Annotated in this window: 59 protein-coding genes and 3 tRNA genes (1 of these 62 running past the window's edge); 28 read left to right on the top strand and 34 right to left on the bottom strand. The window is 37.4% G+C overall.

Going from position 1 to position 57,671, the window contains the following annotated elements; all coding sequences use genetic code 11:
- From M1F17_RS11730 to M1F17_RS11740, 3 genes are all read right to left on the bottom strand, one after another.
- Positions 1-914 carry the 5' portion of an endonuclease gene (locus M1F17_RS11730; RefSeq protein WP_226616991.1) on the bottom strand. Its footprint begins 40 nt before the window's first position, so the window shows 914 of its 954 coding nt (coding positions 1-914); the start codon lies at positions 912-914; its stop codon lies off the left edge, out of view.
- Positions 915-1,212: 298 nt separating this feature from the next.
- On the bottom strand, positions 1,213-1,683 hold the full coding sequence (locus tag M1F17_RS11735; protein ID WP_112307410.1) for a threonine/serine exporter: 471 nt from the start codon (positions 1,681-1,683) through the stop codon (positions 1,213-1,215).
- The gene (locus M1F17_RS11740; RefSeq protein ID WP_094962484.1) at positions 1,674-2,486 is read right to left on the bottom strand and encodes a threonine/serine ThrE exporter family protein; all 813 of its coding nucleotides are present in this window, start codon (positions 2,484-2,486) and stop codon (positions 1,674-1,676) included. The genes M1F17_RS11735 and M1F17_RS11740 overlap by 10 nt, the downstream gene beginning before the upstream one ends.
- Positions 2,487-2,684: 198 nt before the next feature.
- On the opposite strand from M1F17_RS11740, the gene M1F17_RS11745 reads away from it, so the two are divergent.
- Positions 2,685-3,326 carry a TetR/AcrR family transcriptional regulator gene (locus M1F17_RS11745; RefSeq protein WP_094962483.1) on the top strand — a complete coding sequence of 214 codons (642 nt, stop codon included), beginning with the start codon at positions 2,685-2,687 and terminating at the stop codon, positions 3,324-3,326.
- On the opposite strand, the gene M1F17_RS11750 is transcribed toward M1F17_RS11745, so the two are convergent.
- Positions 3,323-3,724, bottom strand: a complete 402-nt coding sequence (locus M1F17_RS11750) for a hypothetical protein (protein ID WP_226616985.1) — start codon at positions 3,722-3,724, stop codon at positions 3,323-3,325. The two genes, M1F17_RS11745 and M1F17_RS11750, sit on opposite strands and share 4 nt — an antisense overlap.
- 243 nt (positions 3,725-3,967) lie before the next feature.
- Here M1F17_RS11750 and M1F17_RS11755 point away from each other — a divergent pair, with 243 nt between their 5' ends.
- On the top strand, positions 3,968-4,261 hold the full coding sequence (locus M1F17_RS11755; protein ID WP_096864009.1) for a DUF5339 family protein: 294 nt from the start codon (positions 3,968-3,970) through the stop codon (positions 4,259-4,261).
- A gap of 53 nt (positions 4,262-4,314) precedes the next feature.
- Here M1F17_RS11755 and M1F17_RS11760 read toward each other — a convergent pair whose 3' ends face one another.
- The 8 genes from M1F17_RS11760 to M1F17_RS11795 all read right to left on the bottom strand — a co-directional run bounded on the left by M1F17_RS11760 (position 4,315) and on the right by M1F17_RS11795 (position 9,491).
- Complete coding sequence (locus M1F17_RS11760; protein WP_004263984.1) at positions 4,315-4,752, bottom strand: universal stress protein; 438 nt, start codon at positions 4,750-4,752, stop codon at positions 4,315-4,317.
- 168 nt (positions 4,753-4,920) lie between these two features.
- A complete protein-coding gene (locus tag M1F17_RS11765; RefSeq protein ID WP_004263981.1) occupies positions 4,921-5,256 on the bottom strand; it encodes a hypothetical protein in 336 nt (111 codons plus the stop codon).
- A gap of 125 nt (positions 5,257-5,381) precedes the next feature.
- On the bottom strand, positions 5,382-5,810 hold the full coding sequence (locus M1F17_RS11770; RefSeq protein WP_004263978.1) for a universal stress protein: 429 nt from the start codon (positions 5,808-5,810) through the stop codon (positions 5,382-5,384).
- 114 nt (positions 5,811-5,924) lie between these two features.
- Positions 5,925-6,362 (bottom strand): hypothetical protein, encoded by a 438-nt coding sequence (locus M1F17_RS11775; RefSeq protein ID WP_004263976.1) that lies wholly within the window; start codon positions 6,360-6,362, stop codon positions 5,925-5,927.
- An 80-nt stretch (positions 6,363-6,442) separates the two neighbouring features.
- Entirely contained in the window at positions 6,443-7,372 is a 930-nt protein-coding gene (locus tag M1F17_RS11780; RefSeq protein ID WP_110591631.1) for a Gfo/Idh/MocA family protein, read from the bottom strand.
- Between the two features lie 330 nt (positions 7,373-7,702).
- Complete coding sequence (locus M1F17_RS11785; RefSeq protein WP_004263971.1) at positions 7,703-8,482, bottom strand: YaeF family permuted papain-like enzyme; 780 nt, start codon at positions 8,480-8,482, stop codon at positions 7,703-7,705.
- Between the two features lie 223 nt (positions 8,483-8,705).
- Complete coding sequence (gene sra, locus M1F17_RS11790) at positions 8,706-8,894, bottom strand: stationary-phase-induced ribosome-associated protein (RefSeq protein WP_004263968.1); 189 nt, start codon at positions 8,892-8,894, stop codon at positions 8,706-8,708.
- Between the two features lie 255 nt (positions 8,895-9,149).
- Positions 9,150-9,491: a hypothetical protein gene (locus M1F17_RS11795; protein WP_180311987.1), complete on the bottom strand. Its 342-nt coding sequence runs from the start codon at positions 9,489-9,491 to the stop codon at positions 9,150-9,152.
- A 356-nt stretch (positions 9,492-9,847) separates the two neighbouring features.
- On the opposite strand from M1F17_RS11795, the gene M1F17_RS11800 reads away from it, so the two are divergent.
- From M1F17_RS11800 to catA, 3 genes are all read left to right on the top strand, one after another.
- On the top strand, positions 9,848-10,543 hold the full coding sequence (locus M1F17_RS11800; RefSeq protein WP_096863984.1) for an aspartate/glutamate racemase family protein: 696 nt from the start codon (positions 9,848-9,850) through the stop codon (positions 10,541-10,543).
- Between the two features lie 324 nt (positions 10,544-10,867).
- A complete protein-coding gene (locus tag M1F17_RS11805) occupies positions 10,868-11,110 on the top strand; it encodes a helix-turn-helix domain-containing protein (RefSeq protein ID WP_206278017.1) in 243 nt (80 codons plus the stop codon).
- 190 nt (positions 11,111-11,300) lie between these two features.
- On the top strand, positions 11,301-11,942 hold the full coding sequence (catA, locus tag M1F17_RS11810) for a type A chloramphenicol O-acetyltransferase (RefSeq protein WP_004263956.1): 642 nt from the start codon (positions 11,301-11,303) through the stop codon (positions 11,940-11,942).
- 85 nt (positions 11,943-12,027) lie between these two features.
- Here the strand turns inward: catA and M1F17_RS11815 are convergent, their stop codons facing one another.
- The 3 genes from M1F17_RS11815 to M1F17_RS11825 all read right to left on the bottom strand — a co-directional run bounded on the left by M1F17_RS11815 (position 12,028) and on the right by M1F17_RS11825 (position 14,531).
- Positions 12,028-12,168, bottom strand: a complete 141-nt coding sequence (locus M1F17_RS11815; RefSeq protein WP_004263953.1) for a hypothetical protein — start codon at positions 12,166-12,168, stop codon at positions 12,028-12,030.
- A 228-nt stretch (positions 12,169-12,396) separates the two neighbouring features.
- Positions 12,397-13,320 carry a nucleoside hydrolase gene (locus tag M1F17_RS11820; protein WP_144139970.1) on the bottom strand — a complete coding sequence of 308 codons (924 nt, stop codon included), beginning with the start codon at positions 13,318-13,320 and terminating at the stop codon, positions 12,397-12,399.
- Between the two features lie 23 nt (positions 13,321-13,343).
- The gene (locus tag M1F17_RS11825) at positions 13,344-14,531 is read right to left on the bottom strand and encodes a NupC/NupG family nucleoside CNT transporter (protein ID WP_318836993.1); all 1,188 of its coding nucleotides are present in this window, start codon (positions 14,529-14,531) and stop codon (positions 13,344-13,346) included.
- A 1,231-nt stretch (positions 14,532-15,762) separates the two neighbouring features.
- Here M1F17_RS11825 and ttcA point away from each other — a divergent pair.
- Entirely contained in the window at positions 15,763-16,677 is a 915-nt protein-coding gene (gene ttcA / locus M1F17_RS11830; RefSeq protein ID WP_004263945.1) for a tRNA 2-thiocytidine(32) synthetase TtcA, read from the top strand.
- 260 nt (positions 16,678-16,937) lie between these two features.
- On the opposite strand, the gene zntB is transcribed toward ttcA, so the two are convergent.
- Together zntB and M1F17_RS11840 are read right to left on the bottom strand one after the other, a co-directional pair.
- Entirely contained in the window at positions 16,938-17,921 is a 984-nt protein-coding gene (zntB, locus tag M1F17_RS11835; RefSeq protein ID WP_004263941.1) for a zinc transporter ZntB, read from the bottom strand.
- A 346-nt stretch (positions 17,922-18,267) separates the two neighbouring features.
- Positions 18,268-19,890 carry a peptide ABC transporter substrate-binding protein gene (locus M1F17_RS11840; protein ID WP_144141663.1) on the bottom strand — a complete coding sequence of 541 codons (1,623 nt, stop codon included), beginning with the start codon at positions 19,888-19,890 and terminating at the stop codon, positions 18,268-18,270.
- A gap of 722 nt (positions 19,891-20,612) precedes the next feature.
- Here M1F17_RS11840 and tpx point away from each other — a divergent pair.
- A complete protein-coding gene (gene tpx / locus M1F17_RS11845; protein WP_004263934.1) occupies positions 20,613-21,116 on the top strand; it encodes a thiol peroxidase in 504 nt (167 codons plus the stop codon).
- Positions 21,117-21,195: 79 nt separating this feature from the next.
- Here the strand turns inward: tpx and M1F17_RS11850 are convergent, their stop codons facing one another.
- From M1F17_RS11850 to pspA, 7 genes are all read right to left on the bottom strand, one after another.
- Entirely contained in the window at positions 21,196-21,570 is a 375-nt protein-coding gene (locus M1F17_RS11850; RefSeq protein ID WP_144141660.1) for an ATP-binding protein, read from the bottom strand.
- Positions 21,571-21,895: 325 nt separating this feature from the next.
- Entirely contained in the window at positions 21,896-23,455 is a 1,560-nt protein-coding gene (tyrR, locus tag M1F17_RS11855; RefSeq protein WP_144141657.1) for a transcriptional regulator TyrR, read from the bottom strand.
- 239 nt (positions 23,456-23,694) lie between these two features.
- Positions 23,695-24,750, bottom strand: coding sequence for a YcjF family protein (locus tag M1F17_RS11860; RefSeq protein WP_094961775.1), 1,056 nt, complete (start codon positions 24,748-24,750; stop codon positions 23,695-23,697).
- Positions 24,747-26,144 carry a YcjX family protein gene (locus M1F17_RS11865; protein WP_094961774.1) on the bottom strand — a complete coding sequence of 466 codons (1,398 nt, stop codon included), beginning with the start codon at positions 26,142-26,144 and terminating at the stop codon, positions 24,747-24,749. The genes M1F17_RS11860 and M1F17_RS11865 overlap by 4 nt, the downstream gene beginning before the upstream one ends.
- Positions 26,145-26,488: 344 nt before the next feature.
- Positions 26,489-26,845 (bottom strand): envelope stress response membrane protein PspC, encoded by a 357-nt coding sequence (gene pspC, locus M1F17_RS11870; protein ID WP_004263899.1) that lies wholly within the window; start codon positions 26,843-26,845, stop codon positions 26,489-26,491.
- Positions 26,845-27,075: an envelope stress response membrane protein PspB gene (pspB, locus tag M1F17_RS11875; protein WP_004263897.1), complete on the bottom strand. Its 231-nt coding sequence runs from the start codon at positions 27,073-27,075 to the stop codon at positions 26,845-26,847. Before pspB ends, pspC begins: the two co-directional genes overlap by 1 nt.
- Positions 27,076-27,155: 80 nt before the next feature.
- Complete coding sequence (pspA, locus tag M1F17_RS11880; protein WP_004263893.1) at positions 27,156-27,821, bottom strand: phage shock protein PspA; 666 nt, start codon at positions 27,819-27,821, stop codon at positions 27,156-27,158.
- Positions 27,822-28,099: 278 nt separating this feature from the next.
- Between pspA and pspF the strand changes: the two genes are divergently transcribed.
- The 7 genes from pspF (at position 28,100) to sapF (ending at position 35,896) form a co-directional block, all read left to right on the top strand.
- Positions 28,100-29,116, top strand: coding sequence for a phage shock protein operon transcriptional activator (pspF, locus tag M1F17_RS11885; protein WP_004263890.1), 1,017 nt, complete (start codon positions 28,100-28,102; stop codon positions 29,114-29,116).
- Between the two features lie 485 nt (positions 29,117-29,601).
- The gene (locus M1F17_RS11890; RefSeq protein WP_164455720.1) at positions 29,602-30,207 is read left to right on the top strand and encodes a hypothetical protein; all 606 of its coding nucleotides are present in this window, start codon (positions 29,602-29,604) and stop codon (positions 30,205-30,207) included.
- 365 nt (positions 30,208-30,572) lie between these two features.
- Positions 30,573-32,258, top strand: a complete 1,686-nt coding sequence (gene sapA / locus M1F17_RS11895; RefSeq protein WP_094961772.1) for an ABC transporter substrate-binding protein SapA — start codon at positions 30,573-30,575, stop codon at positions 32,256-32,258.
- On the top strand, positions 32,255-33,220 hold the full coding sequence (gene sapB, locus M1F17_RS11900; RefSeq protein ID WP_094961771.1) for a putrescine export ABC transporter permease SapB: 966 nt from the start codon (positions 32,255-32,257) through the stop codon (positions 33,218-33,220). The genes sapA and sapB overlap by 4 nt, the downstream gene beginning before the upstream one ends.
- Positions 33,207-34,097, top strand: a complete 891-nt coding sequence (gene sapC, locus M1F17_RS11905; RefSeq protein ID WP_094961770.1) for a putrescine export ABC transporter permease SapC — start codon at positions 33,207-33,209, stop codon at positions 34,095-34,097. The genes sapB and sapC overlap by 14 nt, the downstream gene beginning before the upstream one ends.
- Positions 34,097-35,092: a putrescine export ABC transporter ATP-binding protein SapD gene (gene sapD / locus M1F17_RS11910; protein ID WP_094961769.1), complete on the top strand. Its 996-nt coding sequence runs from the start codon at positions 34,097-34,099 to the stop codon at positions 35,090-35,092. Before sapC ends, sapD begins: the two co-directional genes overlap by 1 nt.
- Positions 35,093-35,896 carry a putrescine export ABC transporter ATP-binding protein SapF gene (sapF, locus tag M1F17_RS11915; protein ID WP_004263864.1) on the top strand — a complete coding sequence of 268 codons (804 nt, stop codon included), beginning with the start codon at positions 35,093-35,095 and terminating at the stop codon, positions 35,894-35,896. It begins immediately after the preceding gene.
- A gap of 58 nt (positions 35,897-35,954) precedes the next feature.
- On the opposite strand, the gene M1F17_RS11920 is transcribed toward sapF, so the two are convergent.
- On the bottom strand, positions 35,955-36,821 hold the full coding sequence (locus M1F17_RS11920) for a DUF817 domain-containing protein (RefSeq protein WP_094961768.1): 867 nt from the start codon (positions 36,819-36,821) through the stop codon (positions 35,955-35,957).
- A 306-nt stretch (positions 36,822-37,127) separates the two neighbouring features.
- On the opposite strand from M1F17_RS11920, the gene gstA reads away from it, so the two are divergent.
- Entirely contained in the window at positions 37,128-37,733 is a 606-nt protein-coding gene (gene gstA, locus M1F17_RS11925; protein WP_036958678.1) for a glutathione transferase GstA, read from the top strand.
- A 115-nt stretch (positions 37,734-37,848) separates the two neighbouring features.
- Here the strand turns inward: gstA and pdxY are convergent, their stop codons facing one another.
- The 4 genes from pdxY to anmK form a co-directional block, all read right to left on the bottom strand.
- On the bottom strand, positions 37,849-38,712 hold the full coding sequence (pdxY, locus tag M1F17_RS11930) for a pyridoxal kinase PdxY (RefSeq protein WP_094961767.1): 864 nt from the start codon (positions 38,710-38,712) through the stop codon (positions 37,849-37,851).
- Between the two features lie 234 nt (positions 38,713-38,946).
- Entirely contained in the window at positions 38,947-40,221 is a 1,275-nt protein-coding gene (tyrS, locus tag M1F17_RS11935; protein WP_094961766.1) for a tyrosine--tRNA ligase, read from the bottom strand.
- A 161-nt stretch (positions 40,222-40,382) separates the two neighbouring features.
- Positions 40,383-41,036, bottom strand: coding sequence for a pyridoxamine 5'-phosphate oxidase (pdxH, locus tag M1F17_RS11940; protein ID WP_318836994.1), 654 nt, complete (start codon positions 41,034-41,036; stop codon positions 40,383-40,385).
- A gap of 20 nt (positions 41,037-41,056) precedes the next feature.
- Entirely contained in the window at positions 41,057-42,178 is a 1,122-nt protein-coding gene (anmK, locus tag M1F17_RS11945) for an anhydro-N-acetylmuramic acid kinase (RefSeq protein ID WP_272514982.1), read from the bottom strand.
- A 530-nt stretch (positions 42,179-42,708) separates the two neighbouring features.
- Here anmK and M1F17_RS11950 point away from each other — a divergent pair.
- A complete protein-coding gene (locus tag M1F17_RS11950; RefSeq protein ID WP_036958672.1) occupies positions 42,709-43,176 on the top strand; it encodes a glycine zipper 2TM domain-containing protein in 468 nt (155 codons plus the stop codon).
- A 436-nt stretch (positions 43,177-43,612) separates the two neighbouring features.
- Here the strand turns inward: M1F17_RS11950 and slyA are convergent, their stop codons facing one another.
- The gene (gene slyA / locus M1F17_RS11955) at positions 43,613-44,047 is read right to left on the bottom strand and encodes a transcriptional regulator SlyA (RefSeq protein WP_094961765.1); all 435 of its coding nucleotides are present in this window, start codon (positions 44,045-44,047) and stop codon (positions 43,613-43,615) included.
- Positions 44,048-44,582: 535 nt separating this feature from the next.
- Positions 44,583-44,822 carry a DUF1289 domain-containing protein gene (locus tag M1F17_RS11960; RefSeq protein ID WP_004263835.1) on the bottom strand — a complete coding sequence of 80 codons (240 nt, stop codon included), beginning with the start codon at positions 44,820-44,822 and terminating at the stop codon, positions 44,583-44,585.
- A gap of 168 nt (positions 44,823-44,990) precedes the next feature.
- On the opposite strand from M1F17_RS11960, the gene gloA reads away from it, so the two are divergent.
- Together gloA and rnt are read left to right on the top strand one after the other, a co-directional pair.
- Complete coding sequence (gene gloA, locus M1F17_RS11965; protein WP_036958666.1) at positions 44,991-45,398, top strand: lactoylglutathione lyase; 408 nt, start codon at positions 44,991-44,993, stop codon at positions 45,396-45,398.
- A 144-nt stretch (positions 45,399-45,542) separates the two neighbouring features.
- Positions 45,543-46,187: a ribonuclease T gene (rnt, locus tag M1F17_RS11970; protein ID WP_004263830.1), complete on the top strand. Its 645-nt coding sequence runs from the start codon at positions 45,543-45,545 to the stop codon at positions 46,185-46,187.
- A gap of 100 nt (positions 46,188-46,287) precedes the next feature.
- Here rnt and M1F17_RS11975 read toward each other — a convergent pair whose 3' ends face one another.
- Positions 46,288-46,635, bottom strand: coding sequence for a Grx4 family monothiol glutaredoxin (locus M1F17_RS11975; RefSeq protein ID WP_004263827.1), 348 nt, complete (start codon positions 46,633-46,635; stop codon positions 46,288-46,290).
- A gap of 481 nt (positions 46,636-47,116) precedes the next feature.
- On the opposite strand from M1F17_RS11975, the gene sodB reads away from it, so the two are divergent.
- Together sodB and purR are read left to right on the top strand one after the other, a co-directional pair.
- Positions 47,117-47,695 carry a superoxide dismutase [Fe] gene (gene sodB / locus M1F17_RS11980; RefSeq protein ID WP_004263823.1) on the top strand — a complete coding sequence of 193 codons (579 nt, stop codon included), beginning with the start codon at positions 47,117-47,119 and terminating at the stop codon, positions 47,693-47,695.
- A 441-nt stretch (positions 47,696-48,136) separates the two neighbouring features.
- Positions 48,137-49,162: an HTH-type transcriptional repressor PurR gene (gene purR, locus M1F17_RS11985; protein ID WP_110591620.1), complete on the top strand. Its 1,026-nt coding sequence runs from the start codon at positions 48,137-48,139 to the stop codon at positions 49,160-49,162.
- Between the two features lie 9 nt (positions 49,163-49,171).
- Here purR and punR read toward each other — a convergent pair whose 3' ends face one another.
- Positions 49,172-50,077: a DNA-binding transcriptional activator PunR gene (gene punR, locus M1F17_RS11990; RefSeq protein WP_206277661.1), complete on the bottom strand. Its 906-nt coding sequence runs from the start codon at positions 50,075-50,077 to the stop codon at positions 49,172-49,174.
- Between the two features lie 123 nt (positions 50,078-50,200).
- Between punR and punC the strand changes: the two genes are divergently transcribed.
- From punC to M1F17_RS12005, 3 genes are all read left to right on the top strand, one after another.
- Complete coding sequence (punC, locus tag M1F17_RS11995; protein ID WP_094961763.1) at positions 50,201-51,427, top strand: purine nucleoside transporter PunC; 1,227 nt, start codon at positions 50,201-50,203, stop codon at positions 51,425-51,427.
- Positions 51,428-51,743: 316 nt separating this feature from the next.
- Positions 51,744-52,502: a helix-turn-helix transcriptional regulator gene (locus M1F17_RS12000; RefSeq protein WP_004263811.1), complete on the top strand. Its 759-nt coding sequence runs from the start codon at positions 51,744-51,746 to the stop codon at positions 52,500-52,502.
- A gap of 24 nt (positions 52,503-52,526) precedes the next feature.
- Complete coding sequence (locus M1F17_RS12005) at positions 52,527-52,799, top strand: putative quinol monooxygenase (RefSeq protein WP_004263806.1); 273 nt, start codon at positions 52,527-52,529, stop codon at positions 52,797-52,799.
- A 213-nt stretch (positions 52,800-53,012) separates the two neighbouring features.
- Here M1F17_RS12005 and M1F17_RS12010 read toward each other — a convergent pair whose 3' ends face one another.
- Positions 53,013-53,678, bottom strand: coding sequence for a riboflavin synthase (locus M1F17_RS12010; protein WP_004263802.1), 666 nt, complete (start codon positions 53,676-53,678; stop codon positions 53,013-53,015).
- 274 nt (positions 53,679-53,952) lie between these two features.
- On the opposite strand from M1F17_RS12010, the gene M1F17_RS12015 reads away from it, so the two are divergent.
- From M1F17_RS12015 to pykF, 5 genes are all read left to right on the top strand, one after another.
- Positions 53,953-55,326, top strand: a complete 1,374-nt coding sequence (locus tag M1F17_RS12015) for an MATE family efflux transporter (RefSeq protein WP_094961762.1) — start codon at positions 53,953-53,955, stop codon at positions 55,324-55,326.
- A 158-nt stretch (positions 55,327-55,484) separates the two neighbouring features.
- A tRNA-Val gene (locus M1F17_RS12020) sits at positions 55,485-55,561 on the top strand.
- Positions 55,562-55,591: 30 nt separating this feature from the next.
- A tRNA-Val gene (locus M1F17_RS12025) sits at positions 55,592-55,668 on the top strand.
- Between the two features lie 30 nt (positions 55,669-55,698).
- A tRNA-Val gene (locus M1F17_RS12030) sits at positions 55,699-55,775 on the top strand.
- A 417-nt stretch (positions 55,776-56,192) separates the two neighbouring features.
- Positions 56,193-57,605, top strand: a complete 1,413-nt coding sequence (gene pykF, locus M1F17_RS12035) for a pyruvate kinase PykF (RefSeq protein ID WP_318836995.1) — start codon at positions 56,193-56,195, stop codon at positions 57,603-57,605.
- The last annotated feature ends 66 nt before the right edge of the window (positions 57,606-57,671 follow it).

The raw sequence follows: 57,671 nt of genomic DNA on the forward strand, positions 1-57,671 counted from the left end.
GCTTTAGCCGATTGTTCGTCAGTGAAGATGACGGCATTTTTATCAGCGATGGTATTGAAGCTAGCGCAATGTGAAAAATGATATTTTTTAGAATTACGATTACCTTTAATTTCAACCGCATCTGATACAATAGATTTATCTTCTATTACTTGAGGCTGATTTAAGGGTGAGACTGGTGAAATATTAACTCCCTCTGCGCTATTTTTATGATTTAAATTCCATTTTTTCTCCCCTGTCACAAATGGGTTATGATGCCCCATTACCTTAGCGATTCGATTATCTCGCTTGATTTCCCAAGAGGTTGGAGGATATTTATTATCCCAAGCCATCAATAACTGTTGTTGTTGACGTGACATAGACAAGTTATAGCGGTCATGCATATAAAAATATACTCGGGCTACCTGCCCTTTGGCTTCATCTCTTGGCTCAAAGACTTTTTGTTTAAAATCAACTCGGCTACGGCACATTCCGTATGGATACGGTGTATTAGTGGATAATTGCCCAAAACTAAAATTGCTTCTATCACCATTCACTTCACCAATAGAAGGCGCTAAATTATGCATATCTGCTTCCATTCGGCCAAAAATAGGGTCACTAGACACACAGTTTTTCCGCCCCCCTTTTTGCCAGCATTGCCTTTGATGACCAAACACCCATGCTGGAACAATATGCTCCCATTCAATACGCTCAGCTCGGTTCTGTTGTTTACGCACTTGGTAGCCACAAGAGGCTAAGTCAACCTTTCCCCCGCTTTTTCCTACCCATTCCCACTGGCAACCACAATATATTGTTCCCTCTCCTTGATGATTTTGATCTGCATAAACCTGCGTTTTACTTAGCACTTTAGCTTCTGTAAACGAATTTGGTGCGGAAAATGAAAAAGCAGAGAAAAGAAATAATAGAATCGAAAAAATGAATTGATAATATTTGGACAAGCTAAATTGTTTCAAAATAACACCACTAATAAGAATATATGCGAAGAATTAATATAAATGCATTAGTTTTTCCTCTAACACATTAATGCATAAGAAGAAATATCACATATTCTAATCAAATAGTAGCATAAATGATATCAGAGATGACCCAATTTTATGGCTCACCATCCATATCGGAATTTATGCAGCTTTAATAGGATATCTAAATCTTATTAGTAAAAAGTAAAGTATGACTTACTCACATAACGAGAATGCCAGTAAGCCACACCATTAAAAATTACACGCTTGGTCTTTTGCGATATAACCATAAACCAGGTAAAGAAATACCAATAGACAAGGCTCCAACAATGAAAGAGGCTTTTAAGAAATTAGTCACTAGAACTTCAACTAATTCAGGGTCATAGCCAAATTGCGATATTTTAACGACTGAAATCATTGCAATATAGGCACTAATACCTGGAAACATCGGGATCACGGCAGCAACAGTAAACACTTTAGGATGAGCTAACCACCAACGCGACCACTGAATACCGATAATACCGATTAAAATTGCAGCAAGAAAACTTGCCCACTCAATTTGCAATCCTAATGTCATCAGTATCATTCTAAAGCCATAGCCAATAGCACCCAATAAGGCACAATATTTCAATGCCCTTACAGGCACATTAAATACCATAGCAAACCCTGCTGCCGGTATAGCGGCTAATAGCATTTTCTCACATAAAGAGAATAGAAATTCTATGCCCATTCTTTTAAACCCCAGATTGTCATTGCTAACACAACCCCAATACAGGTAGCCAAAGTGAGAAGGCTCGCCATTGTCCAACGCGCTAATCCTGTATTAACATGCCCTTTAAACATATCAGCGACTGCATTAATTAATGGAAAGCCGGGAACTAAAAGCAATACACTGGCAGCCATCGAAATTGTTTCAGTCACAGCCAAATACGGTATTTTCAATAATAAACCTGAGACCGTGGTAGCAACAAAGGCAGTAATACAAAAATTAATTAACGGATTCATTTGATGGGAACTTAACACTTGCCGCACATACATTGCACAACCGCTGGCTAAAAATGTAATTAACGCACTCTCCCATCCACCTCCATTCAACCTACTAAAACAAGCACAAGATAGTGCCACCATCAGCACCATTAACCATCGAGGATAACGCAACGGTTTAATTGATAATAATTTCTTTTTTAATTGTTTTCGGTCTAACAAATGATGTTCGACTAGGATGACTGCATGCTGAACTTCAGTAACAACATGCATATTTATACCGCGGTCAATAATGCGTCGTGTTGACGTTAAGCAGCGACCATCAATTATAGTGGTTAAAACTAATGAATTAGATGAAATAGCACTATCGACTTGGCTTGCTCCAAGTGCAATACCCAAACGGGTCGTCAATTGTTCAACGAGCATACTTTCAGCGCCATGTTGCAATAACAATAAACCACACTCAATACATAGCCGAGTTACCTCACGTTGCTGATTAACAGGATCATCTTGGTCTGTTTTTTGCTCATTTAATACATGCTCTGTCATCTTGCCCCCAACATTGTGACAACCATTCAGATATCTACCTAAACATGTTAATCTTTATAAATATCATAAAGACAAATATCAGCTTAAATGATGATCTCTTTCAGGTAAATCTGTGATTGAGGTAACGTGATTTAAACTATTTCGTAAAATTTGTTATGTTATTTTCTTATTGAAGACAAATTGTAGGATTAACCATTCATGAATAGCCCTCTAACAGCTAAAACCCCAAAAGGCCAACGTCGGCATCAGGCGTTGATCACTGCAGCAACTGAAATTTTTCTGCAATATGGGTTTGAAGGCGCAACTCTGGATATGATTATTGAACGTGCTGGGGGCTCTCGCTCAACCTTGTATAAAAATTTTGGTGATAAAGAAGGGTTATTTGCTGCAGTTATTGCATCAATGATTGATGATATTTTTCAAGAGCCCGACGAAAAAACACCACCACTGGATACGATTGAGTCCATACTTTCTTTTTATGGTTCTCGATTTTTATTGAATGTACTTAAGCCTGAATCCATTGGGTTATACCGGTTAATTTTAGGTGAATACAACCGTTTCCCAGAAATAACTCACGCATTTTTTGAGCAAGGTCCAGTAAAAAGCTATCGTCTGTTGACACAAAAATTGGCTTTGCTTCCTGACGTTAAAGTGGATGAAAAAACATTGTTAAGCATTTCTTCACGCTACCTAGAAATGCTAAAAGCAGATGTGTTTATCACCACTTTCTGTATTGCTGATTTCAAGCCCAGCGATGAATTTATTCAACAGCAAATTGCTATGTCTGTCGATATCATCGCCAGTTATATCCGTAAAATCAGTAAAACCACAGCCGACTAAGCTAGAACTGATTGGGCTTGTTCTTTGGCTGCCATGGAATTATTTGCGATTAAAACTTGAGGGCCGTACAACGCAGACAGCATGGGTGCCATTCGTTCCATTTCTTCTTGATCTCGCCCGTCAGGTTGTAGGGTAACAACCAGAGCACGACAATGTTGCTCCATCGCTTCTTTTGCATCTTTCAACCAACGACGTATATATTTCATGCTTTCCATATCTTCTAAGGATGGTTTTTCTTTTTTAACCACCGGAGGATATATCAATACAAACTCATTTCTTCTTGCCAATAGCATATCCATTTCCTCTAACCATAAACGGGTTTCATCCATCGTTGAAGGAAATACATTCATCTCACAGATTGGCCAGCTTTCTGTTTCTATCATCTTTTTGTTCATCATAATCATCTCTTTTGTCATCATTATTCAAAGTGTACTCAAATGTACACTTTTACATTGCACTCAGTCAAGAATGATTATCATTTGTGTTTTGCAAATTATGCTATTACCGCGAGTTACTAACAGGAATACTCTCAATATGCAGTAAAAATTTATCAATTAAAAACATTCACGTGTTCGAGTGATGCGTTTTTGAATATGGGATGTTATTCTGACGATATTATGAATTTTAAAAGCGAAAATATGATGAAAAAAACTCTTCCAATTGCATTTAGCCTTTTAATGGCTTTCGCTGCATTTAATGCAAATGCAGGTGCTACCTGTGATACTTATTTCAAAGAAATGAACGACCTGGTTAAGCAAGCTGAAGAACAATATAAAGATGAAGCCAATGCAGGTGAACAAATTGCATTAATGAAGTCACAATTAGAGGAAGCGAAAAAAGCCCTTGCTAGCTACCCTGATGATGCACAAGAGCAAGCTTGTAGCCAAGCACTTAAAGCAATTGAGCAAGCCAAAGAAGCGGTTAAAACCCCCTAGATTTGTTCGCTTTTAATAGACAAAAAATAGCCTGCTGAGCAGGCTATTTTATTTTATCGAACCACAAGAACCGAAATCTTAGCATAGGAAACAATCCCAGAAGCATTTGAACCTAATAAATGCGTTGAAATACTTGGATTGCGTGAGCCGATAACAATAAGATCAGCATCAATAGCTTCAGCTTCTGATAAAACTTTGTCTCTTGGTGAACCAAACTCAACCTTATAAGAGATTTTGTCTGACGGATAATCAATTTTTTCAATAATTTCTTTTAACTGTTCTTCTGAACGTTCAAGTGCTTTTTTAGCAAATGAGGACAATAAATCATAATGATAACTGTAGCTCATTGAAAATCTTGAAACATCCGGAACTGAGTGAAATAAGTGAATTTTCGCATCTGAAATTTTTGCTAAATAAATAGCATGTTTTAATGCATTATCTGTTAGTACATCTTCAGATATATCCACAGGAACCAAAATTGTTTTATACATATGATGCCCCTTATTAGTTATGTTTACATTTTTATTCAAGCTGTATTATTGTGTATTTTTACAACTTGGTTATTAGGCGTAGCGGGTGAATATTGTCCTTTTACTCTTCTAAGTATAGTCTTACTACACTAAAAAAAGCTGTGAAGCCCCTTACTATTACAACAAAAATTATTCTTCTAAATGCCATTTATGCAAAACGCGATGAATAAAAGGAGTTACGATTAATCCAATACTGATAATAAAAACGCTTTGTAAAAATAGACCATAAATAGCAATAAAGAAACGACCTCCTCGTGTAATAGGAGCCGGCTCAATAGCTTGTCCACTCAACATAGACAACGCATTAAGCATTGACTCAACAACTGAGTGACCTTCAATAAAATAAAAACCAACTATACCGGGTAATAAGCCAAGAAAAAAAATCAAAAGTGCGAGTAAATAAAAACGCAAAACTCTCAGAACAAAGTGTTCAACACGCAGTAATTCTTGCGAAAACTTTTCCATATTGACTCAAACTCACCTTGTTATAAGTAAGATCAATTAACTTGAGTACTAAAATTAATTAAATTGGCAATATAAATAATCAAATAACAAAGAACCCACCCGATGAGCAGGTTCTTCTCTAATTATTAACGTACAACCAGTACTGATGTTTCCGCGTAGCGCACTATTCCCGCGGCTGTTGACCCTAAAAGATGAGTTGTAATATTTGGACGACGAGAACCAATAACAATAATATCTGCATTAATGTCTTTTGCTGTATTAATCACTTCATCTCGCGGGGAACCAAACGTTATAGTATAACTAACATCATCATGAGGTAAGTCAATTGAATCCATTAACATTTTCATGTCTTCTTCCGCTTTCACCGTCGCACGGTCTTTGATTTCCATGTAACCTAAGGCGTACGCATTAATAATTGCTGAAGAAATGGGTAAAACATGAATAAGATGAATTTTAGCACCGGATTGCTTTGCAAGATTAACCGCGTGACGGACTGCTTTACTGGTTAATTCATCTTCTGTTAAGTCGATAGGGACCAGAATCGTTTTATACATAACCCCTCCTAAAATAGTTAAAATGAAGTTCTACAACAAAATTATAAACAATTACTAATAAATGTCTCTTATCCACAAAGATAAATGAGATCTCTAACTACAAATAAAAACAAGCTATTCCCTTAGCCATGGCGTTACAGTTAAACCAACTAACATACCTTCAGGACTTAATAACCTTGTGACTGTTTGCCCCCAAGGTTCCATTCGGTTATTAACTAATAAGACATAACCTTCCTTAAGGCAAATTTTTGTGATTTTTTCAATGTCTGAAACCTCAAACTCCATCCAGCTTTGCGGGGTAGGTATGTTTTTAGGCCATTCACCTTGACCAAAACACGATTGAGCGGCTTGCTCTATAGGCCAAAGTGCAAAATGTTTGACACCTTCTAGCCCTTCTTGCTCACAAGTTAAATATTGGCTCCCTTCTTCAATTGGTTTTAAAGGTAGCTTTAACAACTCAAGATAAAAAGAGTGACTTTTTTTATAATCTGTAACTATTGGTCCAAATCCTGCAACAAACAATACATCAGAGCTATCTTGTAAATGTATCATCTCGCGTTCCTATAAAGTAATGAGATACTAAAAATTTACTGTTTAATAAAATAGATAATGACTTTTAACATAGAAGATAATTAATCACTGATTGTATTCGCTGTAGATATCATCTTTTCAACCATTCTTTGAGCCTTCAAGCCCTCTTCGCCACTGACCAACGGTTGAGTTTGATTTGAAACAGAATCAATAAAATGGCGAATTGCACCATCAAAGCCGCGTTGAACTAAAATCGAATCCCAATTAGCCGGTTTTCTCTCGCTAATCCCAATGGCATTTTCGTTCCACCAATGGTTCATATTGGTTATTTGGTGAATACTGTCTTCAGCCACCACAATAAGTTGCTCTTGTTGGCTTCCTGCTTTGCGATGCATCGATGTTGTTAGGCAACTTTGGCCAGCTTGCATATGGTGCTCTGCATAAAATAGCTCACCAGCATTTGTGTTATGAATACTACCACTGATTAATTCTACATTTTTTTGCGCTATCCACATTACAGTATCAACAACATGCAAATAATCATCTAATAACGTAAATCTAGCGTCATTCGGCCCTACGCTGTTCATACGGTGCTTATCCATACGAATAGACGTGATATTTTTAATATCCTGTTTAACTGCCAAATAAAATGGCGAGAAGCGGCGGTTAAACCCAACCATTAACATTTTCTGGCGTCGCGCTGCAAACTCAATTAATTGCTCCGATGGTTCAATTAATTCAGTCAATGGCTTATCAACATAGATATGGACGTTTGCCTCTAATAGCCGCTTGATTACTTCAAAATGGCTTTTCGTCGCACTATGAACAAAAATAGCATCACATTGCTGTGCTAGTGCGTCAATATTGCTAAACAGGGGGATTCGATAACTATCACAAACTAATTTTGCCTTTGATTGATTAGGAGAAAAAGCGCCAACTAACTCCCAATTTTCTTCTTTCGTTAAAACCGGTAAATACGCTTTTTGTGCAATAGAACCTAAGCCAACTACACCTAACTTTAATTTTCGCATCGTAAACACGCCTATTAATGATTAATCTGAGCAAGAATAATCTCATTAATATCAATTAAAAAATTTTTTTTGGAGTAATAACGTAATTTTAATTAGAAATAAATATACAACATTTTGTTTTTTATAAATAAAAAACAAAATCAAGTGAAGAATGAGAATGAGTAACTACATAAAAAAAAGGGTTGATTTCTTAAATGAGAATGGTTATCTTTTACCTCGTGAATACTTGAGTAAATCACTCAGGTTTATCACAAACGACATTGCTCACATTGCTTCCAGTTTAGCAGGCCAACTTTATATGTTGGCCTTTTTTTTGTTTAAAATTACACACTATTTTCTGCGTATTGCACTACTAAAGCTCCATGATTTCAAATGCCCAACATACGCTAGACGCTGGGTTGGCATGAAAGTTGGCACATCACCTGTACGCATATGTAATATATCCGCAGGTGTTATCCACGATGAGTTACCTTCAAATAAGGGAATACCTGCATATTTATAAGCATCGAGGACAAACTGTGAACAAAAGAAACCATTAGCTTGGTCTATATCATCGCCTAATTGAACTTTAGCTAAAGTTTTTAAGCAAAAATTACGTATCGTTTCACCAATTAATGGAAGCTCACATACCCTTTTTGTGATCATCCAAGGCGCTATCATCACAATACCTTTATAATTATATTTATTTCCATTATTTTGAACTGAAAACTCGCGTAATTTTTCTGCATGCAATGATGTTAAGCCTGTTTGCCTCAGCACTACCATGTTGTTAGAGTCTCTCACTGCTTGGTCTAATGTAATGATCCTAACGCCACTTCCAACAGACTCAGCTACTTCCCCCAACCCCAAGTAAATAGATGCGTGACTTACCCCACTAATACTAAATAACCGAATTCCCCATGAATTTAACCCTGTAGCAGAAGATAAAAGAATATCGCCTGGCAACATGTCAGAAACCGCCAACGGCTCAACAGAATCCTTGATAGGAATCGTGTTTGCGTGTTGAATATTAAAATTTAAGCGATTAGTTTCTTCATCTGATTTGAATTGAGTTGAACACCCTGAAAGAGAAAAACAAAATAAAAATAGCAGGAAACAATAAAATTTCATTCAATAACACCCGATAGTCATCTTTCTTTTTAGTTTTTAATTAATGAAGATAATATCGCTTAATCTATTTTATGACTACTGTTTATTTCTATAATAGAAGAGTTAGAATATTACTCATATGAGTGGTGCATATTGAAATGAGCTAACGTAATCTAATGAAAAATTAGTTTTAACAACTTAAATTTAACCCTCTAGTAAACACTAGAGGGTTACATACATTCAATTAACTAATAACATATTCTGGGTAAAAAACGGTTACTGAATGATATGTCTTCTTTTCTGTCGCTTTATTCTTTTGTACTGCAACTGTAGTATTATCTTTAGAACCAAGCGAAACACGTATGTTTTTTTTAGAGCGACTTAATTTATAAGGCATACCTAATAAACGACGTGCATTATTATTACTAACCATTATCGACTCCTTAAACTACTAAATTAAAATTCATTAAAAAATGAACATCAAAAAATATAGTCATCGTTGACCACAAAGGCTTTCTTGTTTCATAAAATGACAAAACAAAATGTAACTCTTTTAGTATAGCACTAAATCACCAATATATAATCCAGTTTTATTTATTAATTTCTATCAGTTATCATTTTGCTGGTTACAGCTCTTCATAAAATAATCAAATTATAGTGCGTTAAAAATATTAGCATACGTCGTTCCCTACTCAAGTGGTGAGGCAGGACTTGAGCATTTATCATTCCAAATTTGGTTAACCTGTTCAGGCAATAATATTTCATGTCCTCCATCAATAAATGGAATTGAAATATCCATGCGACCTTCATCATTAGTATAAGCTTTAACAATAAAACGCTTAAATCCGTCAGGCTTATCATTTTTATATCGATAAACCTCCCCACAAACATAACCTACCTTACCATTATCTGCAGTGTAACGAGAAAAATGATATTCAATATTTCTAAACTTTGCTGCTTGTGGGTACGCTAGAACGTCATAAACATTCTTTTTCACTTGCTCAACTAAACTTAATTGAGTTGGTTTCATATATAGTGCTCCTAACAAAAATGCAGCACCAAAAATGAGTATCGCAATGATTACTTTGAAAAAATTCATTTTTATTCTCGCCATATATGACCAACTTTTTAGAAAAAATATTTTTTACGATGATAACCAGATATCAATTAAAATCCATCTTTAAAACGTAAATGTTCTTATATTTATCCTTTTTTAATTTAAAATATGTTAAATATAAAAACCCTTCAAAAAGTAATGTTAAGTTGTGTTTAATATTACAACTGTTTTTTACTTTTAATCATCTAGAAAATTTTTCTCATACTATTGTGTTCTTTTAGAAACTATCAGTATAGTAAGGAAAACATTACAATAATAGGAACTAAAAAATGAAAACAATAGGCCTTATTGGCGGCATGAGTTGGGAATCAACGTTACTTTACTATCAACAGCTTAACGAAGGTATCAAACAACAACTAGGTGGCCTGCATTCGGCTAAAATTGTTTTATATAGCGTTGATTTTTCTGAAATAGAACAATATCAATCTAGCGGGCGATGGGATTTAGCCGGCCAGTGTTTAGCTGATGCAGGAGAGAGTTTAAAGCTTGCAGGTGCTGATTTCCTTGTTCTTTGCACAAATACCATGCATAAAGTTGCACCACAAATTGAATCTCAAACAGGTCTTCCTTTATTACATATTGCTGATGCGACGGGTGAACGCATTATACAATCAGGTATAAAAAAAATTGGACTCCTAGGTACCGCTTTTACTATGGAGCAACCCTTCTATAAGCAAAGATTAATTGAAAAATTTAACGTGGATGTACTAATACCTAACCAGCAAGATAGGAAAATAGTTCATAATATTATCTATAATGAACTATGTTTAGGGATAATAAATGACAAATCTAAAAAAGAATATCAGCGTATAATGGCATCCCTTGTAGAAAACGGGGCTGAAGGTATTATTTTAGGCTGTACCGAGATAACATTACTAGTTAATCAGAATGATACGACCGTAGGAATATTTGATACTACTGCCATTCATGCTCAAAAAACAGTAGAAGTCGCACTATCTGTTTAACCAACATTAAATCCTTTCTTTAGTAACTATTGTTAAATATAGTCATTGTTAAAGAATAGTATCAAAATTAACATATTATCTAGTGCAAAATTTCATTTAATACTATTAAAAAGAATTTTGCACCCATTAAACTTCATCTTTAGATCATAATGTATAATAATATCTTTCCCTGTTGTTAATTATACCTGAGCTAATCTTATAAATATCATTTATACTTATTCACCTTAGTTCATCTATCTTAAATTTACAGATTATTACCCATTGAATATTAATTTTCTTCTAAGATAATAAAAAAATTTATTATCGAATTGACAATGGATCACTATGAATAAAAATAATGTTGGTAATGCCGTGTTGGGCAAATTTATTAAACAAAAACGTATAGAGCATCAAATTACGACAAAAAAAATGGCAGAATTAATATCTATCTCTGAAAAGTCATACATAAAATATGAAGATGGGAGCCTTTCCATATTCATTGAACATCTTATGGTAATATCTAACACATTGAATGTAGATGTTAAAACATTATTTGAAACCTACGTCAACGCACAACCATGTACATAAGTATATTTCACTATCGTGCAAATTGTGCTTTACATTGAAAGAGTAAGGTATAGGCCTCGACAAGCAAAAATAAGCTAGATAACATACAAACATAACTTCAACACGAGATAAGAAATCACTATGAGCCAATCAAAAGCGGAGAAACCTCCCTTCTAATATCAGTAACATTAACTTATTAGAAGGGAAAATTATGAATTATACTAAATTTAATATAGAGACATGGTTACGTAGAGAACATTACAATATTTACGAAAAAACCATAAATTGTGGGTTTAGTTTAACAACTAAGATAGATATCACAAACCTAAAAAGATATATAGATTCAAATGGTTATGAATTTTATCCATCAGTGATTTATTTATTATCACGGGTAGTTAATACCTATAAAGAATTTAGGTTTGCAAAAAAAAATGATGAACTAATTTTATGGGATGAAGTGCACCCTAGTTTTACTATCTTCCACAAAGATACCGAAACTTTTTCTTCATTATGGTGCAAGTATTCTTCAGAAATAACAACATTTATGGAGAACTACCACCAGCAATTAACGTTGCATAAAGATAATCTCGATTTGCACCCTCAACCACAGCAAGTTGAAAATGTCTTCTATGTGTCATCTTTGCCTTGGGTTTCATTCGACAGTTTTAATCTAAATATTGCAGATATTACTAATGTTTTTACCCCGATTTTCACTTTGGGAAAATACTATAGTGAGAATAATAAAATGTGGCTTCCTCTAGCTGTACAAGTGCATCATGCAGTTTGTGATGGCTTCCATGTAGGTCAGTTTTTAACTACTTTACAAAAGCTATGTGACGAATTAACCCATTAGCCTAGATTACTCTCAGTCATGAAGGAAGCTAGCCTTCCTTCATTTATAGGAAATTAACCTCGTTAAATGGATACTCTCATCATCTTTAATTCAAAAATAATAAGCTTATGTAAATGGCATCCCCAATAGCGTCACTTTGAATAAGATATTCCGTTGGAGTAATCACCATTTTAATGGTGTTGGCGAGTAAAGAAAAAATCAATTCAATAGGATCAGTTGCAGGCATGTTTCCTCCATATTTTTCTATACATTAAGTTCTCATTGGCGCTTATACAATAAGATAAAGGCTATAGCGAAGACACTATCCCCTAACAGATTTTCATCTTTTGATAAATCTCACTGATTAAAATTTAAGCATAGAATAATCATAACTTAAAAAACGGGGCCATTACCTATGGTAAGCTCCATTATATTAAATAATTATCAACCGAGGCTCTAGTTGGTACTCTTTACCTCAAAGATTTATAATACGTTCTGTAATTAAAGATATTAATTTCGATGTATCAACGTCAGTAATAATTTTGCATTTAGCTTCATTATACTTAGCTTTTGGGTCATGATTAATGGAGGTAGATGTGTAAGCAAAACTATGACCGAATAATTTATTAGACTCATATTCGATAGTAATTGAACCGTCAATACCTGAAAAAATTTCAGGTTGAATGAGGTATGCAATAACGCAAGGATCATGGAGAAATGGGTCAAACTCTGCATATCTTCGGCACATTTCTGCAACAGTCTGAGCGATAAGGCCACCTTTTTCCAAAGGACTACACAAACCAGCCCTTATATCAGCCTTACTTGTTACATCCAAACCAAGCATAGTAATATGCCGTGCACTATCAAAAACGATATGAGCAGCATGAGGATCCACATAAAAATTAAACTCAGCAGCTGGCGTTATATTCCCCTGTGTAAATGCAGCTCCGCCCATGACTACAATGTCTTTTACATTATCAACTAATTTTGGTTCTTTGATGATAGCGACTGCGATATTAGTAAGAGATGCTATTGTGCATAATGTTATTTCACCTGGATTTGACATTACCGTATCAATAATAAAATCTACGGCGTGACCAGAATAATTTGGATAATCTGATGCGGGAAGCAATACTCCAGCTAGACCATCAGTACCATGAACATGAGTTTTACTCCCACTTTTGGACATTAGTGGACGCTCACAACCTTTCACTAGAGGAATATCCTGCCTATTTGCTAACGCAAGTAATTGTCGTGCATTATTGTGAACCTTTTCTAATTCTACATTACCTGCAACTGTGGTTATGCCTATTAATTCTATTTCTGGAGAAGCTAAGGCTAAAAAAATAGCCACAGCATCATCTACACCAGGGTCACAATCAATTATTATTTTGTTCATTCTATTACTCCTTGATTTATATGTTATACAAAAATACCAACAATAGTCGCTGATAAACAACTGACTAAAGTTGAGCCAACAATCAATCTAAAACTATTTGATGCAATCATTTTTCCATGTTCTCGGCTTATACTTGTAACGCAACCGATAATCATTCCGATAGAGCCAAAATTTGCAAATGATATTAAAAATACGGACATAATTGCATCCGTTCGTGGTGTAATGCTTGTTAATTTCATATAGTCAATCATAGCAACAAACTCATTCGATAAAATTTTAGTCGCAATAATTGTTCCAAAAGTAACACTTTCATCCCATGAACTACCCAAAATGAAAGCTAAAGGTGAAAAAATATAACCAAGAATTCCTTGAAAACTAATTCCTAAAATATTTAAAAAAACATCATTCAGCATACTAATTAAGGCGACAAAACCGATAATTATGGGAACAATTGCAAGAATAAGCTTAAAGGCATCCTGCATGTGATCTGTCAACACCTCAAAAAATGAGCCCCTTTCACCTTTATTTGCCCCCAAAGGACAAGTTGTGATATTTGTGGGTTCACTTGGATTAATAATAGAAACAATAATAAAAGTACTAAAAAAATTGAGACTAACACCAATAAAAACATAGCGTGGCTCAACCATTTGTGTATATGCGCCTAGTAATGCAATATCTACTGTTGAGACAGTACATGCAGCAATAGTATACATCTGTGCTTTAGATAGCCTTGGAATGTAATCTTTAATTGATACATAAGCAGGCATCATTCCGACTATCACAGCGCTAATAGCGGCAAAAGACTCTAATTTTCCAACTTTAGATATTTTGTTAATTAGAAAGCCTATAGTATTAATAATTAAATCTAGCGCACCGATATATTTAAATATTCCAATTATAGAGCAAATAAAAATCAAAGGTAAAAGAGCTACAACAACAAAAACCATAGAAGTTTTACTGCTTATATCTCCAAAAACAAAATCAATCCCCTTATTAGCATAATTAATTATATAATGAATACCTGATGCTATACCGTCAAGAGTAGTAAGCCCAATGGTAGTATTTAGCATGGTAGACGCGACAATAATCTCCAATGTTAACAATGTTAGTATAGATGGAAGTTTATGTTTTATATTTTTTTTACTAAAACTAAGCAAATATGCTATAAGAAAAACAAATATTAGACTAAAAAAGAATATAAGGTATTTCATAAATATCACCATGTTAATAGATTTTAATTATGATTAGTTGATTTAATGTCTCCTTAACCCACTAATTAAAAGCAAAAAAATAATTTTTAATATCAATATATATGACCTTGCTTAAAGGTACGATTTTAAGCATTTACATTCAATTTATAATTATATTTATAGTTCAAGCGCCAAACACTCAGGAACATAATAATTCAAATAAACTCTCCTAGTTTGTATTTTTAAACACATAATTCTTAAAATGTGAATCATGTCGCACTTGTAAGCCATACTTAAAATAAAGCTTTTTCTTTTCACAAATAACTCAGAGCGTTAGTTACCTTATAATTTTTTTCAATATCTTATTGTTATTAAGCGTTAAATTCTAATGATTCTGCAATTATACATTCACTCTATCTCGCTCTCTTTACCACTGCACTGGAAAACTTGCTAAGTTTAAATAGAAGAATATGTTCTATCTAAATATTATAAACATAGGCTTTATAATGCCCATATAATTCTTACCGTGATTAACAATTTATTAAGTTACTAAAATTTCTAGTGACTACTAAAAATATAAAATAGCTAGTGGGATAAATATTTATTACTTATTTACCTTGCTTATACTAAATAAGAATAAGAAAAACTCAATACAGCTATATTATTTTAGCTCAAAAATAGATACTTTAGTCCCCAAAAAATGGAAAGTAATAATTGAAAAATTTATTGGTTCTGTATCTAGGCATAAAAACAATAGTATTGTTAACTCACATCTGAATAAGGCAGCTATAATTAGATTTTCTGACCTAAAATTTGCAGATGTCATCATGAAAAAGCTCAAATACTCAAGGGGCATTAGGTTTCATGCACGAAAATTTATATTGCAGTAAATACGTTAAAACACTCAATATTATTAATGAAGAAACACACGAATGCTTAGCGCATTTTGGTTGATACATCATTGCAGGCTAAAATATCATCAGAGCACTTGAAAGTTTAAATCAGCTTCCACCGGAGGCATATCGTCAACAGTTAGAAAACTCTAAGTTTGTGTGTCTCTATTAAAGTAGGATGGACACCAATTTTCACCTATTTTATCGAACTGGTATCACTCTTCCCTCATGTTCTGCTATCATGAGCCTCTTTTTATAACTCTCGCTGATTAGGCTTTAAGCATAAAACAATAATAATTTAAAAACCAAATGTACAATTATCCATCAGCAACATAAACCCCAGTAGCAGAACCTATAGAATGACGACCAATAAAGAACAGTACAACTTAAATAAGTTGCAAAAAAGAATTCGCCGCGATGTTGGCCAAGCAATCGCTGACTTTAATATGATTGAAGACGGTGACCGGATAATGGTTTGCTTATCTGGAGGTAAAGATAGTTACACACTACTTTCCATCCTGCAAAGCTTGCAAAAAAGTGCCCCAATCCAGTTCTCATTAATTGCGGTTAATTTAGATCAAAAGCAACCCGGGTTCCCTGAGCATATCTTACCTGCATACCTTGATAAACTTGGTGTAGAGTACAAAATTGTTGAAGAAAATACCTATGGGATCGTAAAAGAAAAAATTCCTGAAGGGAAAACAACCTGTTCACTGTGCTCGCGTTTACGTCGTGGAATTTTGTATCGTACGGCTACTGAATTAGGAGCAACTAAAATTGCTCTTGGTCACCACCGTGATGATATTTTACAGACTATGTTCTTGAATATGTTTTACGGTGGAAAGTTAAAAGGTATGCCCCCTAAATTGATGAGTGATGACGGAAAACACATTGTCATTCGCCCGCTCGCTTACTGTCGAGAAAAAGATATAGAACGCTTTGCGCAGGCTAAAGATTTTCCAATTATTCCATGTAACCTATGTGGTTCTCAACCAAACCTGCAACGTCAAGTTATTAAAGAGATGCTACGTGATTGGGATAAGCGCTATCCCGGCCGTATCGAAACAATGTTCCGTGCTACTCAAAATATTGTACCGTCTCATTTATGTGATACCGAATTATTTGACTTCAAAAATATTTCTCATGGAGATGAAGTTATCAATGGCGGAGATCTTGCGTTTGACAAAGAGGAGCTACCGCTTCAACCTTTTATAGATGAAGATGATAAGCCCGACTTTACAGCAGAACGCCTTGATATTATTGAAGTTAAATAAACATTTATTGATAACCTCCTCGTATGGAGGTTATTTTTGCTCGGATTAGATGCAAAAAAAAGCCGATGTAAAATACATCGGCATTACAGTGGTCAATTATTCTGTATAAGAACTCAATATGAGAAAAACTACAATTATGGAGCACAACGTTCATCGCTCAACGTTGCATTCACCTGCAGGACTAATACTGCACTAAAACCTCAGTAGTTTTATTGATTTATCTCAAACTAGGTCCGGTTATCGCAAATAAGTCATCAATATTAGAGCCATCGGCTTTTTCTTAACCACCACAAAACGGTTCCAATTAAAACGGCTAATAAAACACAAAATACACTAAAGGCAAAACGGAACTCATTACCAGGGATCCCGCCTAAATTCACACCAAACAGCCCCGTTAAAAAAGTTGTTGGTAGGAATATCATGGCCATTAATGACATTGTATAAATGCGCCGATTCATCATCTCAGTCATCATATTCGTTATCTCGTCAGAAATAATCGCTGTACGTGCAATAAAACCATCGAGATCTTCAATACAACGTCCTAATCGGTCAGAAATCTCTTGAATTCGACGACGATTGGTTTCATCTAACCAAAGCAATTTTTCTGTTGTTAAACGGGAAAACATATCTCGCTGTGGAGCCATATAACGGCGTATCACAATAATTTGTTTACGAAGTAATGCTAATTCCCCTCTCTCAGGAATTTGGCTATTTAATATGAAATCTTCCATATCAATTAAACGCTCATGCAAAGAATCCGTAAAATCACTTATTTCATCTGTAATAGAATCAGCAACCTCAACTAACCAGTCACCTGTACTTTGGGCCCCGACTCCCTGCTTTAAATCATCAATAATAGAATCTAAGGAATTTACTTTTCGATGACGACTAGAAATAATTATCCGATTATTAATAAATACCCTAAACGCAACTAATTGCTCAGGCCGCTGGCCAGCATTGGTATTTAATGTTTGCAATGTTAATAAAATACCATCGCCAACACGAATCAATCGCCAACGTCCTGAATGCCCAGATAAAGCAGACTTAACTTGGTCATTAAAGAGATCTGATTGCTGAATCCAATTAAAACTTTGTGGGTCCTTATAATCATAATGAAGCCAAAACGGTGATTGCTGGTTTGCGCTAGCATTCACGTCGATAGGAAGTAACCCACCGTCTCCATTTAACTGAAATGCATGTACAGGATTTGAATTTTGGAATAAAGAACCATAAATCAGTCCCATGCAATATCTCCCTTTTATAATCAATACGGTATTTTTAGTCGAATAGTGACATATTTGTCATTATTTCAAGAATCGTTCTCACGATACATAAAATAACAAAAAAAAGATTGAGATTAATATCTCATAAAAACAGACAATTTCCCATAAATCACAAAATATCGCCATTTTTGCTAAATAACACTACATAATTGACACAAACGAGCAATAAAGTTCATGATGATTTTTTTATTATGAAAAGGTAGTGTTTATTCCTTTTTTGGTCCTCCTTCCCATTCTCCAGAGGAAGGAGCTTTTTTTCTTTCCTTTAGAAAAAGCAGCCCGTACCTTGCACAGGCTGTATCCTATTTTAATGTTTAATGATATAAAAACTGTGGCTATAAGCGACATCTTCGGGGTTGTTTATCGGGTACCCCTTCAGCCAAGGCTTAATTAAGCGTGCATTGGTATATTGGTAAATAGGCGCGATTGGAGCTTCTTTTGCAATGATTGCTTCCGCATTATTATAATAACGGTTGCGTAATTGTGCATTCGTTTCAATACTCACCGACTCAATAACGCTATCATATGCAGGGTTATTAAATTTTGGTATATTGCCAGTATGTTGAGATGTAAGCAGAGACAAGAATGTTGAAGGCTCATTAAAATCACCTATCCATGATGCACGTATAACATCAAAATTTCCTGTATTGCGGCTATCTATATAAGTTTTCCATTCTTGATTTACTAATTTGACTTCAGCGCCTAATTTTTTCTTCCACATAGAAGCAATTGCAATCGCAATTTTCTGATGATTTTCTGAACTGTTGTACAACAATGTTAATTCTAACGGGTGATTTGGACCAAAACCTGCTTGCTGTAATAACACTTTTGCTTGCTGGTCTAATTCTTTTTGTGAGTAGCTATTGTAAAGCCCTTTTTCAGGTTTAAAGCCATCGGTGACATCGGGAGTAAAATAATTTGCAGGTTTTTCCCCTGTACCTAATACTTTATTAGCAATTAACTGGCGGTCAATCGCCATGGATAAGGCTTTTCTAACACGAACGTCATCCGTCGGTGCGCGTTGGGTATTAAATGCATAGTAATAGGTCCCTAATTGGTCTGGTGTAAAGACTTCATTAGGAATATCTTTCAATAATTTTTGATAGCGTTGTTTTGGAAATGATTCGGTAATATCCAAGTCTCCCGCTAAATAACGATTAGTTGCATGAGACTCTTGGTTAATCGGGACAAAAGTGACTTTAGTTATCACTGTATTTTGATGATCCCAATAATTTTTGTTTGGAACTAAAACAATTTTTTCATTAACCACTCTGTCAGATAAAACAAAAGCGCCATTTCCGACTAAATTACCTACTTTTATCCAGTCATTACCAAACTTTTCAACGGTTCCTTGGTGAACAGGAAATAAACTAAAATTAGCTGCTAATGAAGGGAAATAAGGTACTGGTTTATTTAAAGTAATCTTTAATGTATGCGCATCAACCGCTTCAACACCTAGCTGTTCAACAGGCAGTTTTCCATCAATAATAGCTTGCGCATTGTTAATACCTGCTAATGCTGCAAACCAAGCAAATGGTGATGATGTTACCGGTGAAACCAGTCGTTGCCAGCTATAAACAAAATCTTGAGCCGTGACAGGGTCACCATTCGACCAACGAGCATCAGTCCTCAGTGTAAATGTCCAAATCCGGTTATCTGTTGTATTCCAATTTTGGGCTACACCTGGGATAGGTTTTCCATGGTCATCCTGGTTAACAAGCCCTTCAAATAAGTCACGCATGACTTGCGCTTCCGTTAACCCCACTGACTTTACCGGGTCCAAAGAAGCCGGCTCGTCTTTTAAATGACGCGTAACTTCTTGGTTTTCAGCTAAAACTGTGCCAGTGGGTATCACCGCACTAATAGCTTGTGTAGTAAAAATAACTGAAGAAATCAAAACAGCTAAAGATGTGAATGAATGTTTATGCATTTTATTTTCTATCTTGTTAGTATAAATAAAGTTAACTAAAAGCCTAGTTAAATGATTTCAAGTGAAGGTGCTATTGTTAGCAATATTACTGCATTTACGTCTTAAGTTTCATTTAGGTAAATTAATTATTGAAACATATTTCCGTATATCCATAAAAAATAATAGATTATAGAGCAAAAACTCACTCAGTTTAGATAATATCAAACAGCGATACACTTGAGTTATTCTGTAGTTTATCTTAATTTATCATATGCTTTCATATTTCAGAAATCTACATTTCTCTTGTAACCAATTGATTTACCTATCTAAATATACATAAACTAATACTCGCATTATACAATAATAGCTATGCCCATATCCTTGTCATTTTTCTGATCAGTAAATAATGACTAAAGAAATCAATACAGACAGATTTCCTTTTGTTACACTCCATAAGGCAATTTAAAAAGGTGCATAACAGAAAACGCAAGCATTGAAAAAGCTTAGCTGTTATATAATGATAATGCACCATACCCTAATAAAAAGTATGTAATATTACCTTACTTTGCCCCATGTAGAACTCAAAGTAAGTGATAAGGTTTCTGTATAAAATTTGGTCATTAGTAGAATGTAAAACTCAGCACTGTATAACTACTCATTAAAAAACCTTTAATCGCAAAGATTTTTTATTAGAAGTTAGATTAAGTTAACAGTGAATCACTTTATGAACGGGAGAAAAATTCATGTCGCAAACAGTTAAATTAAAAGGTAATGACATCACAGTTAATGGTGTTTTTTTACAAGCAGGTTCAAAAGCTAAGCCCCTTACCCTTGTCACCAAAGATCTCAGCGAAGCAACGCTGGAAACTTATGAAGGTAAAAGAAAAGTTTTAAATATTTTTCCAAGTGTAGACACTGGCGTATGCGCGGCATCAGTTCGCAAATTTAATAAGCTCGCAAACGAGTTGGACAACACGGTTGTGTTATGCATTTCTGCTGACCTGCCTTTCGCACAAGCACGTTTTTGTGGTGCAGAAGGTTTAGATAATGTCGTTATGCTATCTTCTTTCCGTAGTGATTCATTTGCTAATGACTATGGTGTTGCTATCGCTAGTGGTCCATTAAAAGGCTTAAATGCACGTTCCGTTGTTGTCTTAGATGAAAATAATAACGTTATTTATAGCCAATTAGTTTCTGAAACTACTGAAGAACCTGATTACGACAGTGCATTAAACAGCCTTAAATAAGCTTTTTATATCATTTAACTCACTGTAATTAATAATGAAGCGGGAATTTCCCGCTTCATTACTTAATATAAAAACCACACTAATCTACGTGAGCCCAGTACAATGGCTGGTGGTTCTTCGCATTAACAACATTCGCAAATAGCTTATTGCCACTCATTATAGAGATCAAAGTATGAGAAAGCGTACTCAATACTTTTAAGGCTTGATCCTGAGTGACAGGGCAACAAGATGTCAAAATATCAATAATAAGGTCTCGAGGCTTATAACCATTTTTCACCAATGCCTCCCACGTGAAACGATTTTTCTTCGTTAAATATTTTACTGCGGCTTTATTCATCAGATAAAGTTCGGCAGCTGAGGCAGCAGACTCAAACATATCATTTTTATAATGACTCTGGCTCATGTATTCGCGTAGCTTACGATTTACAATGAAATTAATAGTGAATTGGTCCATGGCAACTCCTTGTAGGCTGAAACCCATCAGATGAGATTACGATACCCTAAAACAGTAGCTGTCTTTGTTATATAGCAGGAAAATTCACCAATTAGCAATAGTATTAGTAAGGTTTTGCCATACTAAACACGAGCTAAAAAAGGTACGTCTTTAAAATAACATTGAATTAGTGCCCTATTCTCATAGATTTTACCGACTGTTCGTACTACAGCATCTCGGCAATACTTATTCAAACCGTGGGTCGGTATTGCCGTTGCAATGCCAGAACCACTCAAAAACAAACCTATTGCTGTTAACACATAGGTTATTCTTTTGTTCATTTAAATTAGTTTTGCTCTTTTTTCGTATTGAGACCATATTCTCTTAATTTATTGGCAATTGCCGTATGAGAAATATCCAAGCGTTTAGCTAATTTACGGGTGCTCGGGTAATCACGATACAAGCGCGCTAATACTGACGCTTCATAGCGTTTAGTAATTTCATCTAGCGAACCATTGAGCGAATCTAAAGCCAGTGCGGGAGGATTTACTACATCAGGTAATTGGATATTCTCTGCTTCCAATATATTGCCATTAAGTTGAGTTAACCCTTGATAAAGGGCATTTCTCAGTTGCCTTACATTACCCGGCCAATAATAACTGCTTAAAAATTCGATTAGCGAAGGCGCCAATTTAGGCTCTGCAATATGAAGCTCTTTGGAAAAACTGGCTACAAATGTCTTGGTTAGCGGTAGAATATCTTCTTTACGTTCACGTAATGGAGGGATGGTTAATGTGAGTACATTTAAACGATAATAAAGGTCCTCTCTGAATTTTTTTTCTGCCACCAATTCAGGTAGATTTTTCTGTGTTGCACAAATTACACGGACATTAACCTTAACTTCTCGTTCCTCGCCAACACGCCTAAATGTTCCATCATTTAAAAAACGTAATAACTTAATTTGCATTTGAGGTGACATTTCAGCAATTTCATCAAGCAATACTGTTCCGCCATTTGCTTGTTCAAAAAAACCTTTTTTACCTTCAACTGCATTTGGATACGCCCCTGCTGCATAACCAAATAATTCACTTTCTACGACATCATCCGGCATCGAAGCACAATTTAAACCTAAAAACGGTTCTTTTCCTCGCGCACTATGCAAATGACAAGCTTTCGCTAAGATATCCTTCCCAGTCCCTGTTTCACCAACGAGTAATAATGGCTCATCCAGCATCGCAACACGTTTAGCCCGTTCAACCACATTTGCCATGACAGGGCTAACAGCAATAATTTGTTCAAAACCACTGCCATCTACCTCAATAACTTGTTTACGTTGCTTATCTAAAATTTCAGCCGATTTCAACAGCAACACAGCTCCAGTGCAATGGAGTTTACCATTTTCATCTGCCAAAATAATAGGAGTCACTTGCATCAAATAGTCTTGGCCTTTAATGACGACTTTCTCTGTATAAGCTTCTGGTGACTCTCGTTCAAACCAACGTACCAGCCCTTGGCTACCGACTAACTGAGAAAAGGTTTTTTCTCGAATTTTTGCCTCATCATAACCAAATAATTGCAATGTCATTGGGTTAACCAACTCAATATTTAGCTTATTATCAATGGACAAAACAGGTTCTGGAAATGAGTTTAATAGCGCCCAAACAGCTTTATGCTCTCTTTCTGAAGGCATAAAATAAATTCGGCGAACATCAATAACACCATTGATACGCCGTATTTCTGCCATCAATGTGCTGAATACCTGAAAATCCACAGGTGTAAAATTTAGGTAAATCCTACGTTGAGGAGATATTTCAATACCTTTTAAATCAATATTTTGTAGGACTAAAAGATCAAGTAATTCACGCGTTAAACCGATACGGTCTTGGCAGGTCACTTCGAGGCGCATGGATAGGAACCTTCATCAAAAAAGCCGAGAGAATAAAGGTATTTTAGCCTTAAACATTAAGGGAATACAGTGTTTGTGTCACAAATTGTTGACAGCTTGTAAGCTTCATAGGTATTAACAAATAAAATCACTGCTTTCCTTAATTTTTTAAGGCTTGAAATAACAATAAGCATATTAATCAACAAATGATGCTGCTGAGTGAGTGAAAACTGTCAACTCACTCTGCCAGCGATATTTCTTTACGCTTTATCTTTTTTACTGGGAATAACATTCTTTAATTGGCCAATTAGCTGATGACGAAAATCGGCTAAACGAGGCTTGTTTTCAATCCAAGGCAGTGGTCGGCATAATTCCATCGCCTTAATACCTAAACGTGCAGTTAACAAACCCGCACCAATACCTTGTGCTGCACGTGTTGATAACCGTGCGGTAATATCTTGAGATAACCAATCCATCCCCACTTCACGAATTAATTCAGATGCACCTGCAAAGGCAATATTAATGAGCACCATACGAAATAGCCGAATTCGGCTGTAATAACCGAGTTCAATACCATAGATTGCCGCGATCCGATTAATTAGACGAATATTTCGCCAAGCAATAAATGCCATATCCACCAGTGCTAACGGGCTCACTGCAATCATAATGGCCGATTCAGCGGAACAACGACTAATTTCTTTACGAGCTTGTTCATCAAGAATGGGCTGAACCATTCGACTATATAATTCAACAACTTCTCTATCATTATGAGAATCATGGAGAGTGGCTTGCCAATTAACAATCGCAGGATGTTGCATTGATAACGCAGATTGTTTTGCCAATTTTTCACAAAAAACCTTTCCTTGCCCCATTCCATGACTGTGCAATAATTCGCGAGCAAAGTCTCGTTCCTCTGCTCGTTCTCTTAAGCGATACAACCGCCGCCATTCACCAACGACTGACCCTACACCCGCCACAACGATTAAACCACCCGCAGCAGCAACACCTAACGCAGTCCAATCTTGTGTTACCCATGATTGATGGATCCAAACGCCCAGTTGAGCAACGACACTGACCCCAAAAATTCCTGCTGCAGCGCCAACTAACTTTCTCCAAAAACTCCGTTTTGGTTTTAACGCTTCGTTAATCAGGCTTTCAACCTCACCCTCTTGGCTATCTTGTTCTGCTTCCAAAGAAACTGGAGTGAATTTTTCGAGTTCTCGTTCATCAAAAACTTGGGCTTTTTTTAGCGATTCTTTCGTATCATTTTCACTACTTTCAGCGAAATCTAAACGCTGTTTTAAAGGTTCATTCATTTCAGTTTATCTCCCAACAAAAATTCAAGCGCACTGTCCATACGAATATGTGGCAATGGTTGATCCATTGGCGTTGGCCTTGGTCTGAAATCTTCAAATTGAAAACCTTGAGTTTGCCAGAATTGCTCATTTGGCAACCGTTTTGGGACTTCACCAGGATAAAACATTAGCGGTTGTCCATCACTTAACCGATTCCCTTTTAACGCAGGTAATTTTTCACCTTTATAATCCACAAGGCCACTTTCGGTTGCTTGTATTGATGCTAAACCAACACAATCCATGCTGATCCCTTCAAATGCAGCATGCTGCCATGCCTCTTGCACTAATTGTTGCAACAAAGCCACTAAATTTGCATGCTGGTCTGGTGTTACATGGTCTGACTTGCTCGCCGCAAAGAGTAATTTATCAATACAAGGTGAAAATAAACGCCTCAATAATGTGCGTTTACCATAATGAAAACTACGCATTAATTGGGTTAACGCCATTCTCATATCATTAAATGCATCAACACCGCTATTTAACGGTTGCAAACAATCAACTAAAACAATTTGTCGGTCAAAACGTTGGAAATAATCACGATAAAAACCCTTAACAACATGCTCACAATAATATTGATAGCGTTGCTGTAATGCGCCAATATTGGTGTTTTTTCCTGCCTGTGCGAGCTTTTTATCACCATATTTGGCTACATTTGGCCATGGGAAAAATTGGAGTGCGGGTGCTCCTGTTAATTCAGCCGGTAAAACGAAACGACCTGGTTGAATAAAATGTTGCCCTTGGGCCTTGCATTCAACTAAATACTGGGTGTAGGCAGCAGCAACTTCAGCCAGCAAATTTTCGTCAACAGGCGCTAAAGGGTCACATTTTTCACACAATGTCAGCCATGGTTGGGCTAAATGTGCACGCTCTCCCTTTATTAAAGTGTTCATTTGTTCAGACCATGCTAGATAATTTAAATCTAGCATGGGTAAATCCAACAGCCATTCGCCGGGATAATCGACAATCTCTAAATATAATGATGAGTTATCGACAAAATGGCGCAAAAAAGAGTCTTCTGAACGGTAATGCAATTTAAGGCGTATTTCACTGACACCCCGTGTTGGTGTTGGCCATTGCGGTGGTTCCCCATAAAGGGATGCAATACCTTCATCATACGCAAAGCGTGGTACTGACAAATCACGGTGAGGTATCCGTTTCACCCCTAACAACCGCTTATCACGCGCGGCAGAAAATAAAGGGAGCCGTGCGCCCGCATTCACATTCAATAATTGGTTCACCAGTGAAGTAATAAATGCGGTTTTTCCACTACGGCTAAGCCCTGTTACTGCGAGCCTAACATGACGATCAACACTTCTATTCATCAAATCAGTTAATTCACTGTGCAGTCGTTTCATGCTCCTCCCAAGACTTATCCTTTCAATTTAAACTCATTTTACGTCATATTGCGTTCTATAATTTAGCATAAAACAAATTGTATTAGGTTAACCGTTTAATTAGTACATTAAGCAACCATTTACTTGTCAATAACTTAATAAGTTTACCTATGAACCCTGCTGGGCCATACGTCATAAGCAACACTGCGGCGAATCGAATACCTTTTCGTAGCAAAAGTTTCTTTGCAAATTTTTTAATTCGATAACGAACGTTGTTTGCCATATTTCACTCACTTTTTTATCAAAAACAAAAGGGATTTGGTTTTGAAACCTAATCCCTTATCATGTGATGGTGATGCGATTTATTATAGATTTCGAAATTTACTGTTCACTGTATAAGTATCTGACGTAACGTATCTTTCAATCTGGCGTAGCTTCATTTCACCTGATTTTAATTGTGTATCGATTTGGTTAATAAGACTACTGACTTCTGGGCCAATATCTTGCTGTGAACGGTAGCCACTTGGTGCCGTTTCTACGACAAAGCACATCACGATATACAAAATCAAAGTAATACCAAAACTGACAAATAGAGCCAATACGGCTAATGCTCTAACCAAAGCAACTGGAAGTTCTAAATACTCAGCAATACCCGAACACACACCACCGAACACACGTCTATCCGTTAAACGATAAAGTTTGCGGTTGCGAAATTGAGTCATTATTTTTGCCTCCAATTTGGGTGTTCTGCATCCAAAATATCTTCAAGTGTTTTAATGCGTTGCTGCATCTGTGATGCTTGTTCTGCTAATTGCATCAAACGTTGTACTTCATTTTCAGTTAGCTGACTCCCCTGCCCACTGTTTTTTTTGCTGTAATGTAACCACAGCCAAATAGGCAGAATAAAAATGAGAAAAATGATTAATACGAGAGACAGAAAAACGTAGCCCATCACATATCCTTATACATATGGTTAACCTATCTATGGCACTGATACGATATTACTAACGTACCAGTGCATCAAAATAACTGTTACTGATCTTTATTGATTTTAGCTTTAAGTGCCGCTAATTGCGCACTTATTTCGTCGTCTGCTTTTAACTCTGCAAACTGTTGATCCAGTGATTTTTGTTTCCCAATACCATAACTTTGGGCTTCACCTTCCATATGGTCTATACGGCGCTCAAACTGTTCAAAACGCGCCATTGCTTCATCCAGTTTGCCGCTATCCAGCTGGCGACGTACATTACGACTAGATTGTGCGGCTTCCATACGAACAACCATTGATTGCTGTTTCGCACGAGTTTCTTGCAGTTTGTTTTCTAATTCAGTGATTTCACCTTTCAAACGAGTCAAGGTTTCATCAACAATAATCAGCTCGTGTTTTAAGGTATCGACCATTGCACTCACTTTTTGCTTTTCAATCAGTGCCGCACGCGCTAAATCTTCTTTATCTTTCACCAGCGCTAATTCTGCTTTTTCTTGCCAATCAGCAACTTGTTTTTCGCCCATCTCAATGCGACGTTCTAAACCTTTCTTTTCTGCTAAAGTACGTGCTGATGTTGACCGGATTTCAACTAACATATCTTCCATTTCTTGAATCATCAGACGGATCATTTTTTGCGGATCTTCTGCTTTGTCTAACAAAGAAGCGATGTTTGCATTAATGATATCGGCAAAACGTGAAAAAATACCCATTGTTTATATCCCCTTGATGGATTTAATCATTCTGTAGCGCCTCGACCTGATTTGGCTTCCAACCCATACCTGACGCTCCGTAAGTCTAACAACAATTCGCATGTTGCTGTATTTAGCTATTGCTATTACATATTTTAAATAGCAATTCGCGTGCCAACTTTTAAATTAATTCATATTGATATGATTTTAAAGAGAATAATTATAAGCTTCCCCTGAAAATCATTTTAGTCTATAGTTCAAATATCGGCATTTTAAACCAACTATTGGTGAAAAAAACCATGAAAGAAACCAATGAACCTATTCTTGGCGTTTCAAGTAACTTTCTCGATGTACTCGAACAAGCCTCTGAACTCGCACAACTCAATAAACCTGTTTTAGTTATCGGTGAACGCGGCACGGGTAAAGAGCTTATCGCAGATAGACTCCATTACCTTTCCCCTCGCTGGCAAGAAGCTTTTATCTCTCTCAATTGCAGCGGACTCAATGAGAATTTGCTGGATTCTGAATTATTTGGACATGAAGCGGGGTCTTTTACGGGAGCCCAAAAACGCCATCAAGGGCGCTTTGAACGAGCTGACAAAGGTTCTCTTTTTCTTGACGAACTCGCGACTGCACCTATGTCAGTTCAAGAGAAACTCCTGCGTGTCATTGAATATGGCGAGCTTGAACGTGTCGGTGGAAGCCAAGCTTTACACGTAGATGTGCGTTTAATCTGTGCCACAAATGCCAATTTACCCGAACTCGCCAAACAAGGTCGTTTTCGAGCCGACCTCTTAGATAGACTGGCTTTTGATGTCATTCGCCTTCCCCCATTACGTGAACGGCAACCTGATATATTATTATTAGCAGAGCATTTTGCTATTTTAATGTGTGGTGAATTAAAACGTTCGCACTTTACAGGTTTTACACGACATGCCCAACAAGCCCTGCAAAACTACCCATGGCCAGGTAATGTACGCGAATTAAAAAATGTCATTGAGCGTTCAATATACCGCCATGGAAACCATGCTGAACCCGTTGATAATATTATTTTCAATCCATTTGGTGAAAAACTTGCTGAGCTGCATGAATCACCAAGCCCCCAACCCATACAGCCTTCCCAACAAGCAAATACCATTTTACCTTCACTACCTTGTGACTTACGTCAGTGGCAACAGCAATCTGAAAAAGCACTATTAGAACAAGCGCTAGCAGATTGTCATTTTAATCAGCGTAAAGCAGCACAACGGTTATCTCTAAGTTATGACCAACTGCGTGGTTTAATTAAAAAACATCAAATAAATATTGAAATTTAATAGTCATTAGTTCAAACAATCCAAATTTATTGTTTGAACTAATGCAATATACTTAGAGATAAAAAATTTAAATTTGAAAATCGTGGGCTTTATTATTACTAAATGTTTCCAATTTCATATTGCACTTTTAAATATTACTTATCACTTAATTACTAACAGCATTAGTAAAAAACCAAATAAAATAAAAACAATAAGTAACAATTAGTTAAAAGATAACTTCATCATAAAAAATTAAGCCAAATTACACTAAAAACCATTTTGACACCCCCCAAAAAAAGTGATAATTAGTAATTTCCACTAGCTATTATATAAAAAATATAATTTTCTTTAGCACATTTAGTTAATTATATATAGATAATTCTATTTTAATATGATTAATGCTGTTTTATTATTTGTATTTACACCTTGTCATATTTAACTACTGTGCGAAATATATTTATATGATATCTCTATTAATATAATTCTTATTATATGAGGAGCCTATTATGAAAAATATAAATGTACTAGCGATCACCTTTTTTCTTCTAGGGTTATCTCCTACGGTTAATGCGCAATCATTGATGAAAACATTTTCTTACTGTGATGCCGCTTTCTTCAAGAAAATAAAAGATGACCCTGTTTTAAACGATATTTCTAATGCATTGAAAAATAACCAATTAGGCACCAATGAACACGTTTCTGTTAATCTCAATTTTTCACCAACCGGTATTGTGACTTTTAACCGTTTTTTTGTTAGTCATAGTAATTTTGATAAATATGATGGCTTCGCCTATTTAGGCTTGCGTGGTCAATACTATTTTTGGGGATTTGAAACAGCACAAAGCCTTGAAGAGGTTGTCCGCTATACGTCATCAAGAATTGCGATTATAAAGGTAGGAAATACTTATATCTACTCACCGATGATCCGCCATAATTTGCAAAGTAAATGGGTATTTAACGAACACGCAACGCAAGATTACAACTTGGAACCAAATGCTGCTGAAAAAATGCTGATTATTGAAAAAGATGAGCAAAGAGGTGTTGTTCGTTTCTTATGTACCCTTCAAGGCAACGTAACCGATGAAGACTTACACTATGTGGGTTTAAAATAATAGCTAGAAATTAAGCTAAACAAGCTCATCTATTTCTCCATAAAAAAAAGCCAGCACCCAAGCTGGCTATCAAATAAAACACTGGAAGCAATGTGAGCAATGTCATGCCTTGTCTACATAAGCACTCGGCTTAAGTGACAAAACGAATGATAATCGTTATCAGTGTCATTTGTAAAGCTTTTTAATGAGATTTTTTCTCATTAAGACATACTTCAATGATTAATATAATAATTTAAGTTGATTATTATATTAACATCATCCCATTTAGCTTAATTTTCATACGTTATGAGGCTAAATTTTGCTTATACCCTGTATCCCCATTTTTACGCTACAATAGGTCAATTCTCGTTAACGATGTCAGTGGTATGCGCCTATTAACTGTTTGGTTTTTATTTATCATTTCTGTGTCTGCACAAGCGCTTAATAACCAAGAGCGCTTTACCGATATTGTGGCTAACGAGGTCCCTGCAGATATACGCCAAAAAGGCTTTATTTACTGTGTAAATGGGGTCGTTACCACGTTTAACCCACAATTAGTTAGTAGTGGGCTAATTGTCGACCCTCTCGGTGCTCAAATTTATGATCGGCTATTAGATGTTGATCCGTTCACTTATCGCTTGGTTCCTGAACTGGCTGCTAGATGGGAAGTTTTAGATAACGGTGCAACTTACCGTTTATACTTGCGTAAAGATGTAAAATTCCAAAATACAACTTGGTTTACACCTACACGCAATATGAATGCTGATGATGTTGTGTTCAGCTTTTCCCGCATGTTTGAGGTGAATCACCCCTATCACTACATCAATGGGGGGCATTACCCTTATTTCGATAGCTTACAGTTCGCCAACAGCGTGCAAAGCATACGTAAAATTAATAACCATACAGTGGAGTTTCGTTTGAACTCTCCTGATGCGTCTTTTTTATGGCATTTGGCGACACATTATGCTCCTATTCTTTCATCCGAATATGCCGATTTCCTTTCAAGCATAAATCGCCAAGAGCTGATCGATTGGCGACCAATTGGTACGGGGCCATTTCATTTAGATGACTACCAAGCAGGGCAATTCGTTAGACTTCTTAGAAATGACAATTATTGGAAGGGCTTGCCTCGTATGGAAGAAGTGGTTGTTGACATGGGAGCAGGTGGAACTGGCCGTATTTCAAAATTACTCACTGGGGAATGTGACGTTTTAGCTTACCCTGCCGCAAGCCAGTTAAAGGTATTACGCGATGACCCGCGTTTACGAATTTCTATGCGTTCTGGGATGAATATTGCCTACCTCGCATTTAACACCAGCAAGCCACCATTAGATAAGCTAAAAGTACGCCAAGCAATTGCGTATGCAATTAATAATGAACGTCTAATGCAATCAATTTATTACGGCACGGCAGAAACAGCCGCATCTATTTTACCAAGAGCATCATGGGCTTATGACAATCAAGCAAAGATCACCGATTATAATCCCGAACTTTCTAAGCAAATGCTCAAAGAGATGGGATTAGAAAATCTAAAACTAGATTTATGGGTACCAATCGCCTCCCAATCATATAACCCAAGCCCACTTAAGATGGCAGAGCTTATCCAAGCTGATTTAGCGCAGGTCGGTATTGTGATGAATATCCGTTCTGTCGAAGGCCGTTTCCAAGAAAACCAATTAATGGATAGAAGCCATGATATGACATTAGCGGGTTGGACAACTGACAGTAATGACCCAGACAGTTTTTTCCGTCCGCTACTGAGTTGTGCAGCAATTGGTTCCCAAACCAATTTAAGCCATTGGTGTAACCCTGCCTTTGATGAAATCTTACATAAGGCACTATTGACACAGCAATTAGCCGCACGTATAGATTATTACCACCAAGCACAGCAAATTTTAGGGGAAGATTTACCCGTCTTACCCCTCGCCTATTCTTTACGTTTACAGGCCTACCGCTATGATATAAAAGGCCTAATGATCAGTGCGTTTGGTAATACCTCATTTGCTGGCGTGTATCGTGAAATGGAGCAGCCTGAAAAAGTTTCTCCGAAAAAACAGAGGCAGAAACCATGATTATTTATTCACTGCGTCGTTTTTTACTTTTATTAGTCACGGTGTTCTTCTTATCGCTAGTCAGCTTTAGTTTAAGCTATTTTACGCCTAATGCACCTCTGAGCGGCGCATCACTTATCGATGCCTATATTTTTTATTTTGAAGGCTTACTCCATTTTGATTTTGGTGTTTCAAGTATCAACGGGGAACCCATAACGGAACAATTAAGGGACACATTCCCTGCAACCATGGAGTTATGCATTTTAGCGTTTATTTTTGCTTTAACGACAGGTATACCACTCGGTATCATTGCTGCATTTTGGCGTAACAAGCCTGCAGATATTGCTATCAGTGTCTTTGCTTTATTAGGATTTTCTGTCCCTGTATTTGTACTTGCACTGGTTTTAACTCTCTTTTTCTCATTACATCTAGGATGGCTTCCTGTATCTGGCCGAATTGACCTATTATATAATTTAAAAACGGTGACTGGCTTTGCCTTGGTTGATGCATGGCTTTCTGACTCCCCCTATCGTAAAGATATGATTATCAATGTACTTGAGCACATGGTGTTACCTGTCCTCACTTTAGCACTCGCACCAACAACCGAGGTTATTCGGTTAGTACGTAATAGCACCGAAGAAATCGCCAGTGAAAATTATATCAAAGCAGCCGCTATTCGAGGGCTTTCACGGATTAAAATCATTCGCCGCCATATTTTTCATAATGCTATTCCACCGATTATTCCTAAGCTTGGCTTACAGTTTTCTACGATGTTAACACTGACCATGGTCACTGAACTCGTTTTTAACTGGCCGGGGCTTGGTCGTTGGTTGGTTACAGCAATCCGCCAAGAAGACTACTCTGCGATTTCTGCTGGGGTGATGCTAATTGGTGCGCTCGTGATTACTGTAAATGTGCTGTCTGATATTTTAGGTGCCATGATGGACCCATTAAAACATAAGGATTGGTATGTCCTCAGATAATTTTTATCGTGAACAAAAAATGCCATCCCCAACTCGAGTGGTATGGAATATCTTCTCATCAGATGTGACCTCTATGGTGGGGTTTGTTGGTGTGTTGGTTTTATTAATTTTATGTTTTGTTGGCTCTTATCTAGCACCTTATGCACTAGATCAACAGTTTCTAGGTTACCAATTAACGCCGCCGTCTTGGTCTCATTATGGCGAAGTGGCATTCTTCTTTGGTACAGACGATCTGGGCCGTGATATTCTAAGTCGGCTATTGATTGGTACTAAATCGACATTTGGTGCCGCTATTTTAGTCACACTGATTGCGACACTTATTGGATTAGTTCTCGGCTGCTTAGCTGGGATGACTCGTGGGTTAAAATCTGCAATTTTTAACCATATACTCGATACCTTACTGTCAATTCCTTCCTTATTACTGGCAATTATTGTTGTCGCCTTTATGGGCGCTAGCCTACAAAATGCAATGTTAGCTATTTGCCTTGCATTAATTCCACGAATGGTAAGAACTATCTATGTCGCTGTACATGATGAGTTAGATAAAGAATACATCGTTGCCGCACGCCTTGATGGCGCTTCAAACATTTTTATTTTATGGTATACCGTACTTCCTAACATTACCCCTATTCTCGTCACTGAACTGACTCGAGCACTTTCTATCGCTATTTTAGATATTGCTGCTTTAGGTTTTCTTGATTTAGGTGCGCAACTTCCCTCTTCTGAATGGGGTGCAATGCTAGGTGATACTTTAGAGCTTATCTATGTGGCTCCTTGGACGGTTATCTTGCCAGGTGCTGCCATCATGATAAGCGTGCTTTTTGTTAACCTTTTAGGTGACGGGCTACATCGTGCCATCAACGCGGGGGTTGAATAATGCCACTTCTAGACATCCGCAATTTAACTATCGAATTTATGACTGCAAATGGCCCCGTCAAAGCGGTTGACCGCGTTTCAATGACGCTATCTGAGGGGGAAATAAGAGGTTTAGTTGGCGAATCAGGTTCCGGAAAAAGCCTTATTGCAAAAGCTATCTGTGGCGTGACTAAAGATAATATTCGAGTAAAAGCTGACCGTTTTCGCTTTCAAGACATTGACTTACTAAAACTCAGCCCACGTAAACGCCGCAAACTAATTGGCCATAATATCTCGATGATATTTCAAGAGCCACAATCTTGTCTCGATCCAGCTGCTGATATTGGTAAACAGCTTATCCAAGCTATCCCAGGGTGGACTTATAAAGGCCGCTGGTGGCAACGTTTTAATTGGCGTAAACGTCGTGCTATAGAGCTATTGCACCGTGTGGGGATAAAAGATCATAAAGATATCATGCGCAGTTATCCTTATGAATTAACCGATGGTGAATGTCAAAAAGTCATGATAGCGATTGCCATCGCTAACCAACCCCGGTTATTAATCGCTGATGAACCCACCAATGCGATGGAGTCAACTACTCAGGCTCAAATTTTCCGTTTATTGGATAAATTAAACCAAAACAATAATATGGGAATTTTACTCATTAGTCATGACATGGAAATGATGTCGAAACTTGTTGATCGCATCAATGTACTCTATTGCGGGCAAACAGTTGAAAGCGCAACTCCTGAAGATATTCTACAACGGCCACGCCACCCTTATACTCAAGCACTAATCCGCTCAATCCCTGATTTTGAAAGCCCTCTTCCCCATAAAGGGCGGTTAAATACGTTACCTGGTGCAATTCCTTCACTTGAACATTTGCCCATTGGTTGTCGCCTTGGACCTCGTTGCCCCTATGCACAACGAACTTGCATCAACGCGCCACAATTACGCAATATTAAAGGCCATCTCGTTGCTTGCCATTACCCGCTAAACACCGAGGAACAACCCTAAATGGAAACCTTACTTGAAGTCCGTAATCTCACAAAAACTTTCCGTTTTCGTGAAGGGTTATTTCATCGACACGAATTACAAGCCGTCAAACCCGTTAGCTTTAACTTACAGGCAGGCCAGACATTAGCTATCATTGGCGCCAATGGCTCAGGAAAATCAACCCTTGCGCGAATGTTATCAGGCGTTGTAGAACCCACCAGCGGCGATATTTTCATTCGTGGACAACGCCTGAATTTTGGCGATTATAGCTACCGTTGCCAGCGTATTCGCATGATTTTCCAAGATCCAAGTACATCCCTAAACCCAAGGCAGCGTATTGGTCAAACGCTTGAGCTCCCTTTAAAATTAAACACTGACTTAACTGGAATAGAACGTGAAAGGCGTATTATTCAAACGCTTCGCCAAGTCGGGTTACTCGCCGACCACGCTGAATATTATCCACACATGTTAGCATCTGGACAAAAACAACGTATTGCATTGGCAAGAGCACTTATTCTACAACCCGAAATTATTATTGCTGATGAAGCGTTAGCTTCGTTAGACATGTCCATGCGCTCGCAAATCATTAACTTAATGTTAGATTTACAAGCAAAACAAGATATTGCATTTATCTATGTTACCCAGCACTTGGGGATGATGAAACACGTCAGCGATAAAATGCTTGTCATGGATAAAGGCGAAGTTGTTGAGCGTGGTAATACCGCAGAGGTTTTAGCTGCCCCTCTTCACGACGTTACTCGCCGGTTAATTGAAAGTCACTTTGGTGAACCCCTGTCGATTGATGCTTGGCGACAAGACTTGTAACTGTTATTCAGTTGTCTGTGGGTAAACACCTTCACAGGCAACAAATTAAACATCTTATTTAACGTGCTATCGTCACATTGGCTTTAATATGTTTAAGGTGAACGACTATCGTAAATGTGACAATCACCAACAGTGACCATGCTCCCCACTTACCTGCATGTACCATTGACCAAGCACCAATTTGGTTTGGATACTGCCAAACACCAAAAAATGTCCCAAAATTCTCAGCTAGCCAAATAAAAAAACCAATTAGCATAAATGCAAGTAATAATGGCATTTTTCGCTCTTTATCTAGCGGAGTGTAAAAAACCATACTGCGCGCATACAACCCCATAATAAACGTCGCTAAATACCAACGATAATCATCAATATAATGGTGGCTAAAAAAATTAATATAAATAGCCAGTGCGACTAGTGTCGCCATCCAATAAGGTGGATAGTGTTCAATTCTTACTTTAAAAAATCGCCAAGATTGAATGATATAGCTCCCTACGGCGGCATACATAAAACCAGTAAATAGAGGAACTCCCCAAAGCTTCGTATAGGCCTCATCGGGATATTGCCAAGAACCTATCGTTGCTGAAGTTTTAAATAGCTCCATCATAAAACCGACTAAATGGAAAACACAAATAGCCTTTAATTCATCCCAAGTTTCTAACTTTGACCAAACTAACAAAGCTTGAAAAGCAACGGCAAAAATTAGTAACAGGTCATAGCGAGGGATACCTATTAATCCTTTAGCTGGGACTAAGAATAGTGCCAAAAAGAAAAAACCAGCGAATAAACAAGAACGAGCATTAATTAAACCGAAAAACCAAAACTCTAATAGAAAGCGTTTAATTCCATGGCTATTATTCGGCTGGTGAGCCATTAAAATTTGGTCTAACTTTCCTAAAAAATTCAATTTCTGACACAAACTGGTCATCTATTCACTCACCTATTCTTTTATTATTCGGTTTGTTTTCTTTCCGAAGATTAGGCGAGGAGTTTAGCAAAATCGAATTACTCTACATAAGGTAACTATCTTAAATTTATGCATTTTTATTATTTATAGCTTTAATCACTAGATTTACACTACCTATTAATATTGACGATACTTTCCATCCAATTATGGGTTTTATTGTTTAACTCGCACCTGATGGCAATTCGTTAATAGAAAGTAATGATATACTTAAGCAATATGTGTTTATTTGCTATATGAATGCCAACTCAACAATTTAGGAGTTTTATGATGAAATTATATTACGCTCCCGGTGCTTGCTCACTTTCTCCTCACATCATTCTGCGTGAAACAGGTTTAGATTTCAGTATTGAACGAGTAAATATAAAAGAGAAAAAAACTGAGAAAGGTGAAGACTTTTTAGCAATAAACCCAAAAGGACAAGTACCCACTTTAGTGTTAGATAATGGCGAACAACTCACAGAAGGTGCTGTAATTGTCCAATATATTGCGGACCAAAAACCGGATCGTAACCTAATCGCACTTCCTGGTTCTATGAAACGTTATCACCAATTAGAAGCTTTAAACTTTATTTCGACAGAACTACATAAAAATTTCTCACCTTTATTCACTCCAGGAACACCAGAAGAGTATAAAGATACTGTCCGTAATGTATTGTTTAATAAGTTTGCGTATGTTGATAACGTGCTCGCTAAACAGGCTTTCTTTGCTGGAGATACTTTTAGTGTCGCAGATGCCTATTTATTCACTGTGAGTAATTGGGCAAAACACGTTGGGCTCGATTTAACTAGCCTGACCCACCTGCAAGATTACAGTGCTAAAATAGCTAAACGCCCTAATGTTCAAGATGCATTAAAAGCGGAAGGACTAATCTAATCTGTAAAATAGCACGCTTTCAGTAGTGCGCTGTAAGGTTGTTGATAAAGCGGGAAAAAACATAGTTTTTCCCGCTTTATGTTATCAACTAAAATTTTATCAGCTGAAAAGCAGCTTAATCTAATTGTGTTGCACAGAAGTTATGTTCTGGGTTAACCATTTTGTCTTGAGCAGCGACGAGTTGTAATTCGTACTCCCCCATCTCTTTGGTTTTTATCATCACTTCATATACTGCAGCAGCAACGTGCTCTAATCCCTTATCTAAGCGCTCACCTTTCAATAAGTTAACCAACATTAAACCACTGGTCAAGTCACCGACACCTACAGGTTGTTTTTCACCAAAGTCAACAAGAGGACGGCTAACATGCCAACTGTGCTCTGCTGTTACAAGGATCATTTCAAAACGATCTGCGCGATACCCTGCTCGGCTTAAATGTTTAACAAGAACGATTTTAGGGCCTTTGTGACACAATTCACGTGCAGCTTGGGTAGCTTCTTCAACATTTTTAATTGTTCTACCCGTTAATGTTTCTAATTCTAATAAATTTGGTGCGATAACATCACTCGCGGCCAATGCACGCTCACAAAGGAATTCAGCAACTCCCGGAGCAACAATACAGCCTTTCTCCGGATGCCCCATTACTGGATCACAAAAATAGAGGGCTTGCGGATTAGCTACTTTGACCCTTTCCACGATAGCAAGAATATCATTTCCTTGCTCAGCTGAACCGATATAACCGCTTAATACAGCATCACAAATTTCTAATTTATGGATTTTAGCTAAACCATCAATGATGTCGGTTAAGTGTTGTGCGGAAAAAACACTTCCGGTCCATTGTGAATACTGTGTATGATTCGAAAACTGTACGGTATTGAGTGGCCACACATCTACGCCCATTCGGCACATAGGAAATGCGGCAGCACTGTTTCCTGCATGGCCGAAAACAACATGGGATTGAATTGATAATACGCTTTTCATTGAAAACCCAAAGAATTGTTATGTCGAATGAAGAGAAATCAGTGATTATCCGTTGCTAATATGGATATACTCCAAATAATTCTAATTACATGTAAGCGGCTTGAGAAAATAGCTCGAATTATATACATCGATATATAATTCGAAGAGCATAGCACAATTAACACTCATGCAACTTGAAGTATGACGAGTATAGCCCGGAAAATTCCGGGCTGATATTACAAAGGTTAGTCAGAGCTATTTCCAATTAATTAAACAGTCGTTTTTCTTACCACGACGGATCAAGGTATAACGACCAAACAGGCGATCTGCGTCAGAGAACACATACATTGGCTCTGTTTGTTTTTGGCCATTAATTGATACCGCGTTAGAACTAATTGCCGTTCTTGCTTGCCCACGAGAAGGCACTAACTCTGAATCAACTAAAGCTTGCTGTAAATCCGCACCTGCTTCCAAAGTGATACAAGGCATGCCATCTTGAGCCAATTGCTCAAAATCAGCTTCAGTTAAATCAGATACTGCACCAGAGAATAAGCTTTCTGTAATACGTTTCGCTGCTGCTAACCCTTCTTCGCCATGTACCAGTTTAGTGACTAACTCCGCTAATACATATTGAGCTCGAGGTGCCTTTCCACTGTTTTTATCTTCTTCTTCTAGCGCATTGATTTCATCTAGTTCCATGAATGTGAAGAATTTTAAGAAGCGATAAACATCCGCATCTGCAGTGTTGATCCAGAACTGATAAAATTTATACTGGCTGGTTTTCTTGGAGTCTAACCAAACTGCACCACCTTCAGTTTTACCAAATTTAGTGCCATCTGCTTTAGTAATCAGAGGAACCGTCATACCAAATACTTGGTTTTGGTGTAAGCGACGTGTTAAATCGATACCGGAAGTAATGTTACCCCATTGGTCAGAGCCACCAATTTGCAGCTCTACACCCATCTCTTTGTTCATATTTGCGAAGTCATAACCTTGTAAAAGGTTATAAGCAAACTCAGTAAAAGAGATACCAACGTCATCACGATTTAAACGTTGCTTAACAGACTCACGGTTAATCATTTGGTTAACCGAAAAATGTTTACCAATATCGCGCAAGAAAGTCAGCACATCCATTTTGCCAAACCAATCATAGTTATTAGCAAGGCGTGCACTGTTATCACCACAATCAAAGCTTAAAAACGGTGAAACTTGGTTACGGATTTTTTCTACCCACTCTTGAACGGTTTCTGTGGTGTTTAATTTACGCTCAGTAGCTTTAAAGCTCGGGTCGCCAATAAGGCCCGTTGCACCACCGACCAACGCCACAGGCTTGTGCCCGGCTAGTTGGAATCGTTTTAAACACAGCAAAGGAACCAGATGTCCCAAATGCAAGCTATCAGCGGTAGGATCGAAGCCACAATAGAGAGAGATAGGGCCCTGCGCCAGTCTCTCTGCTAACGCATCCTCATCCGTTACCTGGGCAACGAGGCCCCGCTCTTGCAATTGTTTAATCAGGTTATTGCTAGACATCAATGACTCCATCAGTTGTATTTTGTCTATCTATTTTGGTTTGAATGACCAGTAAGTTTGAGAGGCTTATCAAAAACTCACCAGTGTAATTTGTCAATTTACTTAAATGAGGCTATAGCATAAAGCGCATATCAATTAAGTGCCAGCTAAAAAACATGATCCTAAGGGGCTAATCTATCAATTTTCCAGCCATCACCTTCTCGCTGGTATAAAAAACGGTCGTGCAAACGGTGTGCACCGCCTTGCCAAAATTCAACACTATTAAATACCACTCGATATCCTCCCCAAAAACTAGGCAATGGGACGTCACCGTTCTTAAATTTTTGTTTTAGTTCTAAAAATTTCCCTTCTAAAATACCACGCGCTGAAATTTTAGAAGACTGTGCTGATGCCCATGCTGCAATTTGGCTATCTTTCGGCCTACTATGAAAATATTTTACAACTTCAATAGGGTTTAAACGCTCAGCAACCCCAGTGAAATTGACTTGGCGCTCTAATGGGTACCATGGAAAATGTAGGCTAATTTTATTATTTTTTTCTAAATGCTCTGCTTTTCGGCTACCTAAATTGGTATAAAATACAAGGCCTTTATCATCAAAATGTTTTAAAAGTACAATACGCTGGTAGGGTTGCCCGGTTTCATCCACAGTAGCAACACACATTGCTGTTGGGTCACTCAAGCGAGCTTCACACGCCTGCTTCATCCAGAGTTCGAAAAGCGTCAGTGGGTTTGGCGTTAAGTCATTACGTCTTAACCCACCTTTTGTGTATTCACGACGTACCGATGCAAGATCTATTTCACCTAGCTCGTTCATTTTTATGTCCTTTACCACAGTTATTTTTTATCGGTATTTTTAGGGTATATTGCCCCAAGCACAGTCTCTTTACTTGCCCCAGTAACAGAGGCTAAATTTCCAGGAAGACCAGATACCGTTCTAGCAGCTAGCCATGCAAAAGCCAAGGCTTCCATGTCATCACCACTTAAACCAAATTTATCACTTGGTGCCACTTCAATTCCCGGAAGCAAGGCTGCCATCCGTTGCATTAGAAAAGTATTCTTTGCCCCTCCACCACATACTATTAAGCGCTCACAACCGCCACACAGTAATACTTGTTCTGCGATAGAAGCTGCGGTTAATTCGCACAGAGTGGCTTGAACATCGTCAGCTGAAATTGATGGAAAATGAACTAAATGCTGCTCTAACCATTGTGTGTTGAAATACTCACGCCCCGTACTTTTCGGTGATGAACGTCTAAAGTATGGGTCACTTAGCATCGCTTTTAGTAATGCATGATCAACTTGACCTCGACTTGCCCATTCACCGTCTTTATCATATGCCTGTTGCTTTATACGCCAGCTCCACGTATCCATTAACATATTTCCCGGCCCTGTGTCATAACCCTTAACATAGGCACCAGGTAATAAAGCAGTGACATTAGCTATTCCACCAATATTTAGTACAATTCGTTTTTCTGTAGGATGCCCTAAAACAGCTAAGTGAAATGCAGGAACTAAAGGTGCTCCCTGTCCCCCATAAGCCATATCTCTTCGGCGAAAATCACCTACCGTCGCGATCCCTGTTAAAGCGGCAATACGGTTGTTGTCGCCTAACTGCATAGTAAAAGGCTGTTCGCCATCGGGCTCATGCCAAACAGTTTGCCCATGGCAACCGATAGCAATGATATCTTCAGATGTTAAACCAGTTTGAATAAGAAGTTGGTTTACCGCATCTGCATATAAAGAGCCTAACTCTCGATCAATTTTACCAACCTCTGATAGCGTTGTTGTTTGCCCTTGGCATACATCTAAAATTCTTTTTTTTAATTCAATGGGAAATGCAACACTCAAACTGGATTGCTCTGCGACAAATTTGTCACTAATTGCGGCAAGAACGACATCAACACCATCTAGGCTAGTTCCTGACATAACCCCTATGTAACGACCTGATTTCATCATTATTCTTGTTCCTTCAGAGTGCACATTAACTTTACAACGCTCAGCTACAAAAGATTGTGCTTTGATGACAAATTTTGTCAACAATTCGATGCAATTTCTCGGAGCGCTTCGCAGGAATAATAAATAAATGCTCTAAAACTAAAAATTGCTAGACAACCCAACTAAAAAGACGTTTTGTAATATCTGAAACTTTCATTTTCAATATAATGATACATAATACATTTATCAGCTTAGCAATACTGTTTAGTATTTCAGCTAAAGTTTTAACGACTATTCTTTTAGCAACTGGTGCGAAATGATGCTCATAAGCTGACTACCCTATATGAATATTTAACAAAGAGTGCCTTATTGAATGAAATCATCTCGAATTTGAGATATTTTACCTAGTGTTTACACTCTATTTAAATCAAAATCGGTAATCTAACCATCGCTTTTTAATATCATTATTTTGATACTTGTTGTGTTTATGGTGAAAACAAATATACGATGCTATGTTAGTGCCACAGACAGCAAATCTCATAGGAGTTCTTATGCTTAAGAAAGTTTTTGTAGGTGTTGTAGCAGTTGCAGCTTTATCAGGCTGTGTCAATACCAGTACGCTTTCTGGTGATACTATTTCAGCCAAGGATGCGAAACAGGTACAGACTGTGACTTATGGTACTGTTCTGAATGCTCGCCCTGTGACTATTCAAGCTGGTGAAGACGGTAACGTGATTGGTGCAATTGGTGGTGCTGTTCTTGGTGGGTTATTAGGTAACACCATCGGTGGTGGTACAGGTAACACATTAGCAACTGCCGCAGGTGCTATTGCAGGTGGTTTAGCTGGTCAGGAAGCTCAAGGCGCATTAAATAGAAGCCAAGGTGTTCAATTAGAAATCCGCCTCGATAGCGGTAAAAACATTGTTGTTGTTCAAAAACAAGACCCAAGCACCTTCCGTAATGGCCAACGTGTTATGATTGCGAATAGCGGAAATACTGTTACTGTGTCTCCTCGGTAATCATACAGTACTAAATTAGGCATGCTCACCGGCCATGGCCGGTGAGCATTACTTACAAATAGTATTGCTGAATGATATCGTTACTTTATGGTAGATAATCATATTTTTTATTTATTGTGCATGGCTTTTGAATGACACAATTTCTTGTTTACATATAAATGCCTTGCATTCAAATCAATAAATTTATTTTAGCCTATCTCCTTTAATAAAGTATTTATTAGTATCTACCGATAAATTAGCTAGCTAACAATTAAAAATGAAGGTATCACATCGAAAAAATAATTAATAGCCTTAACTATATTTCATAATAATAATGATTTAATGAAAATTATAACCAAGTGTAATTACTATTTCATTAAAAAATCATATACTAAATTATTTTAAACACAAATTTAATAATTAATATGTCATTCATTAGCTAGGCATATTTTTTACATCAAGAGTCATTTTGTAGCCTCAAGATATTTTTTTCAAGTTTCATAAGTAACTGTGATAGTTGGTAAAGTTCATCTTTACTAATGTTGTTCAATATTTCTATACGCGTATTATTTATGACTTGGTCTACCGTTTTAATAAAGGGTTCAGACTCTTCCGTTAATTTTATTCTTTTAGCTCTCCTATCATTTGTACAAGTATGTCTAGAAATCAATTTTTTTTCCTCTAATTGATCTAGAGTCCTTACTAATGAAGGCTGTTCAATACCAATCGCTTTCGCTAACTGTATTTGAGATTGCTCAGGTGGTAGTTGACTTATATTATGCAATGTAACCCAATGTGTCTGTGTAAGCTTAAGAGGCTTCAAACGATAGTCGATTAATGCTCTCCACATGCGAACAACACGTGATAACTCTGTCCCAATTTGTGATTCCAATTTACCCTCCTTTATATAATTATAATGTCTAAAAAATATACCGTCCTCATATTATTTTTTGAATTATATATTAATTTCCTTTTATATTTACAGCTTTTTATTTATACATTAGCTATTAAATACCTATTCCTAGTTATAGTAGCTGTTTTATTATGCGATATATCTCTAATTAATACATCACTGATTCATCCATTATCTCAATCTAGGATTAATAAGATAACCTATCAATTATCTTATTAATAAGAATAGCCGCACTCTCCTTTTTGATCTATCTATTTTAGCTCTTATAGTAGCCATGAATAACAATAAAAAAAGTAACGCCAAATAATTCTTTAAAAAACAAATAAATATAGTTAATCTTAAAATCATGTTAATTACAGTCATTTTGATTCAACCTATACCTATTTTGAATAAATAAAATTTTATTGAAATATAAACCAAGAAATAAATATTTTGCTAATAATTCAACCTGAATTAGTTTACATTAGAAATAAAACATTTGATTTATTTTTATGATTATATTAAAAACTGTGAACTAAAAGAGTTGTTGTTGTGTATCTATGATTTTTTCTTGTTCTGTTTTTTTATTTAATATTCTTAAATAACGTTGACGACATAAACGAAGTACATTTCGTTTTTCAGTATCAGAGAATTTTAGCCAATTAAAACGCTCATCACGAGTGCGATAGCAACCTCGACAATAGCCTTGTTCATTACTTTGGCAAATACCACGGCAAGGGCTGGGGATCTCAAAAAATTCAAGTTGTTCCGCCATAAGTTTCCCCTTCAAAAGAAAAAATCACTGATAAATGTATGATATACTCCTGAAAATGAGTATTACCATTATTTGTTCAAAAAACAAACTGTAATCATTGTATTTATTAATTTAAGCACGTTATATTAATAAGTAAATCGATTCAGGCTGATTCTAAGAGGTTTAAAAATGCGCTTACTCCATACTATGTTACGTGTTACTGATATGCAGCGTTCTATTGATTTTTACACGAAAGTGTTAGGCATGCGTTTATTAAGAACTAGTGAAAATACAGAGTATAAATATTCTCTCGCATTTGTTGGCTACAGCGATGAAAGTGAAGGCGCCGTAATCGAGTTGACCTATAACTGGGGGGTTGACCAATACGATATGGGTAACGCATATGGTCATATCGCCTTGGGCGTCGATGATGTTGCAAAAACTTGCGATGATATACGTAGTGCAGGTGGTAACGTAACACGTGAAGCCGGCCCTGTTAAAGGTGGAACAACAGTGATTGCTTTTGTTGAAGACCCTGATGGCTATAAGATTGAGTTGATCGAAAACAAAAGCGCAAGTAAAGGCTTAGGCCATTAATTAGCTATATAATTTAAAAGTACTATATAATTTAAAGTTTAGGTGCCAAATCTAGCGCCTAAACTTTTATCACTGTTTACCTGCAAATTTTTACTGGTTTTGGCATAATGTTACCTAACCAGAAAACTAAAATTGAAAGTCCTAATGTCTGAAAAAAACAATCCAAATGCCCTAGTGAACCGTTTCAGGGGATACTATCCTGTCGTTATTGATGTTGAAACAGGCGGGTTCAATGCTAAAACTGACGGCCTATTAGAAATTGCTGCCATCACCTTAAAAATGGATAAAGACGGCTGGCTCTCCATGGATGAAACATTACATTTTCATGTAGAACCTTTTGAAGGTGCTAATCTTGAGCCATCTGCTCTTGCCTTCACAGGGATTGATCCAACAAACCCTCTACGCGGTGCTGTTAGTGAATATGAGGCTCTTCATGCGATATTCAAAGTCATTCGCAAAGGAATGAAAAATACAGATTGCAATCGTGCAATTATTGTCGCTCATAATGCAAATTTTGATCACAGTTTTGTGATGAATGCAGCCGAACGAGCAGGTTTAAAACGTAATCCTTTCCATCCATTTGCAACCTTCGATACTGCGGCACTGAGCGGCTTAGTATTCGGTCAAACAATTCTAGCAAAAGCTTGTGTTTCCGCAGGTATTCCATTTGATGGTAAACAAGCTCATGGCGCACTGTATGACACCAATCGAACGGCTCTGCTATTTTGTGAGATCGTTAATAAATGGAAAAAGCTGGGTGGTTGGCCAATTATTGAAGAATCCCAATAATTTTTTAATTAATCGCTATTACATAAAAAAACCGTGTTTGATAAAAAGTAATAAGTGCTTTCATCAAATACGGTTTTTACGTTTTTATTTATGGCTTAATTTAGTCTGTGCTAGCTTCATCTGCTGGACGATACTTATCAGCAGTTTCTTTAATTAGAGATTGGAGCTCACCACGCTGGAACATTTCCATGATGATATCACAGCCACCGACCAGCTCACCGTCAACCCATAGTTGAGGAAACGTTGGCCAATTTGCGTATTTTGGCAATTCAGCGCGGATATCTGGGTTTTGTAAGATATCGACATATGCAAAACGCTCACCACAAGAAGACAGAGCTTGTACTGCTTGAGCAGAAAAACCACAGCTCGGAAGTTTAGGAGAGCCTTTCATATATAATAAAATTGGGTTTTCTTTAATTTGGCGCTCAATTCTTTCAATAGTTGTCATTTTTTAACTTCCTTAAAACAAAGATGCAGGTTTTGCAGTCAGCCGGTAACTGGGAGTCTACCGCAACTTAACAGAATACATTGACTGATATAATAGGAAACTGAATTGTTTCATACAATATGCCAGTTTTATAGGGGCATTACTATAGCATTCCAAAAAACAAAAAGGCACCTTTTCTATCTTCTCTCTACTTAAGTCAAACAAGTAGCTATTTCTAGATAAAAACCGAAACTTAATATCTTTAGATTTTTCGATTACAATATCTATATGATTTTTATGTGTAATACCTCTATTTATTTGTTAACATCTTAGTAACACTATTACCTTTATCTTTGTATGGTTTATCGTGTTATCATTAATGTATTAAGTATCATATCGCCAATAGGCGAAACTGTAATGATAAGCTGTCACATATTATTTCGCTCATTTTAAGAGCAAACACCCTAAGTATATTGATATAAAAGCAATCAAGGAGTACGCAATGTCATTTGAACTACCCGCTTTACCGTATGCAAAAGATGCTTTAGAACCTTATATCTCTGCTGAAACCTTAGAATATCACTATGGTAAGCACCACAACACTTACGTTGTTAACTTGAACAACCTCATCAAAGGCACTAACTTTGAAGGAAAATCTTTAGAAGAAATCATTAAAACTTCTGAAGCAGGCGTTTTTAACAACGCGGCACAAGTTTGGAATCACACTTTCTATTGGAATTGCTTAGCACCAAACGCTGGTGGCGAGCCAACAGGTAAAGTCGCTGAAGCTATCAATAAGGCATTCGGTTCTTTTGCTGAATTTAAAGCTCAATTTACTGATGCAGCAACCAAAAACTTCGGTGCGGGCTGGACTTGGTTAGTGAAAAAAGCGGATGGTAACCTTGCTATTGTAAATACATCCAATGCTGCAACACCTATTTCTGGTGATGATAAGCCTGTGTTAACTGTCGATATTTGGGAACATGCTTATTATATCGATTACCGTAACGCTCGCCCTAAATATTTAGAAAATTTCTGGGCGCTAGTTAACTGGAAATTTGTGGAAGAAAATTTAGCATAACAATTTCTGCTTATTGCTAGGTATAGATACAATAAGGGCGAGATATTCTCGCCCTTATTAAATTCACCCTATTCGAGGCTGAAATAAAATCAGAAAATATGTGCAGCAAGAAATATAATCAATGCTAATGAGCCCAACGCAGCAAGCAAACCATATTTAACATCTGTATCCATGAGTTCCTCTCATCCAAACGTAGTTAAACAACTAAATAACCATACAAAAATCAATGTTATTCAGTATACATATCTAAAAAAGTAAAACTAGTGTCTATATCACATGTTATAACATCAATTATTTCTTTCGTTTTTGCGCTAGATCAGACAAAATCGACAACAAATCGCTAAATTATTGCCAGCAAAGGATCAATGCATCAATATGCAGGTAATTTTTTAACAAGAATTCTTATAGAGACCGGTTATTGGTCAGGAGTTTTTTTCCCCCATGGCAACGATTAAAGATGTGGCGAAACGCGCTGGCGTATCTACCACAACCGTATCCCATGTTATTAATAAAACGCGCTTTGTAGCTGATGACACTAAAGCTGCGGTTTGGGCTGCAATTAAAGAGCTCAATTATTCGCCAAGTGCGGTTGCCCGTAGTCTAAAAGTTAACAACACAAAGTCGATTGGGTTGTTGGCAACCTCATGTGAAGCTCCTTACTTCGCAGAGGTAATTGAATCAGTTGAAAATAGCTGTTATGAAAAAGGTTATACGCTAATCCTTTGTAATTCTCATAATAATTTGGGAAAACAAAAAGCGTATTTGCAGATGCTGGCACAAAAGCGTGTTGATGGTTTACTCGTAATGTGCTCCGAATATCCTGCCCCCTTAATCAGTATGCTGGAAGATTACCGCAATATCCCAATGGTAGTGATGGACTGGGGAACTTCCCGTGGCGATTTTACCGATAGTATTATTGATAACTCATTCCACGGTGGCTATCTTGCAGGACGTTATTTGATTGATAGAGGGCATCGTGACATCGGAGCCATCCCTGGTTCTCTTGAAAGAAATACGGGTATTGGTCGATTAACTGGCTTTAAAAAGGCGATGGAAGAGGCCAAAATCACCATAAAAGATGAATGGATTGTTCAAGGGGACTTCGAGCCAGAATCTGGCTATAAGGCAATGATGCAAATTTTAAGCCATAAGCAACGCCCTACTGCCGTTTTCTGTGGCGGTGATATTATGGCAATGGGGGCAATTTGCGCCGCTGATGAGATGGGATTGCGTGTCCCACAAGACATTTCAATCATTGGCTATGATAACGTGCGAAATGCGCGCTATTTTACCCCGGCATTGACCACAATTCACCAACCAAAAGAGCGTTTAGGCCAAATGGCTTTCACAATGCTGCTCGATCGTATTGTAAATAAGCGCGAAGATGCTCAAACAATTGAAGTCCACCCTCGCCTTGTAGAACGCCGTTCCGTTGCTGACGGCCCATTTATCGATTATCGTCGATAATACGCATAATTAGTTTGAAAGCCACTCGGCATTGAGCGTTTCGTTATCGCCAAGGTAATCCAATAACCAATTCAACGCTGGTGATGTATTATTTTCCACCCAAGTTAGACAACAAGGACTGGGTGGAAATGGCTGTGCTAATGCTAGTTCAACTAATAAGCCTTTTTCGCAAAACGAAGCCGCACGATGCTCTGGCACCATTCCGACACACAACCCGTTAACCAAACAAGCTAGACCATTTTCCCAAGAAGGTACGACAAGACGACGTTGATTATCAAGAGCCCATGTATCACGTTTTGGTAGATTACGAGAAGTGTCTTCGAGACATAAACTTGGAAACTCGCGCATTTGGTCGTCTGTTAGCTTGCCGCTTATATTCGCTAATGGGTGTTTAGGGCTCGCCACACACCTCCATGACATAAAACCCATATCACGGAAACTATATCTTTCACCAATCGGTGAGGCTCGAGTAGCTCCAATAGCAACATCTACACGCCCATCAGCAAGTGCATCCCAAACACCATTAAATACTTCAGGATGAATGAAAAGTTCAATATCTGGAAAGTGACGATAAAAATCCAGTATCAATTGCTCTGCTCTCTGTGGTTTTACAATGCAATCAACAGCAATACTAAATTGCCCCCGCCAACCATTAGCAACCTGCTGGCATTGATGCCTTGTATCTGTCATTTTTTTGATAACAGAACGACTTTCCTTAATAAATATCGTTCCAGCTTCTGTAAGAACAACATCGCGATGTCGACGCTCAAATAGGGGAACCGCAAGCCATTCTTCAACTTGCTTGACGGTATAACTGATTGCAGAAGGTACACGGTGTAACTCTTCAGCAGCACCACTAAAGCTCCCAGTTCGGGCAACAGCATCAATCACTTCGAGTGCATGCGCAGACCACATAACCTCTCCTTTCAAAAATTTTGATAGCAAGATCCAAATATTACCGTTTCACAACCTAAAAAAATAGCCTATACAATGGCATCATCATTAACATTTTTTTTAAATATCAGATAAGTAATAATTATGTCGAATACTGTGAAAAAAAATTCCCCTGGATTTATGGTTTACCTTGCAGGACTTAGCATGCTGGGGTTTTTAGCTATTGATATGTATTTACCTGCATTCGGTGCTATGCAAGACACCCTGCATACATCAGAAGGCGCTATCAGTGCTTCTCTCAGTATATTTTTAGCCGGTTTTGCCTTCGCTCAATTGTTATGGGGGCCATTGTCAGACAAACTTGGCCGTAAGCCTGTGCTCATTGTGGGCTTAACTATTTTCATTATCAGTAGCTTAGCTATTTATTGGGTGGAAACCGCAACACAGTTATTAACACTACGATTTTTACAGGCTGTTGGTGTCTGCTCCGCTGCAGTTTTATGGCAAGCTCTTGTTATCGACCGCTATGATGAAGCAAATACCCAAAAAGTTTTTGCTTCTATTATGCCGTTAGTTGCGCTATCCCCTGCTTTAGCACCATTATTAGGAGCATGGGTACTAGAACACCAAACATGGGAAGCAATTTTCCTGATCCTAATGGCTGTGGGTATATTACTTTTATTGCCAACACTCTTTTTGAAAAATGTTTCAGTTAAAACAATAATTGATGACAGCCAACCACAAGCTAAGATTTCTTTCTCAAACTTACTCAGTTCGCCAGTTTTCAGCGGTAATGTGCTCGTTTACGCTTCATGCAGTGCGGGTTTTTTCGCTTGGCTAACCGGCTCGCCTTTTATCTTACGTAATATGGGTTTCAACCCTGCGGATATCGGTTTGAGTTATATTCCACAAACTTTAGCCTTTATTGTTGGTGGGTATGGCTGCCGTATTTTATTAGCAAAAGTCCGAGCAGAAACAATATTTCCATTGTTACTTGTTGGTTATGCGGTAAGCATGTCTATTTTATTCATCATGGCTATTTATACCACACCATCATTAACTATGATCTTGATCCCATTCTGCTTTATGGCAGCTATGAACGGAGCCTCTTACCCAATTGCAGTATCCAAAGCACTAAATGCATTTCCTAGCGCCAGTGGTAAAGCTGCCGCATTACAAAATGCCTTACAACTAGGTTTATGTTTTTTAGCCAGTCTACTTGTTTCTGCTCTTACTTTCGACCCATTGTTAGCAACAACTGGGGTGATGGCAGTAACGATCATTCCAATGGCCATTGGCTACTTTATGCAACGCTGTGCAAGCAAAAATAACCAAACTATTAAGCAGGTTGATTGCCAAACGAATTCATAAAGTATAGCTTACCGACTCAATCATGCCGAATCTTATCGGCATGATTTTTATTTTAGCAAATTCATAAAAATTTCCTTCAGTGTATAGCACTAGTGACCATACAGTAATATATGTTCAGTATTTTGCTATATAACCAATAGCCGATTATTCTTGGCTGGTAAAACCTTACCTTTCTCATCAATTTTCTTAATTCAAAGCGGATTTCACTAAAAATTAAAGTTTTAATTTTGTCATCTACTAAGATATAGATATTTCATGGTTAATTTTCTTGTTAAAAAACGTTATCATTGCGACATTAAATAATGAGTGCTCAAGAATGATGTTAAAACAGTACTATCCACCAGATGAATTAAAATCCTTTGTTAGTTCTATTTTGATAATCAAAGAGTTTACAGAAGCAATTAAAATTTTCCCTGGAACAGGTGCTGAAATCTGGGTTTCATCAGATGCATTTCGCATGACAACTGATAACGATTCAATAACAGACCCTTACCAGCTGATTATTCCTAGGGTTAATACATTTACTGCTAGCCCTAATCATTCAAAAGTAATGGTATTACGTATTCGTCATGATGCCTTACGTTTTCTACTGCCTCAAAGAACATTAAACTATACTGACACCCCAATCGCACTAAATGAGATATGGAAAGACCGCTGGTTTGAAGCTTTAGCTAATTCTTCATTTAAAGAGTTGTTAGATTGCTTTAATAGGACTAAAGCTAAGAAAAAGCCTCACTTCATTGATGAAGTTTTAGAATTACTGTATCGAAATCCAACAAAAAAAATCACAGAAATTGCTGAAGAGACAGGATTACACGTCCGAGTCATTCAAAAAGAGTTTTTGAAAGAATACGGCATTACACCAAAAAGGTACCAGATCAATTGCCGCTTAGAACATGTTTTAAAAAGTATGGTAGTAGAACAAGACACCTACCGTTGGTTTGAAACAGGGTATTATGATCAATCCCACTTTTACCGTGATTTTAAAAGATACTTTACTATGACGCCGTCGGCATTTTTAAAATCGAGTTATTCGCTTTTTTACAATACAAAAACTAAGTACCCATTAAGATAGTTCTTAATACATAAGGAGAACGGAATGAGTATTGTTGTGTATGCCCAAATTACAACAGAAAGGACAGATGGGTATTTAACGAAAGAAATCGTTCGCGACTTAGCAAAACTGAGCCGCCGAGAGAAAGGATGCATTCAATATGATCTTATGGCTAAAGAAAATGGTTATATTGTTTTTGAGGAATGGGAAGACACTCAAGCATTAGAGATGCATAAAAATAGTCCGCATTTCAGGCGATTAGTTGAAGCAATTGAACGTGATAACGCCAGCTTCTCTGTCAACTTCAGTGAAAAATGATCTATTAATATTGAAAACCGGAACTAGTCATATTTTTTGATAATGTTAATTTTCATTATTTAATAGAACTTCATGACAGACATTCAATAAACAAAGACTAACCATATTTTATTTAGGCTATAGCATAAATCATTATAGCTATAGCCTACTTGGCTGTTTCTTCTGCTATTTTTCTTTAAAGTAAATAACGCGGTTATCACCTTTTACGTCTGTTTACTCTGTTTTCGCTATGTCCGCCATCTCTTCTGCTTGCTGTAGTAATTTTTCTTGTTCTTTTTGATTTAAAACACGCTCAACGGTATCAACAATAGCCTGAGTTTGAGGGTCTATCTCAATATTTATTTTATCACCCAACCGTTTTTTACCTAATGTTGTTCTCTCTAATGTTTCAGGGATGAGATGTACGCAGAACCGATTGTTGATTACATCTCCGACCGTTAAACTGATACCGTCAATCGCGACAAAGCCTTTATGCAAAATATATTTCATCAAAGATTTATCACGAATTGATAACCAAATCTGGTGGTTATCTTCAGATGTGAAGATCTTACTAATTTCAGCTGTTGTCATAATATGACCTGAAACAACATGGCCACCGATTTCGTCACCATATTTTGCAGCCCGTTCGATATTAACAACATCACCTTCTTGTAATTCCCCCAAGTTAGTTAATCTCAGGGTTTCTTTAATTAGATCAAAACTAACTCTTTCACCATCAATCTTTGTTACCGTCAAACAACAACCATTATGTGCAACGGAAGCCCCTGTTTCTAAACCTATAAGTAATTCTGGGGTAAATTTCATTACATGAGTTCGAAAGTTGGCCCTTTCTGTAATTTCAACAATAGGAGCAGTCGCTTGAACAATGCCTGTAAACATAATGATTCTCAGTGTAGTGGATTAATAGGCTCAGTTTACATCAGAATTGTTAGAGATCTATCCTATTTGAGTGATAAACAAAACGATAATAAACCTAGTATGTAACAATATATTAGGTTCTAAAATGCTCTTTTATAGTTTGTTACCATATCATTATTGGAATCCATTTAGAAACGGGATAGAATAAGCGGTTTTTAGCGATCGATGTGTTTTTAGTAACTCATTTATTTTTCTAGTTTTTTCTCTTACTTGCTTTTATTACAAAGGTGTATGCGTGCAGAAATATTTTACAGAAGCGCGTAGCTTGTTGGCACTTGGTATTCCTATCGTTTTAGCTCAATTTTCACAAACTGCAATGGGGTTTGTGGATACGGTTATGGCTGGAAGTGTTAGTGAAATTGAGATGTCCGCAGTTGCAGTTGGGTTTTCCATCTGGCTGCCAGCTATTCTTTTTGGCCAAGGAATTTTGATGGCATTAACCCCAATCGTTGCACAAATGAATGGGTCAGGCCGTCGCAACCTAATAGGCGACCAAATTCAACAAGGTCTATGGTTAGCGCTACTTTTAGCCTTAGGCATTATGTGCCTTCTTTATAACAGTCAGCTTATTATTAGCAATATGCCCCATATTGATAAAGAATTGGCAGATAAATCTGTCCGTTTTTTACATGCCATTATGTGGGGAGCACCAGGCTACTTATTTTACCAAGTATATCGTAGCCAATGTGAAGGGCTTTCAAAAACCAAGCCGGGGATGGTGATTGGTTTTCTTGGCCTAATGATTAATATTCCTATTAACTATATCTTTATTTATGGTCACTTTGGTGCACCTGCTTTAGGTGGTGTGGGTTGTGGTGTCGCCACTGCATCAGTGTATTGGGCTATGTGTCTGATGATGAGATGGTATGTGAAACGTGCTACTGCGCAGCGTGATATTCGCCCTACACTCTCTTTCACATCGCCAAATCCATTAATCTTAAAGCGAATTATCGTGTTAGGTACGCCTATTGGTCTGGCACTTTTCTTTGAAGTCACTTTATTTGCTGTCGTTGCACTGCTAGTCGCCCCATTAGGTGTTGTTGCAGTAGCTGGTCACCAAGTTGCGTTGAATTTCAGTTCTGTGATGTTTATGTTCCCATTATCATTAGGAATAGCAGCAACCATTCGCGTAGGTTATAACTTAGGACAGAAATCGACTGAAGCTGCTAAAGTTTCATCTTATACTGGTATTACTGTTGGCTTAATGGTCGCTTGTTTTACTGCAGTTCTCACCGCCGTTTTCCGTGAGCCGATTGCAATGATGTATAACAAAAACCCAGAGGTAGTTGTTTTAGCAAGCAGCTTAATGTTATACGCCGCTATTTATCAGCTGTCAGATTCTGTGCAAGTTATAGGTGCCGGAATTTTACGTGGTTATAAAGATACTCGTTCCATTTTCTTTATTACCTTCACCGCATATTGGTTACTTGGCTTGCCTTCTGGTTATATTTTAGCGTTAACTGATTTTATCGCACCGGCTATGGGGCCTAAAGGCTTCTGGATTGGCTTTATTATTGGTTTAAGTGCCGCTGCAATAGGAATGGCAACACGAATTATATGGATCCATAAGCAAACAGAGGATGTTGTCTTACTTCGCTCAGCTCGCTAATTGACGGTTTTTTAAGCTTTTTATTATGGGAGAAGATGTATTTCGCACCAGATAGTTTTAAATACGAACAAACTATCGCGAAAATACATTTTCCCCTTGCCAGATGAACTTCATAACGTTAATATTCATCCCCGTTGTCACCTAGATATCTTTTAGATGCGTCCGTAGCTCAGTTGGTTAGAGCACCACCTTGACATGGTGGGGGTCGGTAGTTCGAGTCTACTCGGACGCACCATTTCTAGTGAACACAATGTTAATTTTCAGCGCGTCCGTAGCTCAGTTGGTTAGAGCACCACCTTGACATGGTGGGGGTCGGTAGTTCGAGTCTACTCGGACGCACCATTTCAAATTAACACAATCAAATTTTCCAGTGCGTCCGTAGCTCAGTTGGTTAGAGCACCACCTTGACATGGTGGGGGTCGGTAGTTCGAGTCTACTCGGACGCACCATTTTATTTATCTCCCTGCTACCTAAAATTTCTCTTGATTGTCTATTATTATTCCCTTAATTTGTTGCGCAACAATTAACTTCCTTAATTTTAAATGAATTTTTGATCTGAATGGTCTCTTCTTTCAATTTCGTAAAATTTGATTTGTCTCACAGTTTTTTGTTGTCTATAATACTCACGCTGGCTGAAAGGTTTCACCAGTAGTAAATCAATACGTTAGCTTTAATTGAATTTGTCATCTACACTATAATAAGAAACAAAATGTGACAAATTTAAGTGTAATAATGCATTAAACACCAGACTGTCGCCTATTCTTATAAATGAGTTGCGCAACAAAATTTACCATGCGTACGATTTATAAAATGTACTAAGCATCGGCGACAATACCGATTTCCTTTATAACATTAGATAGACTGCCATGAAAAAAACCAAAATTGTTTGTACTATCGGTCCAAAAACCGAATCAGAAGAAAAACTGACTCAACTTCTTGATGCTGGCATGAATGTCATGCGCCTCAACTTTTCTCACGGTGACTATGAAGAACATGGTCAACGAATCAAAAACCTTCGTTCTGTTTGTGCCAAAACCGGCAAACAAGCAGCTATTCTGTTAGATACCAAAGGCCCTGAAATTCGCACCATGAAATTGGAAGGTGGTAACGATGTTTCACTCGTTGCGGGTCAAACTTTTACATTTACTACCAATACCTCTGTTGTAGGCAATAAAGATAAAGTTGCCGTGACCTACGCAGGCTTAACTTCAGATTTAAAAGTTGGCAATACCGTATTAGTTGATGATGGCTTAATTGGCATGAAAGTGACTAATGTCACTGCAACTGAAGTCGTTTGTGAAGTTTTAAATAACGGTGACCTCGGAGAGAAAAAAGGGGTTAACCTGCCAGGCGTTTCTATTGGCTTACCTGCATTAGCAGAGAAAGATAAAGAAGATTTAGTTTTTGGTTGCCAACAAGGTGTTGATTTTGTTGCTGCTTCATTTATTCGTAAACGCTCAGATGTCGAAGAAATTCGAGCTCACCTGAAAAAACATGGTGGTGAGAACATCCAAATCATTTCTAAAATTGAAAACCAAGAAGGTTTGAATAATTTTGATGAGATTTTAGAAGCCTCTGACGGCATCATGGTTGCTCGCGGTGACTTAGGGGTCGAAATCCCGGTTGAAGAAGTTATTTTCGCCCAAAAAATGATGATTGAAAAATGTGTTGCTGCGCGTAAAGTCGTGATTACTGCTACACAAATGTTAGATTCAATGATCAAAAACCCACGTCCTACTCGTGCAGAAGCGGGTGACGTAGCCAATGCTATTTTGGATGGTACTGATGCAGTTATGCTTTCAGGTGAAAGTGCGAAAGGTAAATACCCTGTAGAAGCCGTAACTATTATGGCGACTATCTGTGAGCGTACTGACCGCATCATGCAAACTCGTATCGATAATCAAAAACCAAGCCAACGCTTACGTGTCACTGAGGCTGTATGTCGTGGTGCAGTGGAAATGTCTGAAAAATTAGATGTTCCACTAATCGTTGTAGCAACCTACGGCGGTAAGTCTGCTAAGTCTGTTCGTAAATATTTCCCTACTGCACCAATCCTCGCGTTAACGACTAATGAAGAAACTGCACGTCAGTTATTGTTAGTAAAAGGTGTGATCCCAATGATAGTTGGCGGATTTACATCTACAGATGACTTTTATCGTGAAGGTAAACGCGCAGCTCTAGAAAGTGGATTAGCGGCTCCTGGTGATGCTGTTGTGATGGTTTCCGGTGCGTTAGTACAAAGCGGTACAACCAATACCTCTTCAGTTCACGTGCTGTAATTAAATTTTATTTGTCTTTTAAAAGGCCGATAGAGATCACTTCAAGATCACTTCATCTATCGGCTT

Origin of the sequence: Providencia sp. PROV073 (assembly GCF_033688125.1) — a bacterium.
GTDB classification, from domain to species: Bacteria; Pseudomonadota; Gammaproteobacteria; order Enterobacterales; family Enterobacteriaceae; genus Providencia; species Providencia hangzhouensis.

Coding starts and splice junctions, on each gene's coding strand:
- M1F17_RS11745 (WP_094962483.1), top strand. CDS start 2,685: ATGAATAGCCCTCTAACAGCTAAAACCCCAAAAGGCCAACGTCGGCAT.
- M1F17_RS11795 (WP_180311987.1), bottom strand. CDS start 9,491: ATGAAACCAACTCAATTAAGTTTAGTTGAGCAAGTGAAAAAGAATGTT.
- gstA (WP_036958678.1), top strand. CDS start 37,128: ATGAAATTATATTACGCTCCCGGTGCTTGCTCACTTTCTCCTCACATC.
- zntB (WP_004263941.1), bottom strand. CDS start 17,921: ATGGGACTGATTTATGGTTCTTTATTCCAAAATTCAAATCCTGTACAT.
- sapB (WP_094961771.1), top strand. CDS start 32,255: ATGATTATTTATTCACTGCGTCGTTTTTTACTTTTATTAGTCACGGTG.
- M1F17_RS11950 (WP_036958672.1), top strand. CDS start 42,709: ATGCTTAAGAAAGTTTTTGTAGGTGTTGTAGCAGTTGCAGCTTTATCA.
- M1F17_RS11840 (WP_144141663.1), bottom strand. CDS start 19,890: ATGCATAAACATTCATTCACATCTTTAGCTGTTTTGATTTCTTCAGTT.
- M1F17_RS11865 (WP_094961774.1), bottom strand. CDS start 26,144: ATGAAACGACTGCACAGTGAATTAACTGATTTGATGAATAGAAGTGTT.
- sapC (WP_094961770.1), top strand. CDS start 33,207: ATGTCCTCAGATAATTTTTATCGTGAACAAAAAATGCCATCCCCAACT.
- M1F17_RS11760 (WP_004263984.1), bottom strand. CDS start 4,752: ATGTATAAAACAATTTTGGTTCCTGTGGATATATCTGAAGATGTACTA.
- M1F17_RS11960 (WP_004263835.1), bottom strand. CDS start 44,822: ATGGCGGAACAACTTGAATTTTTTGAGATCCCCAGCCCTTGCCGTGGT.
- catA (WP_004263956.1), top strand. CDS start 11,301: ATGAATTATACTAAATTTAATATAGAGACATGGTTACGTAGAGAACAT.
- M1F17_RS11975 (WP_004263827.1), bottom strand. CDS start 46,635: ATGACAACTATTGAAAGAATTGAGCGCCAAATTAAAGAAAACCCAATT.
- M1F17_RS11780 (WP_110591631.1), bottom strand. CDS start 7,372: ATGCGAAAATTAAAGTTAGGTGTAGTTGGCTTAGGTTCTATTGCACAA.
- M1F17_RS11800 (WP_096863984.1), top strand. CDS start 9,848: ATGAAAACAATAGGCCTTATTGGCGGCATGAGTTGGGAATCAACGTTA.
- sapD (WP_094961769.1), top strand. CDS start 34,097: ATGCCACTTCTAGACATCCGCAATTTAACTATCGAATTTATGACTGCA.
- tyrR (WP_144141657.1), bottom strand. CDS start 23,455: ATGCGCCTCGAAGTGACCTGCCAAGACCGTATCGGTTTAACGCGTGAA.
- punC (WP_094961763.1), top strand. CDS start 50,201: ATGTCGAATACTGTGAAAAAAAATTCCCCTGGATTTATGGTTTACCTT.
- M1F17_RS11785 (WP_004263971.1), bottom strand. CDS start 8,482: ATGAAATTTTATTGTTTCCTGCTATTTTTATTTTGTTTTTCTCTTTCA.
- pdxH (WP_318836994.1), bottom strand. CDS start 41,036: ATGAACGAGCTAGGTGAAATAGATCTTGCATCGGTACGTCGTGAATAC.
- pykF (WP_318836995.1), top strand. CDS start 56,193: ATGAAAAAAACCAAAATTGTTTGTACTATCGGTCCAAAAACCGAATCA.
- ttcA (WP_004263945.1), top strand. CDS start 15,763: ATGACGACCAATAAAGAACAGTACAACTTAAATAAGTTGCAAAAAAGA.
- pdxY (WP_094961767.1), bottom strand. CDS start 38,712: ATGAAAAGCGTATTATCAATTCAATCCCATGTTGTTTTCGGCCATGCA.
- M1F17_RS12005 (WP_004263806.1), top strand. CDS start 52,527: ATGAGTATTGTTGTGTATGCCCAAATTACAACAGAAAGGACAGATGGG.
- sapF (WP_004263864.1), top strand. CDS start 35,093: ATGGAAACCTTACTTGAAGTCCGTAATCTCACAAAAACTTTCCGTTTT.
- M1F17_RS11890 (WP_164455720.1), top strand. CDS start 29,602: ATGAAAAATATAAATGTACTAGCGATCACCTTTTTTCTTCTAGGGTTA.
- M1F17_RS12000 (WP_004263811.1), top strand. CDS start 51,744: ATGATGTTAAAACAGTACTATCCACCAGATGAATTAAAATCCTTTGTT.
- sodB (WP_004263823.1), top strand. CDS start 47,117: ATGTCATTTGAACTACCCGCTTTACCGTATGCAAAAGATGCTTTAGAA.
- pspC (WP_004263899.1), bottom strand. CDS start 26,845: ATGACTCAATTTCGCAACCGCAAACTTTATCGTTTAACGGATAGACGT.
- M1F17_RS11825 (WP_318836993.1), bottom strand. CDS start 14,531: ATGAAATACCTTATATTCTTTTTTAGTCTAATATTTGTTTTTCTTATA.
- M1F17_RS11850 (WP_144141660.1), bottom strand. CDS start 21,570: ATGGACCAATTCACTATTAATTTCATTGTAAATCGTAAGCTACGCGAA.
- M1F17_RS11750 (WP_226616985.1), bottom strand. CDS start 3,724: ATGATGAACAAAAAGATGATAGAAACAGAAAGCTGGCCAATCTGTGAG.
- sapA (WP_094961772.1), top strand. CDS start 30,573: ATGCGCCTATTAACTGTTTGGTTTTTATTTATCATTTCTGTGTCTGCA.
- pspB (WP_004263897.1), bottom strand. CDS start 27,075: ATGGGCTACGTTTTTCTGTCTCTCGTATTAATCATTTTTCTCATTTTT.
- M1F17_RS11765 (WP_004263981.1), bottom strand. CDS start 5,256: ATGGAAAAGTTTTCGCAAGAATTACTGCGTGTTGAACACTTTGTTCTG.
- gloA (WP_036958666.1), top strand. CDS start 44,991: ATGCGCTTACTCCATACTATGTTACGTGTTACTGATATGCAGCGTTCT.
- M1F17_RS11775 (WP_004263976.1), bottom strand. CDS start 6,362: ATGATACATTTACAAGATAGCTCTGATGTATTGTTTGTTGCAGGATTT.
- M1F17_RS11770 (WP_004263978.1), bottom strand. CDS start 5,810: ATGTATAAAACGATTCTGGTCCCTATCGACTTAACAGAAGATGAATTA.
- punR (WP_206277661.1), bottom strand. CDS start 50,077: ATGTGGTCTGCGCATGCACTCGAAGTGATTGATGCTGTTGCCCGAACT.
- pspF (WP_004263890.1), top strand. CDS start 28,100: ATGAAAGAAACCAATGAACCTATTCTTGGCGTTTCAAGTAACTTTCTC.
- M1F17_RS11740 (WP_094962484.1), bottom strand. CDS start 2,486: ATGACAGAGCATGTATTAAATGAGCAAAAAACAGACCAAGATGATCCT.
- M1F17_RS11755 (WP_096864009.1), top strand. CDS start 3,968: ATGAAAAAAACTCTTCCAATTGCATTTAGCCTTTTAATGGCTTTCGCT.
- M1F17_RS11820 (WP_144139970.1), bottom strand. CDS start 13,320: ATGAACAAAATAATAATTGATTGTGACCCTGGTGTAGATGATGCTGTG.
- tpx (WP_004263934.1), top strand. CDS start 20,613: ATGTCGCAAACAGTTAAATTAAAAGGTAATGACATCACAGTTAATGGT.
- sra (WP_004263968.1), bottom strand. CDS start 8,894: ATGGTTAGTAATAATAATGCACGTCGTTTATTAGGTATGCCTTATAAA.
- pspA (WP_004263893.1), bottom strand. CDS start 27,821: ATGGGTATTTTTTCACGTTTTGCCGATATCATTAATGCAAACATCGCT.
- M1F17_RS11920 (WP_094961768.1), bottom strand. CDS start 36,821: ATGACCAGTTTGTGTCAGAAATTGAATTTTTTAGGAAAGTTAGACCAA.
- M1F17_RS11735 (WP_112307410.1), bottom strand. CDS start 1,683: ATGGGCATAGAATTTCTATTCTCTTTATGTGAGAAAATGCTATTAGCC.
- M1F17_RS12010 (WP_004263802.1), bottom strand. CDS start 53,678: ATGTTTACAGGCATTGTTCAAGCGACTGCTCCTATTGTTGAAATTACA.
- rnt (WP_004263830.1), top strand. CDS start 45,543: ATGTCTGAAAAAAACAATCCAAATGCCCTAGTGAACCGTTTCAGGGGA.
- M1F17_RS11805 (WP_206278017.1), top strand. CDS start 10,868: ATGAATAAAAATAATGTTGGTAATGCCGTGTTGGGCAAATTTATTAAA.
- tyrS (WP_094961766.1), bottom strand. CDS start 40,221: ATGTCTAGCAATAACCTGATTAAACAATTGCAAGAGCGGGGCCTCGTT.
- M1F17_RS11815 (WP_004263953.1), bottom strand. CDS start 12,168: ATGCCTGCAACTGATCCTATTGAATTGATTTTTTCTTTACTCGCCAAC.
- M1F17_RS11860 (WP_094961775.1), bottom strand. CDS start 24,750: ATGAATGAACCTTTAAAACAGCGTTTAGATTTCGCTGAAAGTAGTGAA.
- anmK (WP_272514982.1), bottom strand. CDS start 42,178: ATGATGAAATCAGGTCGTTACATAGGGGTTATGTCAGGAACTAGCCTA.
- purR (WP_110591620.1), top strand. CDS start 48,137: ATGGCAACGATTAAAGATGTGGCGAAACGCGCTGGCGTATCTACCACA.